42 protein-coding genes (1 of these 42 only partly in view) are annotated in these 48018 nt (G+C 53.0%); 8 read left to right on the forward strand and 34 right to left on the reverse strand.

The window, feature by feature from the left end:
* From K0T92_RS09095 to K0T92_RS09210, 24 genes are all read right to left on the reverse strand, one after another.
* A protein-coding gene (locus K0T92_RS09095) for an AMP-binding protein (RefSeq protein ID WP_219872123.1) crosses the window boundary here: on the reverse strand, positions 1-387 show its start. The gene continues 912 nt to the left of window position 1, outside the view; 387 of the gene's 1299 nt are visible here — the first part of the coding sequence; the start codon lies at positions 385-387; the stop codon falls past the left edge of the window.
* The gene (locus K0T92_RS09100; RefSeq protein ID WP_219872124.1) at positions 381-2246 is read right to left on the reverse strand and encodes an IucA/IucC family protein; all 1866 of its coding nucleotides are present in this window, start codon (positions 2244-2246) and stop codon (positions 381-383) included. The genes K0T92_RS09095 and K0T92_RS09100 overlap by 7 nt, the downstream gene beginning before the upstream one ends.
* Before the next feature lie 102 nt (positions 2247-2348).
* Complete coding sequence (locus K0T92_RS09105) at positions 2349-3758, reverse strand: MFS transporter (RefSeq protein WP_219872125.1); 1410 nt, start codon at positions 3756-3758, stop codon at positions 2349-2351.
* Positions 3755-5125 carry a lysine N(6)-hydroxylase/L-ornithine N(5)-oxygenase family protein gene (locus tag K0T92_RS09110; RefSeq protein ID WP_219872126.1) on the reverse strand — a complete coding sequence of 457 codons (1371 nt, stop codon included), beginning with the start codon at positions 5123-5125 and terminating at the stop codon, positions 3755-3757. The genes K0T92_RS09105 and K0T92_RS09110 overlap by 4 nt, the downstream gene beginning before the upstream one ends.
* Positions 5118-5648 (reverse strand): GNAT family N-acetyltransferase, encoded by a 531-nt coding sequence (locus K0T92_RS09115; RefSeq protein ID WP_219872183.1) that lies wholly within the window; start codon positions 5646-5648, stop codon positions 5118-5120. The genes K0T92_RS09110 and K0T92_RS09115 overlap by 8 nt, the downstream gene beginning before the upstream one ends.
* Before the next feature lie 37 nt (positions 5649-5685).
* Complete coding sequence (locus K0T92_RS09120; protein WP_219872127.1) at positions 5686-7599, reverse strand: IucA/IucC family protein; 1914 nt, start codon at positions 7597-7599, stop codon at positions 5686-5688.
* The gene (locus K0T92_RS09125; protein WP_246628006.1) at positions 7593-9320 is read right to left on the reverse strand and encodes a pyridoxal phosphate-dependent decarboxylase family protein; all 1728 of its coding nucleotides are present in this window, start codon (positions 9318-9320) and stop codon (positions 7593-7595) included. The genes K0T92_RS09120 and K0T92_RS09125 overlap by 7 nt, the downstream gene beginning before the upstream one ends.
* Positions 9317-10681, reverse strand: coding sequence for an aspartate aminotransferase family protein (locus tag K0T92_RS09130; RefSeq protein WP_219872185.1), 1365 nt, complete (start codon positions 10679-10681; stop codon positions 9317-9319). The genes K0T92_RS09125 and K0T92_RS09130 overlap by 4 nt, the downstream gene beginning before the upstream one ends.
* Before the next feature lie 375 nt (positions 10682-11056).
* Entirely contained in the window at positions 11057-11920 is an 864-nt protein-coding gene (locus K0T92_RS09135) for an ABC transporter ATP-binding protein (protein ID WP_219872128.1), read from the reverse strand.
* A 16-nt stretch (positions 11921-11936) separates the two neighbouring features.
* Positions 11937-12986: a FecCD family ABC transporter permease gene (locus tag K0T92_RS09140; RefSeq protein ID WP_343223674.1), complete on the reverse strand. Its 1050-nt coding sequence runs from the start codon at positions 12984-12986 to the stop codon at positions 11937-11939.
* Positions 12983-13930, reverse strand: a complete 948-nt coding sequence (locus K0T92_RS09145) for a FecCD family ABC transporter permease (protein WP_246628030.1) — start codon at positions 13928-13930, stop codon at positions 12983-12985. Before K0T92_RS09145 ends, K0T92_RS09140 begins: the two co-directional genes overlap by 4 nt.
* A 154-nt stretch (positions 13931-14084) precedes the next feature.
* Positions 14085-15371 carry a stalk domain-containing protein gene (locus tag K0T92_RS09150; RefSeq protein ID WP_219872129.1) on the reverse strand — a complete coding sequence of 429 codons (1287 nt, stop codon included), beginning with the start codon at positions 15369-15371 and terminating at the stop codon, positions 14085-14087.
* A gap of 92 nt (positions 15372-15463) precedes the next feature.
* Positions 15464-15934 carry a hypothetical protein gene (locus K0T92_RS09155; protein WP_219872130.1) on the reverse strand — a complete coding sequence of 157 codons (471 nt, stop codon included), beginning with the start codon at positions 15932-15934 and terminating at the stop codon, positions 15464-15466.
* 1103 nt (positions 15935-17037) lie between these two features.
* Positions 17038-17631, reverse strand: a complete 594-nt coding sequence (gene folE, locus K0T92_RS09160) for a GTP cyclohydrolase I FolE (RefSeq protein WP_219872131.1) — start codon at positions 17629-17631, stop codon at positions 17038-17040.
* Positions 17632-17668: 37 nt separating this feature from the next.
* On the reverse strand, positions 17669-17890 hold the full coding sequence (locus K0T92_RS09165) for a YneF family protein (protein WP_219872132.1): 222 nt from the start codon (positions 17888-17890) through the stop codon (positions 17669-17671).
* A 102-nt stretch (positions 17891-17992) separates the two neighbouring features.
* Positions 17993-19024 (reverse strand): HD-GYP domain-containing protein, encoded by a 1032-nt coding sequence (locus K0T92_RS09170; RefSeq protein WP_219872133.1) that lies wholly within the window; start codon positions 19022-19024, stop codon positions 17993-17995.
* A 5-nt stretch (positions 19025-19029) separates the two neighbouring features.
* The gene (locus tag K0T92_RS09175; RefSeq protein WP_246628007.1) at positions 19030-19563 is read right to left on the reverse strand and encodes a methylated-DNA--[protein]-cysteine S-methyltransferase; all 534 of its coding nucleotides are present in this window, start codon (positions 19561-19563) and stop codon (positions 19030-19032) included.
* Complete coding sequence (gene queG / locus K0T92_RS09180; RefSeq protein ID WP_219872189.1) at positions 19556-20692, reverse strand: tRNA epoxyqueuosine(34) reductase QueG; 1137 nt, start codon at positions 20690-20692, stop codon at positions 19556-19558. Before queG ends, K0T92_RS09175 begins: the two co-directional genes overlap by 8 nt.
* 129 nt (positions 20693-20821) lie before the next feature.
* Positions 20822-21256 carry a ribonuclease HI gene (gene rnhA / locus K0T92_RS09185; RefSeq protein ID WP_219872134.1) on the reverse strand — a complete coding sequence of 145 codons (435 nt, stop codon included), beginning with the start codon at positions 21254-21256 and terminating at the stop codon, positions 20822-20824.
* A 19-nt stretch (positions 21257-21275) separates the two neighbouring features.
* On the reverse strand, positions 21276-21950 hold the full coding sequence (gene lepB, locus K0T92_RS09190) for a signal peptidase I (RefSeq protein ID WP_246628008.1): 675 nt from the start codon (positions 21948-21950) through the stop codon (positions 21276-21278).
* A 6-nt stretch (positions 21951-21956) separates the two neighbouring features.
* Positions 21957-22508 carry a DUF402 domain-containing protein gene (locus K0T92_RS09195; RefSeq protein ID WP_219872135.1) on the reverse strand — a complete coding sequence of 184 codons (552 nt, stop codon included), beginning with the start codon at positions 22506-22508 and terminating at the stop codon, positions 21957-21959.
* A gap of 131 nt (positions 22509-22639) precedes the next feature.
* Positions 22640-23062 (reverse strand): GNAT family N-acetyltransferase, encoded by a 423-nt coding sequence (locus tag K0T92_RS09200; RefSeq protein WP_219872136.1) that lies wholly within the window; start codon positions 23060-23062, stop codon positions 22640-22642.
* A 259-nt stretch (positions 23063-23321) separates the two neighbouring features.
* Entirely contained in the window at positions 23322-23726 is a 405-nt protein-coding gene (locus tag K0T92_RS09205; RefSeq protein WP_219872137.1) for a DUF2188 domain-containing protein, read from the reverse strand.
* A 221-nt stretch (positions 23727-23947) separates the two neighbouring features.
* A complete protein-coding gene (locus tag K0T92_RS09210) occupies positions 23948-24565 on the reverse strand; it encodes a TetR/AcrR family transcriptional regulator (RefSeq protein WP_219872138.1) in 618 nt (205 codons plus the stop codon).
* Positions 24566-24703: 138 nt separating this feature from the next.
* Here K0T92_RS09210 and K0T92_RS09215 point away from each other — a divergent pair, with 138 nt between their 5' ends.
* On the forward strand, positions 24704-26935 hold the full coding sequence (locus K0T92_RS09215) for an MMPL family transporter (protein ID WP_219872139.1): 2232 nt from the start codon (positions 24704-24706) through the stop codon (positions 26933-26935).
* A gap of 341 nt (positions 26936-27276) precedes the next feature.
* Positions 27277-27888, forward strand: coding sequence for a superoxide dismutase (locus K0T92_RS09220; RefSeq protein ID WP_219872140.1), 612 nt, complete (start codon positions 27277-27279; stop codon positions 27886-27888).
* Positions 27889-27975: 87 nt separating this feature from the next.
* Here K0T92_RS09220 and K0T92_RS09225 read toward each other — a convergent pair whose 3' ends face one another.
* Complete coding sequence (locus tag K0T92_RS09225; protein WP_219872141.1) at positions 27976-28527, reverse strand: guanylate kinase; 552 nt, start codon at positions 28525-28527, stop codon at positions 27976-27978.
* A 146-nt stretch (positions 28528-28673) separates the two neighbouring features.
* Positions 28674-31226 carry an EAL domain-containing protein gene (locus K0T92_RS09230; protein WP_219872142.1) on the reverse strand — a complete coding sequence of 851 codons (2553 nt, stop codon included), beginning with the start codon at positions 31224-31226 and terminating at the stop codon, positions 28674-28676.
* Between the two features lie 409 nt (positions 31227-31635).
* On the opposite strand from K0T92_RS09230, the gene K0T92_RS09235 reads away from it, so the two are divergent.
* Positions 31636-32559: a hypothetical protein gene (locus K0T92_RS09235; protein WP_219872143.1), complete on the forward strand. Its 924-nt coding sequence runs from the start codon at positions 31636-31638 to the stop codon at positions 32557-32559.
* Between the two features lie 742 nt (positions 32560-33301).
* On the opposite strand, the gene K0T92_RS09240 is transcribed toward K0T92_RS09235, so the two are convergent.
* From K0T92_RS09240 to galU, 4 genes are all read right to left on the reverse strand, one after another.
* Entirely contained in the window at positions 33302-34987 is a 1686-nt protein-coding gene (locus K0T92_RS09240) for a ribulokinase (protein ID WP_219872144.1), read from the reverse strand.
* A gap of 32 nt (positions 34988-35019) precedes the next feature.
* Positions 35020-35718, reverse strand: coding sequence for an L-ribulose-5-phosphate 4-epimerase (gene araD / locus K0T92_RS09245; RefSeq protein ID WP_281423129.1), 699 nt, complete (start codon positions 35716-35718; stop codon positions 35020-35022).
* 165 nt (positions 35719-35883) lie between these two features.
* Positions 35884-37005 carry a GntR family transcriptional regulator gene (locus tag K0T92_RS09250; protein ID WP_219872145.1) on the reverse strand — a complete coding sequence of 374 codons (1122 nt, stop codon included), beginning with the start codon at positions 37003-37005 and terminating at the stop codon, positions 35884-35886.
* Positions 37006-37954: 949 nt separating this feature from the next.
* Positions 37955-38842 (reverse strand): UTP--glucose-1-phosphate uridylyltransferase GalU, encoded by an 888-nt coding sequence (gene galU / locus K0T92_RS09255; protein ID WP_219872192.1) that lies wholly within the window; start codon positions 38840-38842, stop codon positions 37955-37957.
* 314 nt (positions 38843-39156) lie between these two features.
* Between galU and K0T92_RS09260 the strand changes: the two genes are divergently transcribed.
* The 3 genes from K0T92_RS09260 (at position 39157) to K0T92_RS09270 (ending at position 41178) form a co-directional block, all read left to right on the forward strand.
* A complete protein-coding gene (locus K0T92_RS09260; protein ID WP_219872146.1) occupies positions 39157-39558 on the forward strand; it encodes a secondary thiamine-phosphate synthase enzyme YjbQ in 402 nt (133 codons plus the stop codon).
* A 221-nt stretch (positions 39559-39779) separates the two neighbouring features.
* Positions 39780-40715: a thioredoxin-disulfide reductase gene (trxB, locus tag K0T92_RS09265; protein ID WP_219872147.1), complete on the forward strand. Its 936-nt coding sequence runs from the start codon at positions 39780-39782 to the stop codon at positions 40713-40715.
* A 25-nt stretch (positions 40716-40740) separates the two neighbouring features.
* On the forward strand, positions 40741-41178 hold the full coding sequence (locus K0T92_RS09270) for a Dps family protein (RefSeq protein ID WP_219872148.1): 438 nt from the start codon (positions 40741-40743) through the stop codon (positions 41176-41178).
* A gap of 72 nt (positions 41179-41250) precedes the next feature.
* Here the strand turns inward: K0T92_RS09270 and K0T92_RS09275 are convergent, their stop codons facing one another.
* Both K0T92_RS09275 and pyk read right to left on the reverse strand, forming a co-directional pair.
* Positions 41251-43248: an ABC-F family ATP-binding cassette domain-containing protein gene (locus K0T92_RS09275; protein ID WP_219872149.1), complete on the reverse strand. Its 1998-nt coding sequence runs from the start codon at positions 43246-43248 to the stop codon at positions 41251-41253.
* An 85-nt stretch (positions 43249-43333) separates the two neighbouring features.
* Positions 43334-44377, reverse strand: a complete 1044-nt coding sequence (gene pyk, locus K0T92_RS09280) for a pyruvate kinase (RefSeq protein ID WP_219872150.1) — start codon at positions 44375-44377, stop codon at positions 43334-43336.
* 119 nt (positions 44378-44496) lie between these two features.
* Between pyk and K0T92_RS09285 the strand changes: the two genes are divergently transcribed.
* Both K0T92_RS09285 and K0T92_RS09290 read left to right on the forward strand, forming a co-directional pair.
* Positions 44497-45285 (forward strand): AraC family transcriptional regulator, encoded by a 789-nt coding sequence (locus tag K0T92_RS09285; RefSeq protein ID WP_219872151.1) that lies wholly within the window; start codon positions 44497-44499, stop codon positions 45283-45285.
* A gap of 42 nt (positions 45286-45327) precedes the next feature.
* Complete coding sequence (locus tag K0T92_RS09290) at positions 45328-45603, forward strand: hypothetical protein (protein WP_219872152.1); 276 nt, start codon at positions 45328-45330, stop codon at positions 45601-45603.
* Here the strand turns inward: K0T92_RS09290 and K0T92_RS09295 are convergent.
* Both K0T92_RS09295 and K0T92_RS09300 read right to left on the reverse strand, forming a co-directional pair.
* Complete coding sequence (locus K0T92_RS09295) at positions 45600-46349, reverse strand: HAD family hydrolase (RefSeq protein WP_219872153.1); 750 nt, start codon at positions 46347-46349, stop codon at positions 45600-45602. The two genes, K0T92_RS09290 and K0T92_RS09295, sit on opposite strands and share 4 nt — an antisense overlap.
* A 197-nt stretch (positions 46350-46546) precedes the next feature.
* The coding region (locus K0T92_RS09300; protein ID WP_219872154.1) for a starch-binding protein at positions 46547-48018 on the reverse strand (1472 nt) is incomplete at its 5' end.

Consider the following 48018-nt stretch of genomic DNA (forward strand, 5'->3'; position numbering starts at 1 on the left):
TCTCCGAATGAGCTTGGCATTGCCGGTCGTTCCGGAGCTGAATTGCAGCAGGGAGGGCTCATCTCCCTTGAATCCAATCTCCACAGCCTGCGCCACTTGCCCATGCAGCGGGATAAGCGATTCCGCCGATTGCAGCATCATCGCGCTGCACCCTGCCTCTTCAGCCAGCTGGCGAGCCCGATCAGTAGGCGTATCCCCATGAATAAGCAGCACCGATGCGCCGCGTTCTCTAAGCGCAAGTATGGCTGCTATTACATCAATAGGATCCTTCAGACAGAGCGCAATCCGGCTTCCTCCGCTTCTCGCGATCGGCTCCATATCCTGCATGGCCCTCAGGCGGGCGCTGAATACGGCAAGTCCTACCTCTTCGCGGTTAATCGTCAGCATGTTATGTTCTCCTTTCCGCCTACGGATGCCATCTGCTCGCGCACGCTATAAAGCGGACTCGGCACTTCATGCATAAGCGATGCCGATGAGACGAACAGCCTCTTCTTCGTCAGCTGCTCCAGTCGTGTCGTAGGAGCATATACATTCAATTGCTGGAAACGCGGCAGCAGCGCCGGATATTTGCGCAGATGGGCATCCAGTGTATCAACAGCCAGCTCCCAGAAGCGTGTCTCAGAATAGTTGTACCGATCTGACAGCAGTATCGCCAGCTCGCCCAAATTAATGAAATACAGCGCTCCAAGCAGCAGATATCTTAGCGGATCCACCTTCTCCTGTTCAAAGAACGCAAAAGGCTCGGCCTCGGCGAACGCCCGATGGATCGTATGGAACGGCGGGCATACAGCGGGATTATCCAGGAATGTCCGGCAGAACATGGCATCCTCATGAAAATCCTTCAGTGCCGCCCTTGCCGGTACACCGTTGCTGTGAATCATCACCATATTCTGAGCGTGAGATTCAAGCGCGACACCGTGCGCGATCAATAGATGGGCCACAGGCAATACGCAGCTCTCGAACAGCCGCGTCAGCCATGGATGAATGCCCGTCGCTTGCAGCCATGGGTCGATAAACGGCTTCCCGTCAATATCCAGCGCGGTTAGCGCATGGAACGGCACCGCCAGCTCGCCCGGCAGCAGATGCGGCTCCAGCCGTTCGCGCCAGACACAGGAGAGGGCGCCTTCCATCAGACCTTTATTAATCGATGAAGCGGGAGCTATCGGATCATAGCCGATACCGGCGAACTCCTTGAGCAGAATAACCTTCGCTTCCTGCTTAAGATAAGGATCTGCATCCACCAGACCCTGCAGCCATTCCGATATTGCAGGCGCCACTGCCGCATAATGCGGTTCGATGTGGCGGTACGACGATGTGTTAAGCAGGCTGAGCGACAGCTTCATATAAGGCTTGGCGGCATCACTGTGATTGACCAAGGTCCGGATGGACTGCTGCGGACGATATTCGTCCTGTGACAGGCCCAGCGGGATGATGCTCCCGTTCCGCAGCTCAAGCATCAGGGATGGCGCAGCAACATTGCGCCACTGCCAGGGATGGACAGGCAAGAGCGCAACCTGATCCAGATCTGTGCCGCAGCTTTTCAGCTTCTGCTCGAATTCGGCCAGTTGGCCCTCACCCAGCTCGCTTCTCCACAACTCGCGAAAGGTCAGCTCCTTGCTGACCGCCATCGCCGCTTCTTCCCGCCTTATAGCGATCCATAGCGGGCGTATTCCTTCGCCGGATTCCGGCCCGAATGCCAATCCGTCCTGGGGCGTAAAGCCGATCCGGGATTTGTAGCTGGGGTGATAGGGATGGCCGTCCATAGCCGACGTTTCCAGCTCGTCGTAGCTGCCCTTGCCCTGCAGTGTTTTGCCCGTCTTCTGCTTCTCGTATTGGGCAAGCGTATCATTGAGCAGCGTTCTCTCCAGCTCGGCCGCGAATGCGGACAACTTGCTGCCGTCCGCGCCGGAGAAGGCGATCACCTCCTGCAGGAACAGCTCGAGGGAGTCCGCTTCCTGCTTGCCTTCCTTGGATATCCGCAGCACGGAATCCGCATGCAGGCGAATACGCCCGAAGGTCAGCCTCCTGCTTCCCCGGCAGTTATAAGTAACAGGCGTTCCGTCCGCATCCCGTCCATGCACGATAAACAGCGTTTCCTTGCCCAGCTTCACCGTCTCGACCGAGACAATTTTCTCGAATATTGCAGACTCCAGCAGCTGCCGGAATATACGTCTGCGCACTTCCACATAAGCATCCGATGCGATTGCTTCGATCAGCCTCATATCCAGCTCTTGTACCCGTATCATATGGTCAATAATCTCCTCCTATTGCTGTCCGCAGCAGATTGGCCAAAGACAAGGCCTTGGCAGATGCGGAGAATAGAACTACACTGCCGGAAGTCCAGCCCGTCATAGTGACGCTTCTGCGGCGGCGCTTGTACGCCAATGCTTGCGCATGCGCATAAAGCCAGCGAATAACACCAGATTAACGGCGCTAATTATGGCAGCCCCTATAAAAGGCGCAGCCAGCCCCCCCTGCTGAACGAGCGAAGTGGCCATGAGCGGTGAAGCCAGCTCCCCCAAATTCTGAAAAGCAACGATAATCCCGAAGTGCGCATGCATCTGCCCGCCCTCGCTTTGATTGAACAGCATAATATCCAGAGCCGCCATCGTCAGCGCCATGCAGAGTCCGAATGCAGCTCTGCCAGCAATCAGCAGCGGCAGCGAATCAGCCGCTTGGAGCAGAAGCCCTACAGCCATAAGCGCCATTCCAAGCCCGTATACCTTAGTCAGATGCTCGGCAACACACCACCGCCGGATGAGCGGCAAAGCCAGAACAGCCATCGCGTTCGGGACAAGGAACAGCCAGCCTCCCCGTACCGTGTCCAGCCCGTATTCCCCTTCCATATAAGGAGTGAAATAGGGACGAATCATATTGCAAGCGATCATCATCGTAAAGAACAACGCGCCGATAAGCAGCACCGTACCGTTCCAGCTCTCCATGCTGTTCTTCAGAACAGCGGCAAGCCGGCTGCCGGTACGGCTACTGGCAGAAGCGGCGGCCTGCTTGCCTGTCCCTGCAAGCTCGGCACCCCCCACTTGAACGCCAGCAGCAGCTTCAGCCTGCGCCTGGCCTTGACCTGAATCTTGACCTTGATCTCGCTCTTGATCCTGACCTAGACCTGAACCGTCGCGCTGATTCTGAGCCTTGCTGCTGTTGCTGCGACCCAGATGTTTAAGCGCCCACACGCATACGCCAAGCTGAATGGTATCCAAGGCAGCCGCGTAGTAGAACAGGGTGAGCGGATTATCCATCTTCAGCATATGTGCGCCCGCGAGCGTGGACAGAATAACAGCAGCATGGTACACCGCGTGGAATATGCCAGCGGCCCCTGCCCGCTTGTCCTGGCCGGTCAACTCGATAATCATGGGATAGATGAGAATGTAGCTGCTTTTGAACAGGATAAGAATGACCGTAACTGCAATAAATTGTCCCGCCGTCTCGGCCGCAGCCATTAACGCTGTACAAGCCGCTGTCCCCAACTGGCCGACGAAGAGCAGCCGCTTGGCCTCGAACCGTTTGGTCAGCATGCCCCACAGGGGCGAGCAGATCACTGCTGTCAGCCGGCAAATAAACAGATAGATGCCTGTGAAGGCAATTCCTTCAACCCCGAATACTTTGGCAAAAAATTGCGGGTAATACGGCGACAGCAGCACCTCCGAGAACAAGCCGAGAAAGACGCAGCCGAGCAGCACAAAGCGTGCGCGGGCGGCAAGCCGCACCGCCCCTGGCACAGATAGATTAGCGGCTGCGCTCATCTTGCGCCGAACTGCTGGAACACGTTCCGGTCACTTACCGGATACACTTCCCGCCCCGTGAGCGCATTCAGAATGACGCTGTTGCGGAATGCGCCCAGACCCAGGTCAGGAGCGCCGACGCCATGCGTGTGCAGCTCGCCATTTTGCACGAATATGCGGCCTTCGATCGGCTCCGTCAGCTTTAATCGGTAGTCGCTCTCTACGGTGTACCGATCCTGATCGTCCCATGAGACCAGACCCTTGAGCGAATCCATACAAGCTGGCACAGGATGCGCGTAGCCGGTCGCAAGCACGATCACCTCGCTTGCATGCTGGAAGGAGCATTCCTGCTCCAGATGGCAGCAATCAAGCGTGTAGCCCGCCTGCTCCGGCGTCTCTGACGGCGTTATGCCTCTGACCTCCGTATGGGCAAGCAGCCTGACCGGGGGCTTAACGCCTCCGACACTCATCTCATACAGCCGCTCGTAGATCGCCGCTATCGTGACCGCGCTTATGCCCTTGTACAGCAGAGCCTGACGGCTTCTGACGGCATCCTTCTGCTCCTGCGGAAGACCATAGAAATAGCTCGTATAGTCCGGCGAGAAATGCTCAAGCCCCAGCTTGGAATACTCCATCGGGAAAAATCCGGACGAACGCGTAAACCAATCCAGCTTGTAGCCTTTCTCCGGCTGCTCCAACAGCAACTGGAGGAAAATCTCCGCCGCGCTCTGGCCCGAGCCGATTACAGTCACCGACTTCGCTTGGCGGCAGCGTTCAAGCCGATCCATAAACTGCGCGGAATGGAATACATCCTCTCCCGGCAAACCTCTGAATGGCGCTGCCGCATGCGGCACGCTGCCGACACCAAGCACCAGATCCCGGGTGTAGTAGAGACGGACACTGCCGTCCTCTCCGTTCCGTACCTCTACAGCGAATTGCGCCCCCTTGCCAGCCGCTGCCCCAGAGTCGAAGGCACCGTCCGCCAAACGATGGACTGCCGTCACCTCTTGTCCGAACCGGCAGCTCTCCAGCTTGCCTGCCGCCCATTGGCAGTAATGATTGTATTCCTGACGCGGAATCTGGAATTTCTCCAGAAAGTAGAAGTGATACAATCGGCCCTGCTCTTTGAGATAGTTCAAAAAGCTGAGACGGTGTGTAGGGTCGGCCATTGTCACCAGGTCGGCGAAGAAGGGCACCTGCAGCGTCGTCCCGTCCAGCAGCATGCCCGCATGCCATTGAAATTCCGGCTTGCGGTCGAAGAAGAGCGCGTCTACCTCAGGCGCCGCCTCCAGCAGAGCAGCCAGTCCCAGATTGAACGGCCCGATGCCAATACCGATCACATCGTAGACGCGATCCGCCGCCGCATTCGTGCTTGTCACTTTATTCATGAATTCCACTCCCATCGTTCCATTCGTCCCGATAGGCGAACATCAGCGCCCCGGTCTTGTCCGGCAGCGCCACTTCCTTCTGGAAGCGGAACCCGCATTTGCTGAAAATATGAATCATCCGCGCATTTCGGACATCCGGCTCGGCAACAATTTTCTTCGTAGCGGCATGCTGGAATTGGAACCGCATCAATGCCTGCAGCAGCGGCGCCGCCAAGCCTTTGCCCAAATATTCAGGGGGACCAATCAGCAGGTGAATGCCTTGATCCGCTGGCTCAGCCTCATAATAACGGCCGATGATGTCCGGCTCTGCCCAATAGGATTCGAAATAGCTCATCGGCTTGCCATCCAGCAATCCGATATAGAGCGCTTGATGGGAGTCGGCGAGAAATTGCGTCAGGTGGTCCCGATATTGCGCCAGCGGAATGTTCAGCTTCCAATAAGGGATCACATGCTCCTGTTGCTGCCAATCATGCAGCCGGTCCAGATCATCCTCTATGGATACCGGGCGGAAGCCCACGGTCATCCCCAGCGTCTCATTGTATTCCTCATACACACAGCCGTTACCGGAGGACTGCTGCAGTTGTTGATTCGAAGCGGCCTGCAAGCTGCTCTACCTCCTTCACGAGCGGGTTGGGAATATCCACATAGACCGACTGCGCTTCCAGCGACCCTACCAGCTCATCCATGTCGTACAGCCGGGTGAGCAGGTTCGCCTTGCACGGAAGCGTCTCCCAATTCAGCAGGCTTTCCAGAAAAATAGACGGCTCGCGGTTCATCGGCACGAATGCCTCCAGCGCTTCGCGCAGCTTGGCGAGCAGCAGCGCTTCGTCTGCCAGTCCTGCAAAGCCAAAGCCATTAATCAGCCCGAACATATGATTCATGATGAGATAGTATCGGAACCGCTCGTCGGCAACCGCGTCCTCGCAGACAGTCTGGCTTTTGGTGCCGATGCCCGGAAGACGATCCTCCAGCAGCTGCTCCGTCGATTTGCAGAAATAATAGCCTTGATTGTCCCGGAAGTAATAATGAACCGGATATCCGTCCTTCAGCTTCACTACACTGTTCTGCTGATGCGCTTCAAGCGCAATGCCCCATTTCTGATAGAGCCACACCATAGGGCGCAGCGATAATGCCAGATAGCGGGTGAACCAATCAACGCTGACCTCCGCCTCCATCCGGCCTTCCCGCCGGGCAATGCCGCGTATGGCAGCCGTCAGAATGGTCTCGCCGCCTGGCAGCGGGTCCTGTACAAGTGCAGCGACCATTACAGCATCTTCAGCCGCTCGGCCGAGGAACGGATTTTCGCGCAACACAAGCTCGAAGCCGGATTCCTCTCCCTCTTGACCCTCGAAGCGAAGTGTAATGAAAGCAGGATCCGTAACAATATCAAATCCGGCAAACTGATCTCTCACCTCGCCGATCTCGGTATCCAGAAGCCTCGTAACCTCAACGCCCCGCTCAAGCTCCTTATATTTGTTCACGCGAAGTGAATTCGTTACTTTCACAGGTATGGAGCATTTGTACATGAATGCAGCATCCGGGTGATAGATCGTCCGCAAGGAGGATGTCGCCATATAAGCGCGGCCGCACGGCCCCAGATCCTGCAGGAGACCATCCTCTATCGCCTTCTGAACCGGCGCCTGCTTGCGCAGAAATTCCGCTTGCAGCGGATGGACCGGCACAAGCGGCCACTCCTCGGCTCCGGCATGCAGGCTCAGCCATTCCTCGCTTACGGATTGATCCCCGCGCAGATCGCGCTTGATCAGCTCGCTGGCCGACAGCTCCAGAGCGGAATCCTCCAGCACGATGGAGCGGTGTGCGCGGAAGTAATGCAGGCGGAATTCGCCCTGCAGCTCCGGCGAATAGACCGCATTCTGCTCCTCTGGAATGCCTTGACGGCTCTTAGGTGTTGGATGAAGCAGATGACCGTAAACAAGCGACTGCTCGGCGGTGATAAAATCCATCGTTGACCGCTGTCCGTTGTCCATCCGCGCCTGCACGAAGCGCTCCACATTCTGGCAGCTTTGAATCGTTCGCAGCATTAGCTCATCCGGGCTGGCATCCTCCTTGGCTGCCAGCGTCAGCTCTTTGCCCAGCAGCGCAGCGAGCGTCACATAATCAGCCTCTACCGCATGAGCGGAAGCTGCCGCTGCGCCTTCGCCTGTTCCCGTCACATAATGAACCGGAAAGACGAACCGATGGCGGCCAGTCGCGGAATAATAGTCCACGCCTGCCAGCAGCGCAATATTCTGTTGCGGGAGCAGGCACACCAGCGTACCCGCAGCCCCGGCTCCGATCCCTGCGTTCAGTCCCGCCAGAAAGCGGTGCTCGGGTCTCAGCGAACCTTTAACCTGCGCCTCTCCAGCCGCATATACGAAGCCATCCCCCGTTTCTCTCAAATAGCAATTCAATAAATTTTGCATCGCGGCCTGACCTGCAATCGTCTTGGCCGCCTGTCTCCTGTCATTCAACATCCTGTTTTCTCCCCCTTATGTACAATGGACGCCGCAAGCTCTCTGGCCAATATTTCTCCTGTCTCTATCACTTTCCGCACAATAATCGCCGTATGCTTCTTCTCCGTCCGCGGGTTCAGCAGCGTCAGCTTCAGACATCTGCGCCCGTTCACCGACGTTCTGGCCAGTACAGCCCAGCCCTTGCTCATCAGTCTTGAGCGAATCGCATTATTAAGCTCATCCGACCACTCGCCCTCCTCCACATCAGCCGGACACCATGCCGGGACATAGCGGAATACGACTGTGCTGAGCTCCGGCTCGGCGATCAGTTCAAGACCATTTTCCTCCCGTATTAGAGCCGCAGTAGCGCGGGCAGTAGCCACCGTATGATCAACCATCTCCCCGAAGGCCCGCCGACCATAATGCTGGAGCGACAGGTACAGCTTGAGCGCATCGAAGCGCCGGGTCGTTGAGAGCGACTTGATGACCAGATTAGGAACGCCCTCGTCCTCATCCTCCTCCGGATTCAAGTAATCCGCATTCAGGCGAATGGATTGGAATCGCGCTTTGTCCCGCACCAGGAAGGCTCCGCAGCTAATGGCCTGGTAGAAGCCTTTGTGAAAATCAACCGTCATTGAATCGGCCTGCCCGATTCCCTGAAGAAGCCCGCTATGGCGATCGCTCATCGCCAGCGCCCCGCCATACGCTGCATCGACATGCAGCCAAATGCCGTATTGCTCCGCGACAGCAGCCAGCTCCTCCAAAGGATCGATGCTCCCGAAGTCGGTCGTGCCCGCTGTTGCTACAATGGCAAAGGGCAGCAAGCCGCCCTCCTCAAGCTCTATCAGCCGCCGTTCCAGCGCCTCGGGCCGCATGCGATTTCTGTCATCCGTCTCAATAGAGATCACAGACTGCTCGCCAAGCCCCATCAGCGCAGCGGACTGCTTCACCGTAAAATGCGCCGCTTCCGAGCAGAGCACCCGCATCCGGCAAGCGGCCGCTGGCAGACCGCGCTTCTGAACATTCCAGCCCCACTTGCTCCAGGCGTAATGATTGCGCGCCAGAAGAAGGCCCATCAGGTTGGACTGCGTCCCTCCGCTGGTGAACACGCCATCTGCGGAAGAACCCAGGTTGTACAAGCCGCATAACCAACCGATTAGTTCCTCCTCAAGCAATGTCCCTGCCATGCTCTGGTCCCATGAGTCCATTGATTGATTCGTCGCCCCGATCCATGCTTCAGCGGCCGCCGACATCATCAGAGGCGGACAATGAAGATGCGCTGCGCAGGCCGGATGTGTAACCACTGCCGAATGGCGGAGCACCTCGGCGCCTACACGCTCCAGCAGCGACTGCACATCCCCTTCCTCCTCCGGCAGCTCCGGACAGACCGGGCGATGCTGCAACGCTTCCGCAACCTGCTGGGGCTCCGCCCCGCTGTATGGCTTGCTTGAGGACGCGAACTCCTTAATCAGCACATCCGACAAGACTCCCATCAGCCCCCGGTACGCATCTTGACTTTGCGGTGATTCCGACAGGAACATAGCCGCGAACCGCTCTCCCTGCTTGCTCGAACCAGGGGATTCCGCCGCTTGCGGGAGGTCCCCCGCTACCGATTGTGAATGATCGCCTGCCACCGCTTGCGAGTGTCCCCCTGTTGCCGCTTGCGAGTCATTCCCTGCCACTTGCGAGTGCTGCTGCTCCACTTCGCGCTCTGGCAGCGTGTAAACGTCTTGACTGCTCATCCCCGCACCTCAACAAGTCCGCCCAGCATGACCCGTTCGACAGCGCGAACCGCATCATGGAATATGGCGGCAATCTCTTCTACCTGCTCATCCGTTATAATAAGCGGCGGCAGCAGACGCACGACGCTGCCGTGCCGGCCGCCCAGCTCCAGAATCAGCCCCCGCTCCAGACAAGCCTTCTGAATCGCTTTGGCCATATCCGGTCTTGCAGGGTAGCTGCCCAGCACATCAATCGCTCCGTTCGTATCCACAATCTCGACGCCAATCATCAGTCCGCGCCCTCTCACATCACCGATACAGGATGTAAGCCGTCCAATCTGGCGCAGCCTCTCCAGCAGCCGTCCGCCAATAGCGGCGGCATGCTCATCTATCCGGTTCTCGCGGATAAACTTCATCGTTGCAAGCCCCGCAGCCATAGCCAGCTGATTGCCGCGGAAGGTGCCTGCATGGGCACCTGGCTCCCACACATCCAGCTCTTCACTGTAGACAACAACCGATAATGGCAGGCTGCCTCCGATCGCTTTGGACAGCACCACAGCATCAGGTATGATGCCGGAATGTTGAAAAGCAAACATGGAGCCCGTACGTCCGAAGCCCGTCTGCACCTCATCCATAATGAGCGGAATGCCGTTCTGCTTCGTAATCCGGCGCATCTCCCGCAGCCATTCGTCCGGCGCCGGGATCACCCCGCCTTCGCCCTGCACAGCTTCAACGATCATTCCTGCTGGCGCTGTAATGCCGCTCTCCGGATCGCTCAGCGTGCGCTCAATGTATTTGCTCCCGACCCGCCAGCCCTGCTCCCCGCCCAGCTCGAAGGGACAACGATAGGCATAGGGATAAGGCAGAAAATGAACCTCCGGCATAAGACCGGATATGTCCCGTTTGGGGTTCAGATTGCCTGTCAGGCTTAATGCCCCATGGGTCATGCCATGATATCCTCCCTGAAAAGAGAGCATCGACCGTCGGCCGGTAGCCGTCTTCACGAGCTTGACTGCCGCTTCCACCCCATCGGCCCCCGAAGGACCACAGAATTGGATGCGAGCTTTGGATGCGAAGGCTGCTGGCAGCAGCTGATAAAGCTCGTCAACGAACGCTTCCTTGACGGGCGTAGTCAGATCAAGAGTATGGAGCGGCAGACCGCTGTCCAGAGTACTGCGAATCGCTTCCACAACAACGGGATGGTTGTGCCCCAGAGCAAGCGTGCCTGCACCTGCAAGGCAATCGTAATACGTTTTGCCGTCAGCATCCTTCACCATCATGCCTGATGCTTCTGTGATGGCGATCGGAATTTTCCTCGGGTATGATCTGGCGTTCGATTCACGGCGTTGCTGACTTTCCAAATAATGCGTATTACTTGGAATCACATTATACTCCTCCTTGCGAAAATGATAATCATTATCAAACTATCCTGTTTGATTGTAAATGATTATCATTATCACCGCAAGAGGAAGAGTGCATATTCTTTTCCATGCGAAAGTTTTAAATTTTTTGCAGCATTTGCAAATTACAGCGCTGCAGCGCCTACGCGATACTCATTTCACTTGCTCGCCATCTGCCTTCCCTAATTATCATTCACCCCGCAGTTATCTTGTAATAAAGCATCAGTCACAGTACATCTGGACAACAATGAGCTCATACCGCCTCCTTCCAGCCACAATAATTAATTCCGTTAATCCCCCCGCACACTCCCCATGCAAAAATAGAGCGTGCGGGTTCCCCTCCCGGCCCGCTACTCCTTATACAGCGAAGGATGCGTCCGGCTTTCCCCGCTCGACTTCTGCCAGACGTCTGGAGCTGCCAGCCGCAGCATGCCGCCCCTTGCCCTCGGGAACACAGATCGGCGTGCCGAAGAAAGGATCGACCATAAGCTCGCATTCCATCCCGAACACCTCCCGAACAAGGTCCTTGCTGACGATATCCTCCGGCCTGCCCTGCGCGACAATCGTTTTGTTCTGAACCGCAATGAGATTATGCGCATAACGGCAGGCCATGTTCAAATCATGGAGCACCATGACAATCGTGCTCTTCTTGGTTTCATTCAGCTCAAACAACAGATCCAGCACATCGATCTGATGGGCAATATCCAGATAGGTCGTCGGTTCGTCGAGCAGAATCGTGTCTGTCCCCTGCGCCAGTGTCATCGCTATCCATGCGCGCTGGCGCTGCCCCCCTGAGAGCGAGTCTACCGAACGATGGGCAAGCTCCGTCATCTTGGTCGCGGCAAGTGCCTGCTCCACCATCGACTCATCCTCCTCTGACCACTGATTCAGCCAGCTTTGGTATGGATATCGTCCCTGCTTGACGAGTTGAAACACCGTCAGCCCTTCGGGCGTGACAGGGCCTTGAGGCAGAATCGACAGCTGCTTGGCCACTTCCTTCGTCTGCATGCGGGCAATGTCGCGCCCGCTTAGCACGATAGCGCCCTCCTGCGGCTTCAGCAATCGGGCTAACGAGCGGAGCAAGGTGGACTTTCCGCAGCCATTGGGTCCGATCATGACACTGATCTGGCCTTTGGGAAGCTGCAGGTTCAAACTGTCTATAATTTTGTTTCCTTCGTATGAAACGGATAATTGCTTGGTCTCCAAGTGTGGTACAGGCATCTATGCCACTCCTTTCTTAACGTGCATTGCGCGTTCGATATAGAAGATAAATAAAGAACGGCGCTCCGATTCCAGCCGTGAACACCCCGACCGGAATGTCATGCGGCAGGAAGGCGGTTCTTCCTACCAAATCGGCAAGGAGCACGATCAAGCCCCCAAGCAATCCGGCGATAGGCAGCATACTGCCTGCAGACGGCCCGGCCAGCCGTCTGGCCATATGAGGCGCCAGCAGGCCGACAAATCCAATCGGTCCGGCCATCGAAACCGCGGACCCCGCCAGTATGACACAAATGCCCAGCAGCAGCAGGCGCTTGCGTTGAACAGCACTTCCTGTGCCTGCTGCAATATCATCCCCTAGCTGATGAATATTCAGCTCTCTTACACTCAATACTGCCAATAGCAGAAATACGGTCGTCCACGGCAGCAGCGACAGCACATTATCCCAAGATGTCCCGTAGATCGTGCCGGTAATCCACAGATATGCAGAGCTCGCTGCATAGATCGTCGGCGACATGACGATCAGCATCGTCGTCAAGGACGATATAAGAGCCGAGATGCCGATACCGACCAGCACCAGTCTGACCGGTGCGACGCCCCTCTTCCAAGCCAGCATGTAGATAAGCGCGGAAGCGGCCACAGCGCCAATCATAGCAGCGACCGGGAGCAGGTGAATGCTGTACAGGCCCGGCAGGTAGGTTAGAAAGGTTACTGCAGCGAGAGAAGCGCCTCCCGTAACGCCAATAAGGTCAGGAGCGGCGAGCGGATTGCGTATAATGCTTTGCATCATCGCCCCCGCAACGCCCAGTGACGCACCCACCATAATAGCGATCACGATGCGAGGCAGCCGGAGCGTCTGTACAACCAGAATATGATCCGGCAGACCCTGACCGAGAACTGCCTTCCATACATCGAGCGGATTAATATACATATCGCCGATGCCCGTGCTGACTACCATCGATCCCGCCACTACCGCAAGCAAGACCAGGAACAAGAGAATAAGCCGCTTATGGAGCTGAACAGAGAGAGACATTGCCGAGGAGCGAATTGTAATATAGCCCTTTCTCACTTGTTCAGCCCCTTCCGCGCAATGAAAATAAAGACCGGCGTTCCGATGACAGCCGTCATTACACCTACCGGCAGCTCTTGCGGCATGATGATATAGCGGGCCATAATATCTGCTGCCAGCAGCAGCAGTGCGCCTGATAGAGCGCTGTAAGGAATCAGCCAGCGATAATCCATCCCTGCGAACAGACGGCTAATCTGCGGCACGACAATGCCGATAAAACCGATCGGCCCTGCTACAGCTACCGAGCTTCCGGCGAGCAGAACGATGATGATGCTTCCGATGATTTTGACGGCTATCGTCTTCTGCCCCAAGCCCTTCGCCGTATCCTCGCCCATTGCAAGCACATTGAGATGGCGGCATATGATAAGGGCTGCAATCCAACTGACTGCCAAATAAGGCAGCACCGAGCTCAAGCTCTCCAGTGAACGCCCTGCGATAGAGCCCGTCAGCCAGAATAAGACATCATTCAAGCCGTTCTCATTCATAACGAGCAGCCCTTGCGTAAAGGACCCGAACAGCGCAGTCATAGCAGCACCTGCCAGCACAATTCTCATTGGCGACAGACCGTCGCGGCCAAGCGAGCCAAGGGCAAAGACAGACATAGCCCCAAGCGCCGCACCGAGGAAGGATATCCAAACCAGAACATTCATCGATCCGATCCCGAATACCGTAATTGCAGTAACGACAGACAAGGTGGCCCCTGAATTAATGCCGAGTATTGTCGGGTCGCCGAGCGGATTGCGGGTGATTGCCTGCATAATCGCCCCGGCTATTGCAAGGCTGGCGCCTATTGCAGCAGCAATCAGCGCCCGCGGGACTCTCGTTGTCCTGGCGATAATCTGTTCGTTAGAAGTGCTGTCGTATTGCACAATAGAGTCGTAAGCCTGCTGTACACTAATCTTGGTTGCGCCCAGTACGATGCTTAATCCGACGAACACCAGCATGGCCGCGCCTAGTATTAGAAGCCCGGCGCTTCTCGCCCAAGGATTGCTAATGCCTATCGATGTCGATTCCACTTGATCCTCCCCTGTCAGACGCACAAAAGAATGAGCGTTCTCGCCCATTCTCAAGTGTGATGAATTAATGTTGCCCGTCTTATTAGTCAAGATCGAAGTAGAAGTAGAGATCGTCAAGCATCATCTTGGCAGCTTGCGGTCCGCCGGACATATTCCAGGAAACAACATTAACCTTGTAGTATTTCTTGTTCTTAACAGCATTCAGGTTCTTCCAGAGATCGCTGGACGTCCATTCCTTCTGATGCTTGTAGACGCCGCCGTCGCCGGTCCAGTCCGTTGTAAAGTCGAAGATATAGTCGCCATCGAGCATGGATGTGCCTTCAAGCGTTTTGACGGTTACGATATCGGTTCCTGCATCCTTCTGCGCTTTAGGGAAGTCGAAGCCCAGCTCTTTGAAAATATTCGTTGCGAATCCAGCCATGTAAGCACGAGCCGATCCGTCCGGATTGAAGCGGATAACCGATACTTTCGTTTTTGCTGCTTTGGAACCGATTTTGGATTTGAAATCCGCTACGCGTTTGTCCCAATCTGCGATGTATTGCGATGCTTGCGCTTCTTTGTTATATACGATACCGCCGATTTCCAGCGTTTTCTTCCAGGAGTAGATGTCTTCCGTCATTACTGTCGGAGCGATAGCTTGAAGCTGGCTGTAAATTTTCTCATGACGCATTTTGGAACCGATAATTACATCCGGCTTCAAAGCAACGATTGCCTCCAGGCTTGGCTGTGTCTCGTCACCAAGATTCTTAACGCCGGACATGCTTCCTTTCAGGAAGTTGTACCAAGGCTGTTCTACATAGGATTCAACCGCGCCTACCGGCTTAACGCCGAGCAGCACTGTAGCATCAACCATGCCGTTGAACAGAACAACAACGCGCTCAGGCACCTTTTTCAGCGTTGTTTTGCCCATTGCATGCGTAATCGTCTTCGATGTTTCCAGCGACACTGTGGAAGTAGAAGCTTTCCACGATACCCATACGCCCAGGGACTCGCCCAAGAAGCGAAGCGGTACAAGCGTGCTGCCGTTCTTCGTGATCGGAGCCGCATCCAGCTTAACAGCCTTGCCGTTGATGGTAGCATTTTTGCTGCCAATCGTCAGAACGACCGTTTTGCTGCCTTTGATCACGCTGACTTTATTCGTTTTGGAATCATATTTAACCGTTGCATTCAATTTCTCCGCAAGTGCGCGGTAAGGAACCAGCGTGCTGCCATTGCTGATTTGCGGCTTCGTGTCGAACGAAATTTGCGTGCCGTTGATCTGCACCTTAATATCCTTGCCTGCCGCTGCAGCGAAGCCCGGAATTACGGAGATGGTTAATGCGAAAGTAAGAAGCAATGCAAGAATGCGAACCTTGTTGAATGATTTCATGATAGCTATCACCTTTCTCTTTCTCAAATGATGAAACAAATGACCGTGCCCTTGACTCCTAGCTTATTTCCCTGATACCTAGCTTATTTCCCTCATACTTGCGGTTGCTGCTCCAACGCTTTGCCGAGGTCTCTGAAGCGTTGATAAAGCTTATAGTCTTGCTGTATGACGAGCTCTTTATCGATCTTATCTCCACTTGCCGAGTCAAGGAATTCTGCCATTTCCCCTTCAACAGTCGGGTATGTATCAGCGCTCTGCACCTTTAGATCGGCTTTGATCGCTTCCCAGACTCCAGCAATTTGTGCGACAAGCTCTTTTCTCTGTTTCTCGTCATCGGCTTCAACAGCTTGCTTGAAATCCTTCGTCAACGAGCTCATCATCTTCACCCCGTCCCGCAGATCAGCTACCTCCACCTTCTTAGGCTCGATCACTGCCGTTTGACGTTCTCCTTCCGCACCGCCTTCTGATCCGGCCTTGTTCCCGCCCGTATTGCCTGAGCCTGAACTGCATCCCGCCACCAGAAGCACGATAATTAAAGCAAGTGTTATGTGCCAACCCCTCATTTTGAATCCTCCTGCTGTTTTCATTGATAATGAATATCAATACTGCCATAGAGTATGATAATCATTCTCAGTGATTTTGTCAATAATAACCTTAAAATATTCTATTCATCCATGAAAAATGATATTTGACAGTGCATAAATACGCGGGTTTGAGTCAGGCCAAGCAAGTAACTAACCGAGTAACCAATCACTCAATCACTCAATCAATCACTCAAACAACCAACACTCAACCAGCATCAACCCTCTTCCGGCTTACAGCAAGTTCAGGCTGCCCGGGAAAGCCCGTCGTGCTTTCAGGCAATGTCGGTGATGGCTTTTCATCCCTGCAGGAAGAGCAGGAAACCTGCGTAAGCGCAGGAATTTCGGATAAAAGAACCCGTCGGAGCTGGAATGCCTGCGATTGAGCAGGAATATAGGGCAGAATGAGCCCGATTGAGGCGAATATGGCGAAATGCCTGCACTTTGGCAGGCATTTCACCTTTAGCAGGCCGGAACAAAGAGAAAGCCTGCACTTATGCATCTTTGCACTTTGCACTTTGCACTCTCGCATTTAAGAATTTAAGCATTTCGCACTTATTCATTTATGTACTATGCATTTACGCATTTATGCATTTATGCATTTATGCATTTACGCACCATGCACTATGCATCTACGCATTTACGCATTATGCATTTACGCATTATGCATTTACGCATTTACGCATTTACGCATTTACGCATTTACGCATTTACGCATTTATGCACTATGCATTTACGCATTTACGCATTATGCATTTACGCATTTACGCATTTATGCACTATGCACTATGCATCTACGCATTTACGCATTATGCATTTACGCATTTATGCACTATGCACTATGCATCTATGCATCTATGCATTTTCGCAGGCATGCTCGACGTTGATGGAGTCGCCACCCTCAGAAGGCGATATTTCAACAGTCTGATATTCCGATGTAACATCATAGTTTATAAGCGAGATAAACATGCCTGCAGCATCAAAAAAATGAATCTCAAAAAAGCCGATTCATCGGCTTTGTCAGGCTGACAAAGCAATGAATCGGCTTTCTATGCAAGAACAACCCTATATTCACTTCATCGTTCCTACTGCTTCAGCAGCGAGAGAAATTCCGAGCGAAGCGCCGCGCTTGAGCGGAATTCACCGCGTACAGCCGAGGTCACCGTCTTGCTGCCGGGCTTCTTAACGCCGCGTGCGCACATACACAGATGCTCACCTTCGACAACGACCATGACACCGCTGGGCTTCAATACTTCATCCAGAATATCTGCGATCTGAGAGGTGATGCGTTCTTGTACCTGAAGACGCCGCGAGACCGCTTCAACAAGACGCGCAAGCTTGCTAAGTCCGGCGATCTTGCCGCTCGGAATATATCCGATATGCGCTTTGCCGAAGAATGGCGCCATATGATGCTCGCATTGGCTGTAGTAGACGATATCTTTGACAATAACAAGCTCTTCATGCTGCTCATCAAAAGTAACGCCAAGCACATCCCTTGGATCAACATCATAGCCCGCGAAAATTTCCTCGTACATACGGGTTACTCTCGCAGGTGTCTCTAATAACCCCTCACGCTCGACATCCTCCCCGATCAGCTTCAATATCTCTTTAATATGAAATTCGATCTGATCACGGTTGTCAGAGACGCTGGAATTAACATAATCCTTCTTACCCGCCACTTCACTTACCTCCTTAGCCAGCAGGCTGGCAGACGTTTTACCTGCGGCCGCCTGGACGTCCGCCGCCCTTCATCATCTGCTGCGCCTTCTGGAGCTGCTGCTTGTTCATATTGTATCCCATCTGCTTCGCCATCTTCTGAAGCATATCAGGATCGCTTTGCATTTTCTCCAATTGCTTTCTCAGATAGTAAACGCCGATGAAAAATCCGCCGACAGCGCCGACTACGAGTGTTACAATCGCAATAATGACCGTCCACATTGCTCAAATCACCATACCTTATCTGTAGTTGTTACATATCTTAAGAACTTATCATAGCATGTCCGAACGAACCTTCGCAAACCGCCCCGGTTTGACTTTTTATCAACCCAGCACCTGCTCAATAAAGATGGTATTATGCTTGGCAAGATCGATCTCTCGGCTGTCGATTTCATCTTCGCTTTCCCGCTTCAGCAGCTTGATAATCGGCCTCCCCGGCAAACCCCGATGCTGTCCTACAACAACACCCGCCTCCCGAGTAGACAGCATGACAGACACACCGTTCGGGTAGATCGATACCGCACGCATGAACTGCACAACCACCTCATGGTCGAGCTCCTTGCCAGACATGGCGAGCATCCGCTCACAAGCAAGATGCGGCAGCATTTTCTTCCCTTGGTAATCCTGCTGCAGCAAATTGTCGTAGGTATTGGCCACCGCGACGATTCGCGAATACTGATGGATCTGATCCTCGACCAATTGTCTTGGCACCCCCGAACCATCCACATGCTCGTGATGCTGGAGCGCAACGTGGGCGATCAGCAGGCTGAACTCCCGCTTGGAACGCAGAATCTCGAAACCTCTCCATGTATGATGCTTGGCCGGCGGGTCTCCCTCCAATCTTGGAGGTTCATTCGCCTTCCCGATATCATGCAGCAAAGCGCCGATTGCAAGCTCCTTCAGCTGCGTCATGTTCAGATGCAGCCCTATGCCAAGCAGCGTCGATACCATACATACATTCATGGCATGAACGAATTCAGCATTATCCCTGGTCCTGATCTCATTCAGCTGGATCAGAACCTCTTTGTTGCTGAGTACATCGTCCAGCAAATCCTCAATCACAAGACTGATAGAGCGTGAATTGAAGTCCTTGCCCGAACGGATGGAATCCATCGTCTCTGACATGCTGCGGATGAGCCCCCGTTTGGTTTCCTCGGATAAGATCTCTTCCGGCTCCACATCCGGCAGCAGCGGGTCCCTGATGTAGATATTGGTGACACCAATCCGTTTCAGCGTGCTGATCATATAGACTGTTAATTGAATGCCTGAGGACAGCAGAACGGTCCCGTTCGTTGCATAAATCGTCTTGCCAAGAAAATGCCCAGGCTCCACCATCTCTATATCAATGTACCTCATGGCACTCACCCCTTCTTATCTGTACGTTCGTGCTGAAGCAAGTACGTCTTGATATTCAAGCCGCCTCCATAGCCGACCATATCGCCGGAGGCTCCGATAACGCGATGGCACGGCACGATGAGCGGCAGCGGATTCCGGTTGTTAGCACCGCCAACTGCGCGAACAGCCTTGGGCTGGCCGATTGCTTCCGCTATATGCTTGTAGGAGCAGACCTCCCCGTAGGGAACATCCAGCAGCGCTTCCCATACCCGCAGCTGAAATGGAGTTCCCCGCATATCCAGCTGCACATTGAATGCCGTTAATTCTCCGGCAAAATAACGTTCCAGCTGTGCTGCAGCCTCGCGAATAACGGGATGCTCCGGGTCCTCCTGCCACGCTGGCGCAAGCGCTATCCCTCTGGCAGCGGCCCACTTGCGCAGCGGCTCTTCACGGGAGGCATAGCCGCCAAAATCAATATGGCATAATCCCTGATCCGTTGCGAGCAGAACCAAAGGGCCTATTGGTGAGGCCATCTCCCGCCAAGACATCGATTCAACCATTATGCTCCTCCTCTTTGGCCTGTCCATTCCCGAAGGTCGCAAGCGCGGCGGCTATAGCTTCAATTACGGGCTCCTCCCGCTCACGCGGAGCCGCCTTCTCCAGTGCTGCCTTCGCAGCCTCACCGCCAATGCGGCCCAGCGACCACGCCGCTGTCGCCCGCAGCTCGAACCTGGGATCCTCGCCGAGAACCCCGGCCAGATGAGGCACCGCGCTGGCATCCTTGAAGTTGCCGAGCGCGATGACAGCATTGCGCTGAATCGGCTTCCTGCCCCGCCATGACGCCGCTCCGCTCCCATAGACTTCCTTGAATGCCCGATTCCCCATCGTAAGCAATGGCACTAGCAGCGGCTTCACCTTTTCGGGATCGGGCTGAAGCTCCGGCTGATGCGTCCAGTTCTTGCCCCGGTTCTCGGGACAGACGACCTGGCATGTATCACAGCCGTACAGCCTGTTGCCGATCTTGCGCATCATCTCATCCGGGACAAGCCCCTTCGTCTGTGTAATAAAGGAGATGCACAGCTGCGAATTAAGCTGTCCCGGTCCCACCAGCGCTCCTGTCGGGCAAGCATCGATGCAAGCGGTGCAGCTCCCGCAAGTTTCGGTGACAGGCTCATCCGGCGGGAGCGGCAGATTGGTGATCATCTCGCCAAGATATACCCATGATCCCCACTCAGGCGTAATAATCGAGCAGTTCTTCGCGCTCCATCCCATACCCGCCCGCTCCGCAACAGCACGGTCTGAGAGCGCTCCAGTGTCCACCATGCTCTCTGCGCGGAGATCAGGCACACGTTCCCTCAGCCAAGCCTCCAGACGGCTCAGACGATCCCTAAGCACCGCATGGTAATCATCGCCCCATGCGGAGCGTGACAGAATCCCCCTTCTGGAGCCAGGCTCTGACTTTGGCGCCCCCTGCAGCTTGGACGGGTAAGCGATTACAATAGCAATGATGGATTGTGGATTATCGAACAGCAGCGCCGGCTCCGTGCGCCGTTCCAGATCAGCCTCTTCGAACCCTGATTCGTGGCCGAGCTCGCGGTGGCGCAGCAGACGCTGCTTGAGCGTGGTGAACGGAGCCGCTGATGCCACGCCGATCTTGTCGATGCCAAGGCTCCTGGCCGCTTCCTTCATCTCCGCCTTCAGCTTGTCCCATGTTGTTTCACTGTCGCTGCCCAACCTCGGGTGCCCTCCTTCACATGCGATCCCCTGGGGGCCGTCTCAGGGGCCCGCAATGTGCTGCCGAGGGGATCGCCTTTAAGCTTACATTCTTTTGATCGCTTCGCGGGCAAGCTCGTCACAGCGGTTGTTCCACTCATTGTCGCTATGTCCCTTAACCTTCACATAACTCACCTGATGCTTCCCCATCAGCGCCCACAGCGCCTGCCACAGATCCTGATTCTCTACCGGCTGGTTGCGGCTGTTCTTCCATCCATTCTTAAGCCAGCCTCTGATCCAGTTCTGCTGAAAGCAGTTCACGACATATGCGGAATCGCTGTATACAGATGCCTTGCATGGTTCCTTGAGCAGCTTGAGCGCTTCAATGACAGCTTGAATCTCCATGCGGTTGTTGGTGGTAGCGGGCTCTGCCCCTGATATCTCCTTGCGGTGATCGCCGTAGAACAGAACGGCTCCCCAGCCGCCCGGTCCGGGATTGCCTGAGCAAGCGCCGTCCGTATAGATCATAACATCCTTCAATCTTCACAACTCCTACCGCTTACAATGCGTTCATTTTGGTAATTGGCCACAGAATGAAATCTGCCCGGCCCTGAATCATATCACGCGATACGGGACCGAATACGCGGGAGTCCTTACTGCCGCCCGCATGACGATTATCCCCCATAATATAATAGTTATCGGCTTCCAGCTTGATTGGTCCATAGTCATCATCATCAATCTCTGTATCCGTATAGGCCTCAATGATCAATTCGCCATTCCGGTACAGCTGTGCGTCACGTATCTCTATTGTATCTCCAGGTATTCCAATAATTCGCTTCACCAGAAACTTTTTCTTCTGCGGCCCATCCTTCGATGGATCCTTCAGAATAACAACATCTCCGTGATCAGGCGATCCGAACCGGTAAGAGAGCTTGTTCACGAACAGCCACTCCTTCTCCTGCAGCGTCGGCTCCATGGAGTGCCCTTCCACCGTGGACAGATTAAAGACGAAATAATTGACAAGCAGAACAACCGTACCAGCAATAAGCAAGGTGCGTCCCCAATCCCACAGCTCTGCGGCCCATCTTGGCATGGCCTTTGACGGCTTGTCCTTGCCCGGCTTGCGGGGCCTGTCCGGCTTCATCTCCTTGGGCGGCTTGGCCCCGCTCGAACGCCTGCGGGGGCCTACCGCAGCAGGCTCAGTCTCGTGAAGCGTATCCGATAATTTCGTCATGCGCTGCTACACCTCGCCCATTTGTTTGTGCCATGCTTCATAATAGGCCATTACTACATCGTCATGAAATGGCGTCTGTCTCATCTCGATACGTTGTGTAAGCGCTTGAAGTCCATTCATCACCTTCAAGTCCACGACAGCAGAGTAATGATAAACAGCCTTGTGCTGCTCATACTCCTCGCGATCGACCACCTGTGCCGAGCCGCCATGCGGAAGAATGACATCCAGATCATAATCAATATAAGTCAATACGCCCTGCTGATAGAACAAGGGTGATGCGATGTTGCAATAATACCGGATTCCGGCATTCTCCAGAAGAGCAACGACATTGAACCACTCCCCCGGGATAAAGAAGGAAACCGCCGGTACCCGGCTGATCCACGTCTTGCCATCCGCCTCCTGAATCGGTGTCTGCCGATTGATGAGGACAATCATTGATTCAGCCGCATGCTCCGGCTGCAGCAGCCCGCTTGGCACCTGCCAGTTCTCAAGCCATGTCCGATGCAGATGTCCATTGTGTTTGAAGCTCTTGATAAGGCAGTGACGGTAAGTTTCCATATCGTTGTTGTACTCCCACAGAAGTTCTTACTATAAGAAAAGCATATCTGCACACCAAAATCAATGGTATACAGATATGCTCATCCCTTTTTATTCTATGCTCTTAAAGCGACCTAAGCCGTGCCTTGCAGTTAGCCTGCAATAATACTAAGCTTCTGGAACGAACGGAAAAAATCCGTAGTTGCATAACCAAGCGATTCATAGATCTTGAGAATCGGCTCATTATGCTCGTCCGCCGTAATCATGATTTTCTGTACATTCCGCTGCTCAAACCGCTGCCGCAATGAACGGATCAACAGTTTGCCAATACCCTGACGCTGATATTCCGGCAGAACAGCTATGCGATAGTAGTATCCTTTGTTGTTATCAATGGTGCCAATGATCATACCGACAATTTCACCGTCAATCGAAGCGACCAGCACAAGCTCACTGTCCCATGACAGCTGGCGGGCAAACGCCTCCATCGTTAGTTCATAGCATTCTTCCGACAAAACCGTTTCAAGTAATTGGGTAACAGGCCGGTAATCGGACAACTGGAAAGTACGAACGTCCATGATTCAAACCCCTCTACGTGCAGTATCGAAAAATTTAGGCAAAATTAATAATACGACAAAATCACCCGAATTCCTTCTTATTTCTTAAAAAAACCTTAAAAATTTAACGAAATAACCGTTTTTCTGTTGAAAGCGCTCACAATTAAGCGCTTACACGAATATTCGCTGCCTTTATTTTCCCATGAAATAGAAAACAGTCCCGCTTCAGCTCGAAGACAGGACTGTCTATGATCGATAAACCATATTCACAAGAGGGGCATCAACGATAATTATAGGAGGTTTCTATCCTTCCATCCTTGCGGTGAACGATGGCGACGCCGTTGTCATCCGATGCCATTTCCTTCGCTTTGGCGACAGCCTCTTCCTTCGTATTGAATATGGCGTCGGTATTTTTCGAGCCTTCCAGCTTGATCGCCCAGCTTCCTTCATGCGGCACAACATGTCGAATGCTGTGAGATGGTGACGATACTATTCCTTTATTATCAATGGAATGATCCGGATGCGCATCGTTCCATTCCTTGGCCTGTGCCGTAGCAATAGCGATCGCCCGCCCCTCATCATATCCTTCCTCCAGCAAAGCATTCGCGATTTCAATCGCTTTATTCCGCACGCGCGGCTCGAAGTTTTTCAGCGAATCAGGGTAATCTTTATCATCCCAAGGCATAAATCATCCCTCCTCGTAAGATTGTGCCAGCTTCGCCCGATTCATACGTTCACAAGCAAGAGAACATATGGATTATCTTTTACCCATTTTGAGCGTGCTTCAAACATAATACTTATGGATCTAATAGCAAGGTATGGCGGGCTTCGCCTAATAGTATGCGCTTTACTGCCAGATATGACCCATACTGCTGCGTAAATTTGCGCTTCTAAAATCTCCTTTGCCTACCGGGGGGTAAGTCCCATCAAGAACAGCTGCACAATCTCCGACGCTGCCTCGCTTGGAGTCAATATACCCTCTTGCAGCTCCGGTTGATTGCGCATCAGCATGAGCACTGAGAACGCATGCGCCAGGAACATCGCATTGCCAGATCGAATGCGCCCTTCATTCATCGCCTTCTGGAATACGCCAGCAAGCAGAATATGCAGTTGCTCTTCATGTTGTCTGATCTGCGCAATTTGACCTTGGCTCAGCACAGCCGAAGCCTTGCGCATCAAGGCTTCAAACTCAACATGCGAGTGGCGCAGCAAGCCTTCTGCCAGCTTCTTCAGCTTCTGAGAAAGGTCCGACTCATTTTGAATCAGCTCTTCACTTCTTGCCAATGCGGTTCGCAGCATCCTCAGAATCGATTCGGTGAACAGTGTTCCTTTGTCCTTGAAATGATGATAGACAGTAGCTTTGGTTACACCGCATAGATTCGCCACCTCCTGCAGCGATACCTTATCATAGCCCAGCTCCATGAATTTCCTTGCTGCGGTCATAAGAATTTGATTGCGCGTCGCATCCGATCGTTTGCCTCGAGGCCGTCCTGTACGGGATTTGATTGGCTGATTGTCATCCATGTATGTCCACACTCACTTATTTTCATAAAGTTTTAACGATTACCGATTGAAATATCTACCCTAAGGTAGATATAATTAATAGCGGGTTAATTAATTTTACACCTGAAGCCGTGATTTTGAAATGGAGGATGAATAGTAATGTCGCAGAACAGCTGGTTAAGAAAATATGGAGAGCTCGTAGCGGGCAAGCGAACCAGATGGATCATTATCTTCGTTTGGATTTTCGCCACCGTCATTCTAAGCACCATGCTGCCGCAGGTTGGCAAGAATGAAGTCAACAATGCTCCGAACCTGGAATCGACCGAACCTTCCGTCATTGCCGGTCAAGTGATCGAAGAGCAGTTCCCCAGCGCATCAGGACTGCCCGCACTGCTCGTATGGCATAACGAGAGCGGTATTACACGGGATGATCTGACACATGTCAAGCAGCTGTCTTCACAACTCAGCGACAACCCGCTGCAAGGTCAAACTGGAATTGTCCCTTATCATCAACTACCGGATGCTGCGCTGATGAGCGAAGTATCCAAGGATGGAACGACCTTCATTCAGCCAATCTTCTTCCTGGAGTCCACAGATACGGAAACACTGGAAACGAATATTGAGGAAATCAAACAATCCGTTACTGACGCGGTTGGTTACAATCCGTTCGATGAAGAGACGAACAGCACGAAGCTCAGTGCACGAGTTACTGGTCCAGCTGGAATTGCTGTGGATGCAACAGCTTTGTTCAGCGGCGCAGATGTTTCGCTCCTTATCGCGACCGTAATTATCGTACTCGTTATTCTGCTGCTTATTTACCGCTCACCTATTCTGGCATTAATTCCGCTTGTAGGTGTCGGGTTTGCTTATGGCATTACAAGTCCTCTGCTGGGCTGGATGGCTGGCGAGGGCTGGATTACGGTGGATTCGCAAGGGATCTCAATCATGACCGTTCTGTTATTCGGCGCTGGTACGGACTATTGCTTGTTCCTGATCTCCCACTTTAGGCAGGAGCTTACCCGCCATGAGAACAAAATGACAGCCTTGATTAACGCCGTCAAGGATGCGACAGGCGCAGTGGCTATGAGCGGCTTCACCGTCGTACTCTCCTTGCTTGCTCTTCTACTTGCGAAGTACGGAGCCTACCACCGCTTTGCAGTACCGTTCAGCCTCTCGATCTTTATTATGGGTATTGCCAGTCTTACACTCGTTCCTGCAATCCTATCCGTCATCGGGCGCGCCTCCTTCTATCCGTTCGTACCGCGTACGCTTGAGATGAAGCAGCAACGGGCTGCAGCCAGAGGCAAAACGATGCCGCAACAAACTGCGAAACGCGGATTCGGTCTGACAATTGGCAATCTGGTCACACGCAAGCCCATTGCCGTTACCATTATCTCAATAGTCGTGCTTGGCGCATTAGCGGGTTTTGTTCCTCAGATCAAGTACAATTATGATATCCTCTCTTCCTTCCCGAAGACGATGGAATCCCGCGAGGGCTTCGATATTATTGCCAAATCATTCTCTTCCGGGTCTCTGGCACCAGTAACTGTGGTGGTGGATACGGAAGGCAAAGAAACCGGAATCGCCGATTACCTGAAGTCCTTGGAGCAGGTCGCACTTCTCTCTGAGCCGATCCCTGGCGTTAAGAATAAGAACCTGCAATCCTATTCCATTACACTTGACATGAATCCGTATTCCCTGGAAGCGATGAGCTTCATTCCAGAGCTGGAGTCCAAGGTTGCCGCATATTTGAGCGAAACAAGCGGAATAGACTCGCCAAAGGTGTGGATCGGCGGCCAGACAGCCGAGCAGCATGATACCAAGGTTGTCGGTGATCGTGACCGGAATGTCATTATTCCTGTCGTTATCGTGCTCATTTCCCTGATTCTGCTCGTATATCTGCGATCGATTGTCGCTATGCTGTATCTAATTGCGACGGTTCTTCTCTCTTATGGTTCAGCACTAGGTCTTGGCTGGATTATCCTGCATTACTTCATGGGCGTTGACGGTATTCAGGGGTCCATACCGTTATATTCATTCGTATTCCTTGTCGCCCTCGGTGAGGATTATAACATCTTCATGATCTCAAGCATTTGGCAAAAACGCAAAACGATGCCTCTTCTGCAAGCCATAAAGGAAGGTGTCAGTGAAACCGGTGGCGTCATCACTTCAGCAGGCCTGATCCTCGCTGCAACTTTTGCAGTGCTTGCTACTTTGCCAATCCAGGTGCTTGTCCAGTTTGGGTTGATTACAGCGCTTGGCGTCTTGCTTGACACCTTTGTTGTCCGCCCATTCCTTGTGCCAGCCATTACAGTTCTGCTCGGCCGCAAAGCGTTCTGGCCAGGCCGCGTCTATGAAGTATCCCCACAATCGGTACAACGCAGCAAATAAGGCGAGCCAGGCCATCATGAATGGTGGCTCGCTTCAACCCATCGTGACAACTCAAGGCTAGAACGCAATACGGCGGTCCAACCTTGTGCGTGCAGCAGTGATGGGTGGGCAGCTGCGAGCGGATTCCTTTTGGTGACATTCCCCTGTGGAAGTTCCATGTTTCATATGCGAGAAGAAAGGGGTAATAGGGGGGTATAAAACAGGCTGTGCAGGTTAATCTATTCGAGGTGAAATCAACATAATCGCACGGCAGACTTTCTAAACATTTATGTTGATTTATTATCCTTTATCAGAGATAATGAGAATGAAAAAGTTACATAAAACAGGAGGTTTTATTAATCATGGCCCACCAACTACCAGCTTTGTCTTACCCGAACAATGCGCTTGAGCCGCATATCGACGAAACAACGATGATGATCCATCATGACCGTCACCATAACGCTTATGTAACCAACCTGAACGCTGCGCTCGAGTCCGCTCCTGAGCTGCAAGGCAAATCCATTGAAGATCTGATTGCCGATCTGAACAGTGTTCCTGAAGCAATCCGCACTGCTGTTCGCAACAACGGCGGCGGACATGCCAACCACTCCTTGTTCTGGGAAACAATCGGCCCTAACGCGGGCGGAGCACCTTCGGGCGCACTGGCTGCAGCAATTGACAGCGAGCTTGGCGGCTTCGACAAGTTCAAGGAAGATTTCGCTAAAGCAGCAGCTACTCGCTTCGGCAGCGGCTGGGCGTGGCTTGCAATTGGCAAAGACGGCAACCTGAAAGTATACAGCCTTCCGAACCAAGACAGCCCGATCATGGAAGGCGACACACCTCTTCTCGGTCTGGACGTATGGGAGCATGCTTACTACTTGAACTACCAGAACAAACGCCCTGACTACATCGCAGCGTTCTGGAACGTCGTTAACTGGTCTGAAGTTGGCAAACGTTACGAAGCAGCGAAGTAATTTATAGCTATAACCCCGATGGATACCGAAAGAACCTCTAACGCCACCTAATGTGGATTTAGAGGTTCTTTTTGCTGCTGCCTGACACTATAAATGCGATTGGATCGCAACGCGAATCCCCTCTAACGTGCGGTTTAACTCCACATTCTCAATGACATGCTCGCATTGTTTCCGGTAAACAACCTCTTCTGTATATTGCTCCAGATAGCGGTCAACCACATCGAAGGACATTCCCTTGCTCTCCAAACGCTCTCTGACTGTTCCTTTGTCGACATAAATAAACAGCCGCACTACCTTGTCGCCGTAAAGCTTCTTCACCATAGTTGCTGCTTCACTGTTGAGAATAAGATAGACATGCCGGCCATTCTGCAAGGGCTCATCAAGCTCCCTGCTGAGAACGCCATAACGCTCTTTGCCTATTGTTGCGGTCTGAAGAAACTTGCCTTGCCCGTCAAACTCATTGAACTGCTCTCTGGTGATGTAATGATAATCCTGCTTCTTCCCATTCGTTTCACGAGCTTCACGTGTTGTACATGACAACACAGGAACGATGCCGAGCTCGGTTCCAATACGGTGAGCGATTGTCTTTCTGCCTGAGCCACTCGTTCCGGTAAATACGAATATATACGGTCCTGCCATACATAAACGCCCCCTTCAATTGCTGTATTGTAAGGAGAATCTAGGAGTACAGAACTAATTCGACATCTGAGAGGGATTTTCCTGTTAGTGGTGCGCGCTGCAGCTCAAAACATAATCTGCGATTAATCCAAGGCAGCATCTGCCCCTTAATCTCCTTGCTTGCCACCCAGAAGCAGACGCTCGATTCCTTCCACCGGCAGCGGCCTGCTGAGCAGATAGCCCTGAACCTCGTCACATTTTCTGCTGGTTAGAAAAGCGAGCTGCTCCTTCGTCTCCACACCTTCTGCAACAACCTTCAGGCCAAGCCTGCGTCCAAGAGCGATGATCGTCTTCGTAATTGCAGTATCCCTTACCCCGTTCGGCACATCCTGAATGAATGAGCGGTCGATCTTCAGCGCATCGATTGGGAAGTGCTTTAGATAAGTAAAAGAAGAGTAGCCTGTGCCGAAATCATCGATCGACAGGTAGACACCCAATTCCTTGAGCTGCTTGAGCTTGCGAATTACATCCTCTTCACTTCGCATCACCATGCTCTCGGTCAATTCCAGCTCCAGCTTATCCGGCGGCATCGCGGTCTCCTCCAGAATCTGGCGGATCAACTCCACGAATTCATCCCGTCCGAACTGCACGACCGAAATGTTCACCGATATGCGCAGCGGCGGCACTCCCTGCCTCTCCCATTCCTTGTACTGCTTGCAGGCCGTACGCAGCACCCATTCTCCGAGGGGAATGATAAGACCTGTCTCCTCTGCCAGCGGAATGAAGTCCTTGGGCATTCTAACCCGTCCCGCTCCAGCAGGCATCCACCTGATCAAGGCCTCCAATCCGACGATGCGGCTGCTCGCGGCTTCCAGACGGGGCTGATAATAGAGACACAGCTCATTCTCTTCCAGCGCTTTGCGCAGATCGTACATGAATTGAAGCCGTTCCAGCGTGCTCTCATTCATACTTTGGTTGAAGAATTGATACTTGTTCCTTCCATGGCTCTTGGCATAATACAGCGCTGTATCCGCACGTTTGATCAGTTCTGCGCTTTCCTTGCCGTCATCAGGGAATATGCTAATGCCGATGCTTGCGGATACTACGATATGATGACCGCTTATCTCCATGGATGCGGATAAGGCCTCAATAATTTTCTGCGCCGTTCTACCTGCATAGTGCGGCTCTTCCAGACCCGGCAAGAGCAGCAGAAACTCGTCACCGCCCATGCGCGATACAACAGCCTTGCCATCCACACTTTGCTTGATCCGTTCGGAAATAATACGAAGCAATTGATCTCCCGCATCATGCCCCAATGTATCATTGATATTCTTGAAATGGTCGAGGTCGATGAACAGCACGGCGGCCTTCATCCGTTGTCTCTCCGCTTCATCCAGCGCCATAAGCAGCTTCTGCTGGAAAAATGTGCGGTTCGGCAGATCAGTCAATGAATCGTAGAAGGCCAGATACTCGATTCGTTCCGTTTGCCGCTTGCTTTCCTCCAGCGTGTGGCCGAATGCCTCCACCATCTTATTAAACGCCGTTCCCACATGGTACAGCTCATCCTTCGTATCCAAAGCGACACGTGCAGTGAGATCTCCCCCAATAATGCGAAGAGCAGTCCGCTTCAATACAAAGACGACATGAATAACAGAATAGTAGAAAGCGATAAAAATATACAGTACCATCGCAACAGACAGGATGGAGAGTCCGACAATCCATAATTTCCGCTGCTGCAGCTCTGAGATTCGTTCTGTCAGCATCGTATGAAGCAGCGGTGATTCCAGGTCGTTCAAAAGGTATGCTTCCTCAAGAGCATCCGTTCCAATTCGGAACAGCTCGGCGGGCACAATCGCAATCTGCTCACTCTGGACGATTCGCCGATCCAACAGCCTCAGGAAAGTATGCGTGCTGTCCACGAATGATTGGAGACGGGGATGCAGCTCTTCAAGATTGCTGCTGCCCGCGAGCTTCTTATTCGCCTCCATGTCCAGATCGGCCAGATCGGTACGAATCATGCCAGAGAGAACGATCAAGCGCGTCTTCTCCTCTGCTGTTATAAACCCGACAGAGGCAATGCCTGCCCCTGTTCCTCTAACTTGGCCCAGCCGCTCTGCTATAGTGGGAAGCTTGCTAGTTATGGAATCCATCATATAGTAGGTGTCCTGCCCTGGATCAAGCTTCAAGCCTGATGTATCGCGAATATGACCCATCAGATGCAGCACGTTTGCTACAATATCGGAATGTTTCTTGAAGCTGATCCCGCTCAGCAAAGAACGCTGGGATCGGTTATTCGGGACATTGTTCGGGTAGTCCTCCTCCAGAAGCGTACTCCATTGCTCCTTGATTTCCGTCCACCGGTCACCGATCTGAAGCCCGTTCCCAAGTTCATCATTCACGCGGTCAATCGACTCGACTGCTTGCCTGATGTCATTCTCCGTACGGATAATTTGCTCTGAAAAGGAAGTATCACCCAACAAATAAGCATTAACTTCGCCGCGATGGCGCTGCAGCTTCTCAAGAAATTGTCTAATGTGATTGGTATAGCGAATTCCTTGAATTTCCTTACGGGCAAATACAATCTCACGGTCGATATCCGAGATTAACAGCTGCACAGCCAACCCAACAGGCAAAAAGCATAGGAGCCCGATTAGTGCAAATTTCTGCAAGTAATTCAGCCTGTTCATTAATCCGACCGCGGGAAATAGAATACGTTTCATGCTGCTATTGCCCCCTGAGAAGAAGTTGCGCAAAGGTAACGGACTAACAAATAAAGCTCCGCAAGCATGCGGAAAGCCAGTACAACGCTTCCGGCGTCTACCAGTAACCGCGCCTTGCAGAGCTTCTATGCCCATGCCATCGCGCCATGAAATCCCGACTTAAAGCCTATTTCTCTAGTTAATTTATACTATGAAGTATAGTGTAGAGCGAAACAAAATGTCAACAATTATAACATTATGTGTAATTGCATTCGTGTCCATAGCAGCTGTTGATTTGCCGCGCTGGCCCCATGTTCAAGAAGCGACAGAACACTGCTTCTCAAAAAATTTACACAAGTGGATGGGCTATTGCCGCATACAATTAACCGGAGACATCTACCTAACCCACTATAGCAAAGGAGACACGCATATGTGGTATAACTGGTACACACCCGGCCAATCGCCGGGAGGATGTGATTATACTTACCCCGCCTACCCAAGCGCAGCCAGCTATGGATACGACCCCTCACGCGGCCTGTTCCCCGGCGGCATGGGACCGGGCGGCATGGGGCCGGGCGGCATGGGACCCGGCGGCATGGGACCCGGTGGTATGGGACCCGGCGGTATGGGACCCGGCGGGCCGGGCGGCATGTTCCCGTTTCCCCCAGGTCCAGGCCCTGGACCCGGACCTGGACCCGGACCTGGACCTGGACCTGGACCTGGCCCTGGACCCGGACCCGGACCGGGTCCAGGGCCATTCCCGCCGCCATTCCCTCCACCATTCCCGCCGCCATTCCCTCCACCATTCCCGCCACCGTTCCCTCCACCATTCCCGCCGCCATTCCCTCCACCATTCCCGCCACCGTTCCCTCCACCATTCCCGCCACCGTTCCCTCCACCGTTCCCTCCACCGTTCCCTCCACCGTTCCCTCCACCATTCCCGAACTTTGTCACAGTTATTATTAATGGGGGCCGTTTCTTCCCTTGGGTAACACAAAGCTATAGGATCCGTTTCTTCCCGGGCATTACAATTGCCCGAGCGTTGGCCTCCACAGGCGTCGTACGATTCGGGCCTGGCGGCCAAATTGTCTCCGTTAACGGAGTCGTAATTATTGGCAGTGTCGACTACATCCTGCGCATTAACGGTCGCCGCATCCCGAATAATCTTCTTTATCTGCAGCTTCAACGCGGCGATACAGTCGGACTGGAGCTTATTGTTACAGCCAGAGGAGACGAAGATTCCCAAGATACGGAGGCAGGAGCCGCCAACGAGGAGCAAATCCATCTGGAATACAGTCTGAGTCAGGATGAAGCTGCGGAAGATCCTCAAGAAACGTCGCAAGACACTCTCTGATACAATGAATAACTGGCCCCCTTCTGTTCCCAATACTCGTCTCACAGACTAGTGGAGTCCGCCTACTCCACTACATGGCGAAGAAGGGGCTATCCACAAAGTTCAATATCCAATGAGTCAGTCCCAAATGATGTGAAAAGATGCCTCCAAAACCACTAAAAGTGGGACTGGAAGCATCTTTTTCACTGTATATGAGGGACTTAACAGCCCTTCCTTGGTTCATGCTCGTCCACTGAGCAGGGTCCCGCATCTCCCGAGCATTGCCCAGCGCCTTCGTACAGTCGCTTTTGGGCGGACAGCAGGTCTGCTACTCTTTCAGATAGCAGTAATTTTATTAGCCGCCATAACCTACTATCGGCTGAGGATCCCCCAAGCATTGCCTTTCCCCTTCTCCAAGTGTGGTTTGACGGCAGCGTGACGGAGTAAGAAGCCTGCGAATGTGCATGAATTTCGGTTACAAGACGCCATAATGGTACAATTCCTGCGATCAGGCATGTATTTGAGCAAAAATCGGCCGTTAATAAGAAAATAAAGTGAAATGCCTGCACTCTAGCAGGCATTTCACCTTCATGGGGTCAGAAACGAGAAAATACCTGCTGTTTCGCATGTTTCTCCTGGCGGGAGTTGAGATCTCCAAAAAGGACTTTCGGGACGGGAATGAACAACGGAGCGGAGCAGGGGGATGATTCTGAAGAAGCGTCAGCGATCGTAAGAACATTCCCCTGCGCAGCAACCCCTTTGTTCATTCCCCTCGTTCGCCACTGGCTTCTTCCTTGATCGCTTTCAACCGTTTCATAACATCATTCGCACCGCGGCCAAAATAGTCATGCAAGCCGTTATACTCGGCATACAGCTTATCGTATACGGCAACATGCTCCGGAATCGGCTTGAACGTCTCCTCCCGCACGCGGGCCATCTTCTCCGCTGCATCAACGATGCTGTCATAGCCGCCACTCGCAGCGCCAGCGGCAACCGCGCCGAACATCGCTGCTCCAAGCGCCGGTGTCTGCTTCGAAGCGGCGATCTTAATCTCGCGATTCGTAACGTCAGCATAGATCTGCATGAGCAGGCGGTTCTTTTGCGGCAAGCCGCCACAGGCATATAATTCATTAACCTCTACGCCATTATTGTGGAAGGCTTCAACAATTTTGCGTGTGCCGAATGCGGTCGCCTCCAGCAAAGCGCGATAGATCTCCTGCGGCTTGGTCAGCAGCGTAAGTCCGACAAATACACCCGTCAGATCGGTGTCCACAAGGACGGAACGGTTGCCATTCCACCAATCAAGCGCAAGCACCCCGGATTCGCCAACCTTCAGCTCGGATGCACGCTTCTCCAGCCATTCATGTACATGGACACCCTCCTGCTTCGCAGCATCCAGCACATAAGCGGGAACAGCCTCATCCACATACCAGGCAAAAATATCGCCAACCGCCGATTGTCCGGCTTCATAGCCGTAGTAGCCCGGAATAATGCCGTCCTCAACAACGCCGCACATGCCTTCAACCTGCTTCTCCTCCGAGCCCAGCAGCATATGGCAGATCGAAGTCCCCATCGCCATAACCAGCTTGCCCGGCGCAACTACACCAACCGCAGGAACAGCGGCATGCGCATCCACATTGCCGACTGCAATTGCTGTACCGGCTGCAAGTCCCATTCTGGCTGCCATATCTGCCGTCAGCTCGCCGGCTTTCGTACCTAGCGGAAGAACTTCGCCGCGCCACTTCGTCTCGGCCAGCTCCTCCAGCCTGGGATCAAGCGCTTTCAAAAATTCCTTGTCCGGATAGCCTTCCGCCTTGTGCCAAACCGACTTATAGCCCGCTGTACAGCTGTTGCGGACGAGCTGTCCTGTCATCTGGCTGACCACCCAATCGGTCGCTTCGACGAATTTATCCGCAATCGCATAGATTTCCGGCGCTTCATTCAAGATTTGCCAGGACTTCGCAAGCATCCATTCCGACGAGATTTTACCTCCGTAGCGTGACAAGAACGCTTCACCCCGCTGGGCCGCGATCTCGTTAATAACGTTCGCCTCATCCTGTGCAGCATGATGCTTCCACAGCTTTACCCAGCTATGCGGCTGATCCGCATAGGCCGGATCAAAGCAAAGCGGCTGCCCGGCTTCATCGATCGGAAGCATCGTGCACGCAGTGAAATCGATGCCAAGACCGATCACCTCGGCCGGATCGATACCGGATGCCTTCATGACCTCAGGCACGGATTGCTCCAACACCTCAATATAATCACGGGGGTGCTGCAGCGCCCAGTCATGCTCCAGCTTCATGCCGGATCCCGGCAATGTCTCATCGATAACGATATGGCGGTAAGGTGTTACATGCTCAGCGATCTCCGCTCCATCTGACAATCGAACAAGCACTGCGCGTCCAGATTCTGTACCATAGTCAACGCCAATTGTATATTTGCTGCTCATGAAGGCGCCCTCCTCGTTGGTTGGTTGGAACATTATTGCTGTCCGTAATAGGCATTCTGGCCATGCTTGCGCAAGTAATGGCGGTCAAGCAACCGCTGATCCATTGGCCCTTGCTCGCCAGGGTTCAATTGGAAGGTATGCAGCGCCATCTTCGCCACTTCCTCAACGACAACCGCATTATGAACCGCGTTATGAGGGTCTTTGCCCCAACAAAAAGGTGCGTGGCTATTCACAAGCGCAGCCGGAACCTGATTCGGATCAATGCCGCCTTTGGTGAAGGTCTCGATAATAACGTTGCCTGTCTCCAGCTCATAAGCGCCTTGAATCTCCGCTTCCGTCATCGGTCTGGTACAAGGAATCTCACCGTAAAAATAATCCGCATGCGTCGTTCCAAGCGCCGGTATCGCACGTCCCGCCTGCGCCCAGCTGGTGGCCCAAGGGGAATGGGTATGCACAATGCCGCCAATATCTTTGAACGCGCGGTACAGCGCGGCATGTGTCGGCGTATCGGATGAAGGCCGCAGATTCCCCTCGACAACACGGCCCTCCAGATCAACAACAACCATTTGCTCCGGCTGCAGCTCTTCATAAGGAACGCCGCTTGGCTTGATAACAACGAGTCCGCTATCGCGGTCTATTCCGCTTACATTACCCCAAGTAAAAGTGACAAGTCTGTACTTGGGCAGCTCCATATTCGCTTCCCAGACAGCTTTCTTCAATGATTCCAGCATCTACAGATGACCTCTTTCTTCATGTCCGTGGCTACAGCTCGCTTCGCCTTAATACTGCCAAGTACTGTATTTATGCTGATTCCTATAGTTGAACGGACATGTTGATGTATATCATTGTAGATTATTATAACTTGTACGTACAAGTGTGTCACGATTTATTTTTAGCTAATCATTTGCCAGCGGTGCCGTAGATTCCCGGATAATCAGCTTGGGCTCGTAGATGATATCGGCTGCTGGCCCGGCATTCCCTTTATTCGGGCGTTCGAGAAGACGAGCCAGCAATTGCACGGCATCCTCGCCCATTCTGGTCTTGGGATGCTCGATCGTCGTCAACTTCACTTCCGTTGCCGTCGCAAGGGTCGCATCGTCATAGCCAACAATTGACAAGTCCCCCGGAACACTCAGTCCAACGCGGCGGATGACATCCAGCAGCCTTACTGCCAGCTCATCGTTGTAGCATACAATAGCGGTCGGGCGCACGGACGGCGGTTGCGCCAGCAGCTCGGCCAATGCTTCCGCCGGCTTCGTCGTCTTCTCCTCCGTTGTATAACGGATCAGCTGATCCGTCTCCAGCGGCAGCTGCCGTTCCCGCAGACAGCGCAGAAAACCGCGCATCCTGTAGACACCCTGGAAATCATCCGTCTTGAAAAAGCCGGCAATCCGCTTGTGCCCAAGCTTCGCCAGATACTCCGTCGCGCGGAGGCCGCCAAGCTCGTCATCCACCTTGAGACATGGCGCATCCAGATCGCTGTACCGTTCATTCAGCATGACAAACGGAATTTTGCGCGCTTCCAGAGCGAGGAAATAATCAAGATTGGGATTGCCCTCCGCACTCTTGGTCGGCTCAATAATAAGGCCGCTCAGTCCCTGCTTCAGCATGGACTCCAATGTATCGCGTTCCTTGGCCTTCTCATTATCTGTGCTGGCAAGCAGCAATCTCGCGCCTTGCAAGCGCAGTGCAGACTCCACGCCACGTACTATGGTAGGAAAAATATAATCGGAAATATGTGTTGTCATCATGCCGATCGTGAGCCCTTCTGATGCCGTCCGGCTTCCGCCCCCGGCGATGTCCGCGACAAAGGTGCCCTTGCCCTGGGCACGGTACAGCCAGCCTTCGGCCTCAAGATCGCCAAGTGCCTGCCGCACGGTCTGGCGGCTCATGCCGAACCTTGCAGCAATCTCATTCTCGGAGGGAAGCTTGTCATGCGGATTAAACTGCGCCATTGCGATCCACGACACAATCTCTTCCTTCAGCTTTATATATTTTGGCGTGATGGATTCTTTCACGTTGCGTAGCACCTCTATTCACATAATCAACTTGTATGCTTGCAGTATAACACGATGCCAACTTGTACGTACATAATAGTCCGAACAAATGGTGCTCTCCGAAAAGCCCAATATCCAAGGAGCCAGTCCCAAATGATGTGAAAAGATGCCTCCAAAACCACTAAAAGTGGAACCGGAAGCATCTATTTCATTGCATATCTTCATTGTATACGGGGGACTTAGCGGGGATTCTGTCTGAAATCATCAAACAACTTTATGGGCACCCCTTCATGGACAGCCCTTCTCCAACTGCTTTGAAGGCAGCCTGACGGAGTAAGAAGCCTGCGAATGTGCATGAATTTCGGTTACAAGTCGCCATAACGGTAAAATGCCTGCGATAATACATGAATTTTTGGGGAAAATCAGCCGATAAGGAGAAATGAAGGTAAGATACCTGCACTCTGCAGGCTGCCCAGAAAGTCTGTTGGAGCGCTTCCGTTAGCTAAGCTTCTAAGCGTATGAGAGTGAGTGACTGCAACACATTCGGTTGGTGGTGGGAGGGAAGCCTGCCAAAGTGCAGGAATTTCAGCTAAAAGTAGCTATTATAGGAAGAATGCCTGCGATTGCGCAGGAATATATGGCCGATCGGTCCGATAGAGGGAAAACATGGCGAAAATCCTGCGCTTTGGCAGGCATTCGGTCTTTATCAAACAGAAAGGATAAAAAGCCAGCCTATTCGCAGGCTTTTGAGAAAGTCCGGCGGACTTTCCGTCAACCGACCTCTAACGTGCAAGAGTGATTGACTACCGAACATCCGGTCGGTAGATTTCACTCTTTTCATTCTCCCATTTTGTATGATTCAGTGAAAACAATGACTTTCTGGGCAGCCTGACTCTGACAGGCATTCACCTTCATGGGGCCGGAAACGAGCAAAATTTCCACAAAGGACTTTCTAGACAGCCCCGATTCATCATTGGTATTGCTCCAAGCCGAGACGGCTCAGCAAGTAGGATCGGATATCCTGCGCCAGATCTTCCCTTTCAAGTGCCATATCTATCGTAGCCTTCACAAACCCCAGCTTGTCGCCTACATCATGTCTGCGGCCATGGAAATGAAAAGCGGTTATCGGAGCTTCCAGATTGAGCCGCTGCAAGCTGTCCGTCAACTGAATCTCTCCTCCCTTGCCTGCTTCAGCCCGCTCCAGCAGCTTGAATATTGCCGGATCGAGAATATATCGTCCCACGACAGCAAGATTGGATGGCGCTTCTCCGGCTGCCGGCTTCTCGATCAGGTTGTGAATACGCCCGTTCCTCTCGTTCTGATCCAGTGCGACAATGCCGTATTTGTGAGTCTCGCTCCAAGGCACTTCCATTACAGCGACGACAGAATTTTGGCGCTCCTCATGCAGCTCCATCATCTGCTTCAAGCAGGGCTTGTCCGATAGCAAAATGTCATCCCCGAGCAGCACCGCGAACGGCTCATGCTCTACAAAGCTGCGCGCACTGAGCACAGCATGGCCAAGCCCCAGCGGCTCCCGCTGCCGCATGTAGCAAATGTCCGCCATATGCGAGATGCTCCTTACGAGGGCAAGCATCTCCGATTTGTTATGCGCCTCAAGCTCTGCTTCCAGCTCGAACGATTTGTCAAAATGATCCTCGATCGCCCGCTTGTTCCTGCCCGTGACAATCATAATACTTTCAATTCCTGAAGCAACCGCTTCCTCCACAATATATTGAATGGCAGGCTTGTCGATCAGCGGCAGCATTTCTTTGGGCTGTGCTTTTGTAGCTGGCAGAAATCTCGTTCCAAGCCCTCCTGCCGGAATGATCGCTTTGCGAACACGCTTGTCTCTCACGATATATTTCCCCTCTCAACTCTGGTCTATATATGGGCCGCTGTGCCAAGGAATGCTCTTGCGAGCGCTGGCGCTTCTACCAGAATCATTCCCTCGCTCCGCTTCGTTGCTCATTCTCTCGTTCAACAGATGTGCTTAATAAGTGCGCTGTTTCTATATTATATAATTCTATATTATAAGTAATTCCTCCGGGATTATCATCCTCTGCGCTGCTTGCAGGCTATCAACAACTATAGGATACGGCCCGAAATTTGACAATATTTTCACCTCTATGCCACACTTGAGTTGACTACCCATCCTTGAAGGAGTGACTTGATATGCTCATTAACCGCACGCTGCGCACCACCCGCCGCGACGAAATGATTGATATTACCCGTGAAATTGCGTCCATTGTCAGCAAGGAGCAGATTCAGGAAGGAATTGCTGTCGTCTATTGTCCTCACACCACAGGAGGCATTACGATTCAGGAAAACGCCGATCCTGATGTGAAGCATGATGTTCTGATGCGGCTGGATGAAGTCTATCCGTGGAAGCATCCCAACTATAGACATGCAGAAGGCAACACCGCCTCCCATCTTAAAGCAATTACAACCGGCTCTTCGCAGACGATTCTGATCCATGAGGGCAATCTGCTGCTTGGCCGCTGGCAGGGCATCTACTTCTGTGAATTTGATGGCCCGCGGACACGTGAATATTATGTAAAGCTGCTGAAAGGCTGACTTGCGACGCCAGCATAAAGCGTGACTCTGACTGCTGCTGTTTCCGTACAATACGGAATACGGCTGCGAGCAGAGCACGCTTTTTTCTTTTCTCCATTCCATCGATGGTCCATCCATCATTAGACTTGACTTTTATTCTTATTTATAATAATTTTAATCTAGAACTTATTATTGTGTGATTATAATTCGTCAATGTGTGGTTAATGAGAGGAGAGTCCCTTATGGAAAACATTATTATTGTAGGCACTGGGCCAGCCGGATTGACGGCAGCCATTTATCTTGCTCGTGCGGGGTACAGCCCATTCGTACTTGAAGGTCCGCAGCCAGGCGGTCAACTGACAACAACAACCGAGGTGGAGAATTATCCCGGTTTTCCCGATGGCATTCTTGGCTCCGAGCTGATGTCTAATATGCGCAAGCAAGCACAGCGATTCGGAGCACGCTTCGGAACGGGCTGGGTGAAGTCCGTCGATCTGTCGAAACGTCCCTTCAAGCTGACGCTTGAGAATGACAAAGAAATAATTGCTCAAAGCATGATTATTTCTACAGGCGCTTCGGCAAAATATATGGGAATACCGGGAGAACGCGACAATGTGGGGCGCGGGGTCAGTACTTGCGCAACTTGCGACGGTTTCTTCTTCAGAGGCAAAAAAATAATTGTTGTCGGAGGCGGCGATTCCGCAATGGAGGAGGCGGTCTTCCTGACACGCTTCGCTTCGGAAGTGCGGCTCGTTCATCGCCGCGAAGAATTGCGTGCGTCCAAGATCATGCAGGATCGCGCTCGCGCCAACGACAAAATTAAGTGGAGCCTCAATGTGAAGCCGCTGGAAGTGGCTGCTGGTGAGCAGGGCCTGGATGGTCTTAAAGTGCTGAATAATGTGACGGGGCAAGAAGAGCTGCTGGAGGCGGACGGCGTGTTTGTCGCTATCGGGCATACACCGAATACCGGATTTCTGGGCGGTCAGGTTACAACAGATGAGCAAGGGTACATCCTGGTTAACCCAGGAACGTCCCTGACGAACATCCCGGGCGTGTTCGCATGCGGAGACGTACAGGATCGCCAGTACCGACAAGCCATTACGGCTGCTGGCAGTGGATGTATGGCTGCTCTGGACTGCGAACGCTACCTGGAAGAGGAGAGCGCTCATACTTCTTAACAACATGCTGAAGGAGTGGTTTGAGATGAAGAAACAACAGGATTTGCTGAACAAACAGGTTGCGAACTGGAGCGTTCTCTATGTGAAACTTCATAATTATCACTGGTATGTAAAAGGGAATCAGTTCTTTACTCTGCATGTGAAATTTCAGGAGCTCTATGAGGAAGCCGCGCTGCATATCGACGAAATTGCGGAACGGCTGCTGGCGATTGAAGGCAAGCCTGAAGCGACGATGAGCGGCTACCTGAAGCTATCCAGCGTGAAGGAAGCGACTGGTGAGGAAACTGCTGAGCAGATGGTAGACACCTTGATCGATGACTTCAGCGTCGTTATTGGCGAATTGAAGGAAGCGATGGAGGAGTTCCAGAAGAAGGGTGACGATACGACAGCAGATATGCTGCTTGCAATCCACTCCTCGCTGGAGAAGCATACATGGATGCTGAAGTCCTTTAACGGCCGTTAAGCCATTGCCAGATAGAGAAGAGCCGCGACCGGATTCCTTGCCGGGCGCGGCTCTTTGCTTGGCTTTGGCACATTAAGATTTCTTATTGGAGGCAATCCATTCGGCCAGCTCGTTCAGGTAAGTCCAACGTTCCATCAGATGATCCAGCTTCGCTTCCAGCTCCTGCTGCTCGCCAAGCAGCTGCTGAAGCAGCATGGAATCACTTACTGCCTCCTCCATTCGCTGTCCCAGCGCTTGCAGCGCTTCTTCAGCCTCTGCAATGGCCTCATCGATCGTCTCGAATTCCTTCTGCTCCTTGTACGACATCTTGAGTGGACGCTGCGTTTCACTGCCGCTGCCCTGAGCAGCTGCCGGGTCAGACGTTCCGTCACCGCTGGAGCCGGAGGCAGAGCCAGCGGCTCCAGCAGCTTTGCCTTTCGCGTCCGCAGAGCCTTTGCCGCCACCTCCGGCGTTCGCCGCTGCGCTGCTATTCCGGCTTCCCGCATACTCTTCATAGTTGCTGAAGTTGCCCACATGCTGGGTGACGACTCCATTCCCTTCAAAGGCGAATATGCGGTCAACCGTCCGGTCCAGAAAGTATCGGTCATGGGATACGACGAACACGACACCGGGAAAATCATCCAGGTAGTCTTCAAGCACCGTCAACGTTGTAATATCCAGATCATTCGTAGGCTCATCGAGAAGCAGTACATTGGGCGCTTCCATCAGCACGCGAAGCAGCTGAAGCCGCCTCTTCTCGCCTCCTGACAATTTGGCTATCGGGGTCCACTGCTGCGAAGAAGGGAACAAGAACCGCTCCAGCATCTGCGATGCCGTCACTGTCGTGCCATCGCCAGTCGTTACGCGCTCCGCCCCTTCGCGGATGTAGTCGATCACCCGCAAGCTGTCATCCATCTCTTCCCGCTCCTGAGAGAAGACGCCGAGCTTGACTGTCGGCCCAAGCACGATCTCCCCGCTGTCCGGCGCAATCTGCCCTGCTATCATCTTCAGCAACGTCGATTTGCCCAGACCGTTGCGGCCAACGATGCCTACCCGATCCTCGGGCACGGCAATATAGCTGAAATCACGAATCACGGCCTGTCCCTCGAAGGATTTGGCCAGCGCTTCGATCTCTATTATTTTCTTGCCCAGCCTTGAGGATGCAACAGACACCTCGAGCTTCCCGCCAGACCTCTCCGGTGCCGCCGCTTGCAGCGCCTCGAACCGCTGTATTCGCGCCTGCTGCTTCGTCGTGCGCGCTTTGGCGCCCCGCCGCATCCACGCCAGCTCATTGCGCAGCAGGTTCTGCCGCTTCGATTCTGAAGCCGCCTCCCGCTCCTCGCGATCCAGCTTCAGCTCCAGGAATTGGCTGTAATTGGCCGTGTAGAAGAACGCTCTGCCGCGATCCAGCTCCAGAATCCGGTTGCTTACCCGATCCAGGAAGTACCGGTCATGCGTAATCATAATAAGCGCACCCTTGCGCTTCTGAAGCATGCCCTCCAGCCAAGTGACAGACTCGTTGTCGATATGGTTCGTCGGCTCGTCCAGCAGCAGAACGTCGGCAGGCTGTATAAGTGCCGCCGCCATGGCAACCCGCTTGCGCTGCCCGCCGGACAAGGCGCCAAGCTTGGCGTCGAACCGCCCGATGCCAAGCTTGGTCAGCGCAGTCTTGGCATCGCTCTCAATCCCCCAGGCATCCAGCTCATCCATCTGCTGATTCGCCCGGACAAGCCTATCCTGCAGCCCGGCATCCTCCGGCTTCAGCTCAAGCGCCGCGAGCGCTTCGGTATACGCCCGCACAGCGCGCATCGGCTCGGAGTCACCGCCCAGTACATGCTCCAGCACAGTGGACTCCGGATCAAAGGGCGGGTTCTGCGACAGCATCCTCACCGTGACGCCTCCGACAACAAGAATAGAGCCCGAGTCAGGGGGCTCTATTCCTGCAACGACATTCATGAACGTCGATTTACCGGTGCCGTTCACACCGATAATACCGATTTTGTCGCCCATCTCCACGCCGAAGGATACATCTTCAAACAATATTTTCTCGCCATAAGTCTTCGAAATATGATCAACCGTTAATACGTGCATATTCATTCCCGCCCAACGTTAGCAAATCGCAGACCTGCAAGGCTCCCTGCCTGCCGATCTGTCTCTACTAACTTTAAACGATATACTAAGCTTCAATCAAATCTTTCTTCGCAAATGCCGCTGCCGACTGCTCTGCCTTGACCGCAAGCGCCGCCATCATGCGCACAGCCTCTACCGGATAATTGCCTGCAGCCGTCTCGCCGGACAGCATGACCGCATCCGTTCCGTCCCATACTGCGTTTGCCACATCACTGGCTTCTGCGCGTGTCGGACGCGGCTGGCTTTGCATCGATTCCAGCATCTGCGTGGCGGTAATAACGAACTTGCCTGCCTGGTTGCAGGCCGCGATCATGACCTTCTGCGCCGCCGGAACATCCTCAAGAGGAATCTCTACACCAAGATCGCCACGGGCTACCATGATGCCATCGGAGGCTTCGATAATAGCGGCGAGCTCATCAAGCCCTTCTTGATTCTCAATTTTGGAGATCACTTGAATGTGGCCTGCACCCTTCTCAGCCAGCATCCGCTTCACTTCAAGAACATCCTCGGCACGGCGGACGAACGACATCGCGATCATCTCCACCCCGTTCTCGATACCGAACTGGATATGCAGCTTGTCCTTCTCCGTCACACCCGGCAAGGAAGTGCGGATACCAGGCAAATTAACACCCTTGCGCGACTTGATGACGCCGCCGTTCTTAATGACGCATACGACTTCACTGCCTTCAATGCGAACGACTTCAAGCTCGATCAGACCGTCATCAATCATAATTCGGGAGCCGATGGCAACATCCTTTGCCAGATCATAAGACACCGAGATGCGCTCTTCCGTTCCAGCCATCTGCTCGGTTGTCAGCGTCAGCAAGCGTCCGCTTTGCAGCGTATACGAAGGCTGTGCCAATACTCCGGTACGAATCTCCGGTCCCTTGATATCCAGCATAATACCGATCTCCGTATTCATCCGCTTCGCAACCTCGCGAACGGTCACAATCCGGCCCTGATGATCCTCAAGATCACCGTGCGCCAAATTCAGCCTTGCAATATTCATGCCTGCAGTAATCATTTCCTCCAAAATTGCGGATGTTAGACATGCGGGGCCCATCGTGCATACAATTTTCGTCTTTTTCATACATTCATCGCTCCTATACGCGCTTCTTCACTGTTTATAATTGTATAGCAGCGGCTGTTCAAGATCGATGATCTATAGTACAGTAGTTATATTATAGTACAATCAAAATAGAGGTTCTTATGTTCAATATCTTCGAAATTCGACAAGAACGCGGTCAAATCGCCGGCGATCGACGGATGCTGGGGAGCGAATGCTACACTTTAGTATGGGTTCGTTTCGGGCAGTGTACTTTCGATGCGAAGGGTCGAACATTCGTATGCGGCAAAAACGAGCTGCTGCTCATACCCGCCGGCTGTCCGGCAGCCGAGATTAAGGGAGCTGGCGCAATCCGCGACTTCATGCTCATTCGATTCAGTCCTGCATCCCCCGAGGCGACCGGGCTGCTGCCCATTTTATCGCTCAGAGATCCGCTGCGCTGGGCCACGCGAATGCCTGAGCTCCTGTTCGAGAAGCTGCTTCATATCGTCGGACAATGGAGCGACCGCAGCCGATACTACACCGTTATGTGCTCCGCCCTGTTAATGGAGCTGCTCGTGACGGTGAACCGTGAATTCGATGAGGGCGAGAAGGCGCCCTCCGCGATCCAGCATGTTGAACGAATGAAGCAATATATTGAGGAGCATTACCGGACGAGGATTACGAAGCTGGAGCTTGGCGCGTGTATTCGGGTTAGCCCGAACTATGCCGCTTCATTATTTCGCAGCATAACGGGCATGACAATCAGCGAGTACGTACATATGATCAGGATGCGGACAGCACAGTTCATGCTGCGGCATTCGCAGCTTTCGGTGCAGGATATTTCCGATTATCTAGGATACAGCGATCCTTCCTTCTTCAACCGGACGTTCAAGCGGACTGTCGGCAAGCTGCCTTCCGCCCTCATCGCCGAACGCACCCGCCGCGAATAGACCATCTGTAATTGCATTAAATATTAAAGGAGAGAATAAATAATGAACCTAACCATTTTGCAGGCAAAGCTCCACTATTCAGAAGAAGACCTGGGCTACGCCGGCTTCGTCCATTTCGAGGTCGAGGGGCACAAGGTTCCCTATGAGCTTACCCTGCTCAGCAAGAAGAAGAGAGACGACGACTGGATGTACAGCATCAATTTCCTGACCGGACACGGCAGTGAGGAGCAAATTAATGAAGTAGAGGCGCAGCTTGAAGAGAATGATGAGCTGTTCGACTCTTTAATTGATGCAGCCAAGGCAACTTTGGAGAGCTAGCTTGTCCCGTCGGCCTGCGGCCTGGCAAGCAATACAGGCAGCAGCTCATGCAGCTGCTCGACAATCAGACCGGGCTCATGATGGGAATCCGGCACTGTGCCTCTGCGGTTAATCCACGCGACATGCCAGCCAGCTTCAACTGAGGCGGTCACATCATTGAGCCATGCGTCGCCGATATAGAGGCATCTCTCCGGAAGGTGCCCTGTAGTGCGGCTAATATGCGTGAAAATGCGCGGGTCCGGCTTGGCGATGCCAACTGCGTCCGAGATGAATATCCGGTCTGCCGGAATGATTTGCTCCAGCTTTAAGGCTAGAATTTTGCCCATTTGGTGATTGACGGGCCCGTTCGTAATAATGCCGACATCCAGACCTTGCGCGATGAATTCCGCCATCAATTCGGCGGCACCTGGCGCCAATTGAATCCGCCCCTGACCATAGAGATAACGCGCTTGCAGCGCATCCGCCACAGTCCCGTCCAGCCTCAGCCCAAACTCTTCAAAAGCAAAAATAAGCCGCTGCCGCCTCATTTCCTCCAAGTCCAGTCCTCCAGCCGTATACTGATCCCACAGCCGATCGCTGTAATGCCTCACCCTGCGGAATACCGCATCCAGCGGAAAAGACTGCCCATCACGGGCTACTTCCGGCAATATATCCCCCACCGCATTACGAAATGGCTCCAATTGATCATATAACGTGTCATCGAGATCGAAGAATACCGCCTCGATTGTATTGCCGTTGAATTTCATGCTGTCCCTGCCCCCAGTAGTGATGACTTTCTCCCAGTATACAATATGGCTATCTTGCTTTGACACTTCTTTTCAGTTAAGCCCAGGCATAATGCCAACCAAGGACGAAACACAAATAACCCGCAAGAGGCCACTTTCTCAAGTGTCCATCTTACGGGTCACCATTCACGGCATAATGCCGAATCCGATTCCTTTAATTATTGAAAATTAAAGTCTACGACCGGATTGCTGGCTGATACCGTGTAGCTGTGATTGCTGCCATTTTCCCATACTACGCTGCTGCCATTCTTCTTGATTGCCTTGAACTGGATGTTCGCGCCTGCAGGCAGCTTGACCGTTATCGACCAAGTCGGATAGTTCGTGCTGACTCCCGGCCCGATTGCATTCGCAGGATTCCAGCTGCCAAGCTCCGCAATGCTGCCGACAATATACACATTTTGCCCCAATACAGTCGTTGCGTTCTTGACATTGAATGTAACGGAAACCAATTGATCTCCCTGATTATCACCCGGCGCTTGAGTGGAGATAACGCCATTGTTGATCCAGGAGTTTTGGGTTACCAAGTAACCCGCTTGCTGGGCGGCAGGTGCCTGCTGTCCGTTGCTGTTGAATATAACATTCGCTTTATTCCAGCCGGTTATGGTGTAAGAATACCAGCCGTTTCCATCGTCTTTCATTGCAACTCCCGGCCACGCGGCCAGTTCTTTCTTAGGACTCACCGATTCATCATAGACGTAGATGTTCGGCGTTCCCCAATTGGATGGCTTGTAGTACCGCACCGTAATTCCTTGCTGCTGTTCTTTCTTAAAGGTGTACGTCTTGCTTGTATTCGCATCCGCATTGGCTGCAGCAACCACCAGCGTGTAGGTGCTGCCGAACGCATCGCCTGCGCCGATCGTAACCTTTTGGCCGGAAGTAAATGCAACTGGAGCTGCGCCATTTAGTGAATAGGTCGCTGTGCTGGCATTCGTATAGCTGAGTGTCACTTCCAGACTGTCGCTGGTGAACGCGCCTTCGGACTTATCGATAGATACAGTCGGAGTTACAACGGTCACATCCGGATTGTTAGAATGAACCACATTATTCTTGATCCATTTCTCGCCCGTTACCTGGAAGCCCGGTTGGCTTGCGCCTGGCACTTGGTTGCTTCCAGAGTTGAAGATAACTTGTGCCTTGGTCCAGGCCGGGATTTGATAGGAATACCAGCCGTTTCCGTCATCCTTCATTGCGACTCCCGGCCATTGCACGCCGATCTTGGTCGGTGTTACGGATTCATCGTAGTAATAGATGTTCGGCGTTCCCCAGCCTGCAGGCTTATAGAAATGAACTTTCAGCGCTGCATTAGGGTCTTCTTTCGTAAACGTGTACGTTTTGACTGCTTGTCCTGCTGAATTGCTCGACGTAATTTTCAGTACGAATGCTGTACCGAATGCTGCGCCAGCTCCGAAGGTTGCTGTCGTGCCAGAGCTGAACGTTACAGGCGTTCCGTTGTTCACGGAGTACGTTGCTGTGTCAGAGCCCGTGTAGGTCATCTTCACATTCAGAGCGTCCGTGTAGAATCCGCCTTCTTGCTTATCGATGGAAATTGCCGGCACTGGTGCCGCTGCCTCGTACAATACAGCGATTTTGCCGCTGCCGAGGTTACCCGTAATTCTGCCGTTGGATACGG

Source organism: Paenibacillus oenotherae (genome assembly GCF_019443105.1).
GTDB lineage: Bacteria > Bacillota > Bacilli > Paenibacillales > Paenibacillaceae > Paenibacillus_Z > Paenibacillus_Z oenotherae.

Coding starts and splice junctions, on each gene's coding strand:
- K0T92_RS09100 (WP_219872124.1), bottom strand. CDS start 2,246: ATGATACGGGTACAAGAGCTGGATATGAGGCTGATCGAAGCAATCGCA.
- K0T92_RS09105 (WP_219872125.1), bottom strand. CDS start 3,758: ATGAGCGCAGCCGCTAATCTATCTGTGCCAGGGGCGGTGCGGCTTGCC.
- K0T92_RS09110 (WP_219872126.1), bottom strand. CDS start 5,125: ATGAATAAAGTGACAAGCACGAATGCGGCGGCGGATCGCGTCTACGAT.
- K0T92_RS09115 (WP_219872183.1), bottom strand. CDS start 5,648: ATGACCGTGGGCTTCCGCCCGGTATCCATAGAGGATGATCTGGACCGG.
- K0T92_RS09120 (WP_219872127.1), bottom strand. CDS start 7,599: ATGTTGAATGACAGGAGACAGGCGGCCAAGACGATTGCAGGTCAGGCC.
- K0T92_RS09125 (WP_246628006.1), bottom strand. CDS start 9,320: ATGAGCAGTCAAGACGTTTACACGCTGCCAGAGCGCGAAGTGGAGCAG.
- K0T92_RS09135 (WP_219872128.1), bottom strand. CDS start 11,920: ATGCCTGTACCACACTTGGAGACCAAGCAATTATCCGTTTCATACGAA.
- K0T92_RS09145 (WP_246628030.1), bottom strand. CDS start 13,930: ATGCTGGTGTTCGTCGGATTAAGCATCGTACTGGGCGCAACCAAGATT.
- K0T92_RS09150 (WP_219872129.1), bottom strand. CDS start 15,371: ATGAAATCATTCAACAAGGTTCGCATTCTTGCATTGCTTCTTACTTTC.
- K0T92_RS09155 (WP_219872130.1), bottom strand. CDS start 15,934: ATGAGGGGTTGGCACATAACACTTGCTTTAATTATCGTGCTTCTGGTG.
- K0T92_RS09165 (WP_219872132.1), bottom strand. CDS start 17,890: ATGTGGACGGTCATTATTGCGATTGTAACACTCGTAGTCGGCGCTGTC.
- K0T92_RS09170 (WP_219872133.1), bottom strand. CDS start 19,024: ATGAGGTACATTGATATAGAGATGGTGGAGCCTGGGCATTTTCTTGGC.
- K0T92_RS09175 (WP_246628007.1), bottom strand. CDS start 19,563: ATGGTTGAATCGATGTCTTGGCGGGAGATGGCCTCACCAATAGGCCCT.
- queG (WP_219872189.1), bottom strand. CDS start 20,692: ATGAAGGAAGCGGCCAGGAGCCTTGGCATCGACAAGATCGGCGTGGCA.
- lepB (WP_246628008.1), bottom strand. CDS start 21,950: ATGACGAAATTATCGGATACGCTTCACGAGACTGAGCCTGCTGCGGTA.
- K0T92_RS09195 (WP_219872135.1), bottom strand. CDS start 22,508: ATGGAAACTTACCGTCACTGCCTTATCAAGAGCTTCAAACACAATGGA.
- K0T92_RS09200 (WP_219872136.1), bottom strand. CDS start 23,062: ATGGACGTTCGTACTTTCCAGTTGTCCGATTACCGGCCTGTTACCCAA.
- K0T92_RS09205 (WP_219872137.1), bottom strand. CDS start 23,726: ATGCCTTGGGATGATAAAGATTACCCTGATTCGCTGAAAAACTTCGAG.
- K0T92_RS09210 (WP_219872138.1), bottom strand. CDS start 24,565: ATGGATGACAATCAGCCAATCAAATCCCGTACAGGACGGCCTCGAGGC.
- K0T92_RS09215 (WP_219872139.1), top strand. CDS start 24,704: ATGTCGCAGAACAGCTGGTTAAGAAAATATGGAGAGCTCGTAGCGGGC.
- K0T92_RS09220 (WP_219872140.1), top strand. CDS start 27,277: ATGGCCCACCAACTACCAGCTTTGTCTTACCCGAACAATGCGCTTGAG.
- K0T92_RS09225 (WP_219872141.1), bottom strand. CDS start 28,527: ATGGCAGGACCGTATATATTCGTATTTACCGGAACGAGTGGCTCAGGC.
- K0T92_RS09230 (WP_219872142.1), bottom strand. CDS start 31,226: ATGAAACGTATTCTATTTCCCGCGGTCGGATTAATGAACAGGCTGAAT.
- K0T92_RS09235 (WP_219872143.1), top strand. CDS start 31,636: ATGTGGTATAACTGGTACACACCCGGCCAATCGCCGGGAGGATGTGAT.
- K0T92_RS09240 (WP_219872144.1), bottom strand. CDS start 34,987: ATGAGCAGCAAATATACAATTGGCGTTGACTATGGTACAGAATCTGGA.
- araD (WP_281423129.1), bottom strand. CDS start 35,718: ATGCTGGAATCATTGAAGAAAGCTGTCTGGGAAGCGAATATGGAGCTG.
- K0T92_RS09260 (WP_219872146.1), top strand. CDS start 39,157: ATGCTCATTAACCGCACGCTGCGCACCACCCGCCGCGACGAAATGATT.
- trxB (WP_219872147.1), top strand. CDS start 39,780: ATGGAAAACATTATTATTGTAGGCACTGGGCCAGCCGGATTGACGGCA.
- K0T92_RS09270 (WP_219872148.1), top strand. CDS start 40,741: ATGAAGAAACAACAGGATTTGCTGAACAAACAGGTTGCGAACTGGAGC.
- K0T92_RS09275 (WP_219872149.1), bottom strand. CDS start 43,248: ATGCACGTATTAACGGTTGATCATATTTCGAAGACTTATGGCGAGAAA.
- pyk (WP_219872150.1), bottom strand. CDS start 44,377: ATGAAAAAGACGAAAATTGTATGCACGATGGGCCCCGCATGTCTAACA.
- K0T92_RS09285 (WP_219872151.1), top strand. CDS start 44,497: ATGTTCAATATCTTCGAAATTCGACAAGAACGCGGTCAAATCGCCGGC.
- K0T92_RS09290 (WP_219872152.1), top strand. CDS start 45,328: ATGAACCTAACCATTTTGCAGGCAAAGCTCCACTATTCAGAAGAAGAC.
- K0T92_RS09295 (WP_219872153.1), bottom strand. CDS start 46,349: ATGAAATTCAACGGCAATACAATCGAGGCGGTATTCTTCGATCTCGAT.